Consider the following 56,099-nt stretch of genomic DNA (forward strand, 5'->3'; position numbering starts at 1 on the left):
AGGTCCCGGATCGCCTGCGGCGGCGGACCGATCCAGATCAGCCCCGCGTCGAGAACGGCCTGCGCGAAGTCCGCGTTCTCCGAAAGAAAGCCGTAACCGGGGTGGATCGCGTCGGCCCCGGACTCGCGTGCGGCCCGTAGCACCTTCTCGGCGTCCAGGTAACTGCCGGCCGGAGTGTCCCCGCCCAGCGCGAACGCCTCGTCCGCGGCGTGGACATGCAGGGCGTCCCGGTCCGGGTCGGCATACACGGCGACGCTCGCGATCCCGGCATCCCGGCACGCCCGGGCCACGCGGACAGCGATCTCACCGCGGTTGGCGATGAGCACCTTGCGCACGATGATCCATCCTTTGCTCGCTTGAAGCTCGGTCTAAAAAGTCTGTCGAAGGTTGGTCGAGGGTCGGTGGAAGGCGGGCTCGAAACGCGGAAACTCTGCCAACCTCTGTCAGTGCTGCCGCAACCCTGCCGAAGAGCGGTCAGCCCTGTCGGGGCAGGTGGGCGGCGCCCCGTACGGGCGCCGATCGCCAGCTCACAGGGCTGCCCGCCGCAGGTCGGGTACCCGCCCTGCTCCAGCGCGGAGCCGGCGGCCGGCCCTCGTCGGCGCAAACGTCGTGCGCGGCGCGGTGAAGCAGCACAGCGGTGAGAGCGGCGAGTTCGGCGGGGCCGACGGAGCCCTTTTCGACGCGGAAGAGCGGTTCGGCGGCTGCGAAGGGGGCGGTGGTCATCGGAACACTCCTCATTGCGGCGGATTCCCGTGCTTGCGGGCGGGCAGTTCGGCATGCTTGGTGCGGAGCATCGCCAAGGACCTGATCAGCACCGTTCGCGTCTGCCGCGGGTCGATGACGTCGTCGATCAGGCCGCGTTCGGCGGCGTAGTAGGGATGCATGAGCTCCGACTGGTATTCCTCGATCTTGCGCTGCCGGACCGCGTCCGGCTCGTCGGAGGCGTTGATCTCCCGGCGGAAGATGACATTGGCGGCACCTTCCGCGCCCATGACCGCGATCTCGTTGGTGGGCCAGGCGAGGGCCAGATCGGCGCCGATGGAACGGGAGTCCATGACGATGTAGGCGCCGCCGTACGCCTTGCGCAGGATCAGGGAGATGCGCGGCACGGTGGCGTTGCAATACGCGTAGAGCAGTTTGGCGCCGCGCCGGATGATGCCGTTGTGCTCCTGGTCGACGCCGGGCAGGAAGCCGGGGACGTCGACCAGCGTGACCAGGGGGATGTTGAACGCGTCGCACAGCTGGACGAACCGGGCCGCCTTCTCCGACGACTCGATGTCGAGCACCCCGGCCATGGAGGCGGGCTGGTTGGCCACCACGCCCACGACGTGTCCGTCCAGCCGGACGAACGCCACGACGATGTTGGGCGCCCAGGTGGCGTGCACCTCGAAGTACTCGCCGTCGTCGACGATCTCCTCGATGACGGCCCGGACGTCGTACGAACGGTTGGCGTCGGCCGGCACCAGGTCGAGCAGGGCGTCCGTGCTCCGGTCCGCCGGGTCTCCGGTCGTCTCGACCGGCGCCGTCTCACGGTTGTTGGACGGGAGCATCCCGAGCAGATGGCGCACGTCCTCCAGGCAGCTCTCCTCGTCGTCGTACGCGAAGTGCGCGACGCCGCTCGTCGCGGCGTGCACGTCCGCACCGCCGAGGCCGTTCTGGGTGATCTCCTCGCCGGTCACGGCCTTGACCACGTCCGGTCCCGTGATGAACATCTGCGAGGTGTCGCGGACCATGAAGACGAAGTCGGTCAGCGCGGGCGAGTACGCCGCGCCGCCCGCGCACGGGCCGAGCATGACGCTGATCTGCGGGATGACGCCGGAGGCCCGGGTGTTGCGCTGGAAGATGCCGCCGTAGCCGGCGAGCGCGGTGACGCCCTCCTGGATGCGGGCCCCGGCACCGTCGTTGAGGCTCACGACAGGGGCGCCGGCGGCCTCGGCCATGTCCAGGATCTTGTGGATCTTCTGGGCGTGCGCCTCGCCCAGGGCGCCGCCGAAGATGCGGAAGTCGTGCGCGTAGACGAACACGGTCCGGCCGTCGACCGTTCCCCAGCCGGTGACCACACCGTCCGTGTACGGCTTCCTGGCCTCCAGGCCGAAACCGGTGGCGCGGTGCCGGCGCAGGGGCTCGACCTCGTTGAACGAGCCTTTGTCCAGCAGCAGTTCGACGCGTTCCCGGGCGGTCAGTTTTCCCTTGTCGTGCTGGCGCTCGGTGGCCGCGGGGTCCGGTCCCGCCAGGACCGACTCCTTGATGGCCTCCAGTTCGTCCAGGCGTTCCTGGATGGTGTTCCCGGTGGCGGGCATGGTTTCCCCTCCTTGACGTGTGGTGGCGTGGCGATCAGACGGCGTGGACGGTGTCGTCGGCCTCGGCGAAGAGCTCCAGGGCCGAGAGGACGTGGTTCACGTCGTGGGTGGGGTGCGCGGGCACGGCAGGTGCGATGCGGCGGCACAGACCGGAGAGGACCTTGCCGGGGCCCACTTCGAGGATCCGGTCCGTCCCTTCGTCGGCGATGCGTGTCACGGTCTCGGTCCAGCGCACCCGGCCCGTCAGCTGGCGCCGCAGGGTGTCCACGACCTCCCCCGCGCTGGTGAGGGGCGCGGCCGTCACCGCGGAGATCACCGGGACGGCCGGGTCACGGAACTCGGTGCGCAGCAGGGCCTCGGTGAACTCCTCCTCCACCGGTGCCATGAGGCTGCTGTGGAAGGGCGCGCCGACGTTCAGCGCGAGGGCGCGTGTGGCCCCCGCGGCCCGCGCCGACGTGATCAGTTCGTCCACCGCTTCGGCCTGCCCCGACACGACCGTCTGGGCGAATTCGTTGTCGTTGGCGACCTCGACGACCTGGCCGGTCGTCTCCCGGACGGCGGTGCAGAGGCTTTCGACGGTCCGCAGGTCCAGGCCCATCACCGCGGCCATCCTGCCGGGCACCCGCTCGTTGACGGCGGCCATGAGCCGGCCGCGCAGCCGGACCAGGCGCAGGGCGTCACGCCAGTCCAGGACACCGGCGGCGACCAGCGCCGCGTACTCGCCCAGGCTGTGTCCCGCCACCAGGGCGGGGCGGATGCCGTAGCGCGTCAGGACGTCGAGGGTGGCGACGCTGGTCAGCAGGATGGCGGGCTGGGTGATCGCCGTGTCGGCGAGCGCCTCGGCCGGGCCCTGCCGGCACAGCTCGGTGAGCGGGAGTCCGAGGAGCTCGTCGGCGGGCCGGTAGTAGGTGTCGAGCAGATCGGGCCATCGGGTGACGAGGTCCCGGCCCATGCCGACGCGCTGTGAGCCCTGGCCCGGGAAGACGAAGGCGGTGGTGGTCATGTCAGTGTCTCCTTCACGCGAGCGGCCGTGGTCAGGGGCGCGATCTGCGCCAGGACGTGGGCGGCGTCGCCGTCGTACAGCCACTCCGCGGGTAGCGGGCGGACCGTGCAGGGGCCGGCGGGGGTGCCCAGAACGGCGACCGCGGCTCCGTGTGCGGGGCCGCAGGGCAGGTCGAGGACCGTCCAGTGCGGGGGTCTGAGCCAGGGGTCGCGGTGCGGCGAGCCCAAGTAGTCGGCGTGCAGCGGGCGTTCGAGGCCGGTGCCGAGGCCCTTGAGGTAGGCCTCCTTACGGGCCCACAACTGTCCGAAGGCGGCGCCGCGCCGGCCGGGCGGCAGCCCGTCGAGTTCGGCGCGCTCGCCCGGGTGCAGCAGGCCGGTGCAGACTTCCGTGGTCTCCGCCGAGGGCATCCGCTGGATGTCCACTCCGACCGGTGCCGTGGCCACGGCCACCAGAGCCTTCCCGCTGCTGTGGGACAGCGAGAAGTGGACGGCGGGTTCGTCGTCGCGGACTCCGGAGGCGGGTCGCAGGGCGGGCCGGCCGTGCGGTCCACCGCATCCCGGGCAGGGTTCACGGACATACGTCACGTCCTGCGGCGCGAGCCCGAGGGCGGCCGCGAGGACTCTGCGCAGCGCGATGTGGGCGGCGGTGTAGAGCAGGGCGTCCCGGGGTCGCGACAGGGACGCGGCACGGGCACGCTCCTGGGCGTCGAGTTCGTCCACGGCGAGCCTGCGTCCCGTGCCGTGCGGCACGGGGTGGTCCACCAGCCAGAGGTCGACGGCGACGCGGCCGCCCGAGCCGGTCTCCTCACGATGCGGGGAGGACCCGGTGCCGTGCAACACGGAATGTGAGGACAACGCCAGGTCCTCCCTTCGGTTCGTCATGACGTGCTCGGTAGGGAAGTACGCCGTGGCAGGACGCCAGTGACCGAGACGGCCAGCCCCGCGATGCCTACTGCGGTGATGAGCAGGAGCGCCGGGTGGTAGCCGGCCAGGACGTCCGCGGAGGACGCGCCCGGCCCCGGGCGGTACGCCGACATCAAGGCGGCCACGAGGGCCAGCATCAGCGCGGCGCCGAACTGAACGGCCGTCTGGTACACGCCGCTCGCGATACCGGGCTCGGCCTTCGGAGCCGCGGTCAGGGCCTGCATGTGCAGCGCGGCGAAGCACAGGACGAAGGCCGCGCCGAGGAGCAGCAATGTGGGCAGCACATCGGTCGCGTACCGCGTGGGCACCGACGCCCGCAGGTACAGGGCGTAGCCGAGCGGAGGGGCCAGATAGCCCACGGCGATCAGCCGGGCCGCTCCGAATCGCTGGACCATCCGCCCGGAGTACGCGGCGGTGAGTGCCAGCGGCAGGGCCGCGGGCAGCAGCGCCAGTCCCGTCCTGGCCGGTGACCACCCCAGCAGGGTCTGCAGTTGGAAGGTGACGACGAACAGCAGCCCCAGGTACGACCCGTTCAGCGCCGCGGCGCCGAACGCGGAACGCCTCAGGGCCGGTTGGGACAGCACCCGCAGAGGCAGCAGCGGATGCTCGGCCCGCCGCTCCCGGAGCACGACCAGGACACACAGCCCGGCGGCGAGTGCGAACGCGGCAAGGGTCCCGGGAGCGCTCCAGCCGTGTCCGGACACGTTTCCGATCCCGTACACCAGCGCCAGCAGCGCGGCGGGCAGGCCGAGCGCGGTCGGCAGCTCGTACGAACGGCCGCCGTCCGCCCGGCTCCTGCCGCGTTGCTCCGGTACGAGGCGCAGCCCGACCAGGAGCAGCACCGTGGCGACGGGCGCGGGGAAGGCGAACGTCCAGCGCCAGCTGACCTCGGTGAGCAGCCCCGAGAGGACGAGTCCGAGGGAGAAGCCGCTCGCACCGAAGAGGCTGTACACCGAGACGGCGCGGTTGCGGGCGGGGCCCTCCGGGAACGTGCTGGTGATGATCGCCAGTCCGGTGGGGGCGGTGAGCGCCGCGCACACACCCTTGACCACCCGTGTGACGATCAGGAACCAGGCGGCGCCGGCCAGTGCCCCGGCCAGCGAGGCGACGGCGAAGACGGTGACGGCCGCGAGGTACACCCGGCGCCGTCCCAGCCGTTCCACGAGCCGGGTGCCGAACAGGATCACGGCACCGAAGCCCACGGCGAAGCCGCTCATGACCCACTGCAGTGAGGTCGGGCCCGCCCCCAGGTCCCCGCCGATCGACGGCAGGGCGACCACGGCCACCGACACCTCCAGGGCGTCGATGAGCATGTTGCCGGCCAGCACGAGCAGCAGCGCCCACTGGCGCGGGCTCCATCGGCCGGTCCCGCCGTCGCCCGCTTCGGGCCGCTCGGCGACCTGTCGCACGGTCGTCGGTCTCATCGTCCTGTCCCCCCGTCTCGTCCCGTTCCCGTCGGCTCGCGCGCTCAGCCGACGAGGGTGCCCCCGCTGGCGTCGATGAAGGCGCCGGTGATCCAGCGGGCGTCGTCGGACGCGAGCAGGGCGACGATGTCGCCGACGTCCCGCGGTTCGCCGACCCGGTTGAACACCGACAGCTGCGCCATCTGCTCGACGACCTCGGGGATGTCGAAGACCGGGTTGCCGTTGCGGGTGATGCCCGGCGCGACGCTGTTGATCGTGATGCCGCGCGGGCCGAGGTGCTTGGCGAAGTGCAGCGCGAGCATCTCGACGGCGCCCTTGCTCATCGCGTACGCGATCTCCTGGGGGTTGGCGGTCTTGGTGAGGCCCGTGGAGATGTTGATGATGCGACCGCCGTCGGGCATGATCGACAGCGCGCGCTGGATGATGAAGAACGGCGCCTTGGCGTTGACCGCGATGACCCGGTCGAACAGCTCGGGGGTGGTCTCCTCCGGAGATACGCCACCCATCACACCGGCGTTGTTGACCAGAATGTTCAGCTCGGTGGCGCCGGTGCGCTCCTTGAGCCCCTGCTCCAGTCCGAGGAACAGCTCGTGGACGTCGCCCGGGACGCCGAGTTCGGCCTGGACGGCGAAGGCGCGGCCGCCCTCCTTCTCGATCGTGCGGACGACGTCGTCGGCCGCCTCCTGGTTGCTGGTGTAGTGGACGGCGACGAGTGCCCCCTCGCCGGCGAGGCGCAGGGCCGTCGCCCGGCCTATGCCTCGGCTCGATCCCGTGACCAGTGCGGTCTTCCCGGTGAGCGTTCCCATCGTGGTCCTCCTGTGGTTGCCGTTGTCGGCGGTTGTGGCGGGTGCCTCGGTCAGTGGTGCGGGTGCGGTGGTGCGCGTTCCGGCCGCGGTGTCGGGGTCGGCGCCGGGTGGTGTGCCGAACCAGCGGTGCAGGGCTGTCGGCAGTCCCGAGGTGCCGGACGTGGAAGTCCAGGCGACGTAGCCGTCCGGGCGCAGCAGGACGGCGGTGGTGTCGGCGAGGTCCCCGCCGTCGTCGCCCTTGCGGAGCCGGGCCGTCACGAGGGACACCTGCTCGGCCCAGGGCCGGAGCGCGGCGGACCACTCCTCCCCGAGCCCGGCGTCCCCGGAGAGGTCGAGCAGAACACCGCGGCCGGCCCGCAGCAGCTCGGCCACCGTGCCGGGCCCGTCCGGTGTCTTCAGGGTCAGCGGCGGGAAGCGCCTGCCGAGCAGCGGGTGGCCGGTGCGGTGGTCTGTGCTGCCGCTGCCGCTGCCGTCGGTGTCGGTGTCGGTGAGGTCGTAGGAGATGTCGAGTCCCGCGATCATCGAGGCCAGGTGGGCCCGGGCGGGCGGCAGCAGGACCAGTTCCGCGAACACCTCGCGGACGGCCTCCACTTCCTCGCCGCCCAGCAGCAGCCGCGCCTGGGTCCGGATGTTGCTCAGGACCCGTCGCCCGACGGGGTGGCGTTCGCCGTGGTACGAGTCCAGCAGGTCCTCGCCGGCCCGGCCGGTCACCCGCGCGGCCAGCTTCCAGCCGAGGTTGACCGCGTCCTGGAGTGCCAGGTTGAGGGCCTGGCCCCCGATGGGCATCTGCCGGTGCGCGGCGTCCCCGGCCAGCAGGACGCGTGCCCTGCGGTACTCGGTCGCCTGACGTGAGGCGTCACCGAAGGAGTTGACCCACAGCGGGGTGCCGTGGCCGATCTCCTCGTCGGTGACCCGGCGCCAGACAGCTGCGATCTCGGCGAAGTCGGGCTCGGTGGTGCGGGGGTGGGCGGGGCTGCCGAACTCGTGCACCATGACACGGGTGACGCCGTCGGGCCGGCGAGCCGCGATCGCCAGCCCCAGCGGCAGCCGCTGGAAGCGCCTGCCGGGGATGTCGATGCCCGCCACGTCGGCCCGCAGCAACTCCCGCTCGGCGTCCGCTCCGGCGAAGTCGAACCCCGCCAGCCGTCGTACGGCGCTCTGCTCCCCGTCGCATCCGACGACATACTCGGCGCGGATGCTCAGCGGCCCGTCGGGGCCCGACACCTCGGCCACGACGTGGTCGTCGGCGGTCGTCAGCCCGCGCAGCTCGTGGCCGCGCAGCACCACAGCACCCAGGCCGGTGCTCCACTCCTGCAGGACCCGCTCGACCTCCGCCTGCAGGACCTTCCACTGACCCGGGTGGGTGCCGGGCAGTGTCAGGTCGAGCGGGATGCCGCCGAAGTGGCCCATGGGCTCGTTCGGCGGAGTGCCGAACCTCTCCAGCAGGCCCCGGGCGTCGAGGGTCTCCATGGTCCTGGCGTGCAGGGTCGAGGCCCGTGACTCGGTGGTGGGGGTGTCCAGCCGCTCCGCGACCAGCACCTCGGCGCCGCCGAGCCGCAGTTCGCCGGCGAGCATGAGGCCCGCCGGGCCGGCCCCGACCACCAGTACCTGGGTGCGCAGAGTGCGGGACATGGTCAGCGCGCCTCGGCGTGGGCCTTGGCGTACCCCAGCGTGGCCCGGCTGTTGGTGCTCAGCGCGGTGCGGACGTACTCGCGCGCCTCGGCGACACCGGCGTCCGGGCCGAGGATCTTGGTGATGTTCCCGGTGTTGAGGACGACGGTGTGCTGGGAGGACGCCGTGGCGCCGTCGGCGTCCTGGGTGAAGGTCCAGTAGCCGGTGTGCAGCGTCATCAGGGCGGGCAGGGTCACCTGCTTGTAGGAGATCTTCCGGCCCTCGAAGCACACCCGGTACGACTTGGTCAGATGCGTGGACCCGTCCTTGGCGCGGGTCTCCATCTCCAGGGTCTGCAGACCCGGCACGTCCTCGTCGAGACGGACGGAGGCGACGTGGGGCAGGCGCTCCTGCCAGAGGTGCGCCTCGTTGATGAAGTCATAGGCGTCCTTGGCCGAGCCGTCGATACGGACGGTGTCCTCGAAGGAGAACGTCACCTCCTCGGCGGCGTGGGCCAGTTCGACGTTGGTCTTCAGCGCCGCCAGTTCGGAGCGCGAGTTGCGGTCGACCGCCTCGTCGATCCACCTCAGGCCGTCCGGGTCGTCGTCGACGGCGCGGTAGTCGTGCAGCAGCCGGATCCGGGACGTGTCGCCGTCGAGCGGCTCGATGATCCAGGTGCCGCCCATGGCGGCCACCGGCGGCGTGGAGACCTCCTGGCGGAACTCGATCCGCAGGGTGTCCGGGTCCAGGACACGGCGGGAGGTCCAGTTCTTCGCCTCACCGTTGGCCGTGGCCCAGATCCGGATGCGTTCGGTGTTCCCCTCGCGGTCCAGGTGGTCGACGTAGATGGTCGGCGGGAAGATGCGCGGCCAGTTCTCGACCTCGGCGATCAGACGGTAGACGGCAGCGGCCGGAGCCGAGACCGTGATCTCGTGCTCCACCTCGCGCAGGCCGGGCTGCGACATGCTCAGGCTCCTTGGAATGAGTGCGTGTTCGGCGGACGGGGTGTGGCGGACGGGCTCAGAAGTTGCCCAGGCCGCCGCAGACGTTCAGCGCCTGGGAGGTGATGGAGGCGGCCGTGTCGGAGGCCAGGTAGCCGACCAGGCCGGCGACCTCCTCCGGGGTGGAGTAGCGGCCCAGCGGGATCTTGGACTGGAACTTCTCCAGGATCACTTCCTCCGTGGCGTCGTACGCGGCCGCGTAACCCGCCCGCACCCGCTGCGCCATCGGCGTCTCGACGTACCCGGGGCACACGGCGTTGACGGTGATCCCGGTGGGGGCCAGCTCGTTGCCGAGGGCCTTGGTGAAGCCGACCACGCCGTGCTTCGACGCGGAGTACGGGGCTCCGAGGACGACACCCTGCTTGCCCGCGGTGGACGCGATGTTGATGATGCGGCCCCACTCCTTGTGGCGCAGGCCACCGGTGTTGAGGACCGCGCTGGTGAGGCGGAAGACGCTGTTGAGGTTGGTGTCGACGACGTCGTCCCACAGCTCCTCGTCGAGGTCGGCCGTGACACCGCCGCCGCTGCGGCCGGCGTTGTTCACCAGGATGTCGACGGTGCCGAAGCGGTCGACGGCGGCCTGGACGAAGGCACGCGCCGAGTCCGTGGAGCGCACGTCGAGGGTGGTGCCGTCGGCGTCGACGCCCTCGCTCTGGAGCAGCTTCACCGTCTCCGTCACGTTCTCGGCGTTGCGCGCCCCGATGAACACCTTGTGCTGCGCGCTGCCGAGGAGGCGGGCGATGGCGAGGCCGATTCCGCTCGTGGCGCCGGTGATCAGGGCGACCCGGCCGTTCTGCTCTGTCATGTGCGTCTCCTTGTGCGGGGAGGGTTGCGAAGGAAGGCGGGCCCGTGGGTGGTCGGGGCCGGGGTCGAAGCGGGCCGGGCCGGAGGGGGGATCCGTCCCGGCCCGCTCGGTCGGCCCGACGCGGGGTCGGGCCGAGTCTGGGTCAGGCGGCGATGTCGACCGAGAGGAGGTCGTTGACGGCCGCGACGAGGGCCCGCGGAGTGGTGATGTCGGAGAGGTTGACGTCGTCGAGGCTGACGCCGAACTCGCGCTCGATGCGGCCACCGGTCTCCAGGAGCGCGAGGGACTCGTAGCCCAGCTGCTCGAAGTCGCTGTCGGCGATGTCGCCGTACAGGTCAATGCCTTCTTCCGCGCCCGCGCTCTCCAGCAGGATGCGGCGCAGGTCGTCGAGAGTGAATATCCGGTCGGACATGGTGTGTTCCTCCAGTGCTAAGGGTCTGTGTGCTGTTCGGGGTCCGGTGGCGTGGGCGGCGGGTCAGGCCGCGGCGCGCACGACCACCGCGGAGTTGAAGCCGCCGTAGCCGCGGGCGATCACCAGCGCGGCACGTACGGATGCCGTACGCGGGGATCCGGTCACCAGGTCGAGGTCGTACTCGGGGGCGAGCTCCACGTTCGTCGTGGCCGGGATGAGGCCGTCCTGGATCGCCAGCAGAGCGGCCGCCACATCCAGGGGCGCGGCGCCCGAGTAGAGCCGGCCGGTCATCGTCTTGGGCGCCGTCACGGGGACACCGCGCGGCCCGAAGACCTCGGTGATGGCCTCGGCCTCGACGCGGTCGAGCTCGGGAACGGCCGCCGCGTCGGCGAAGACCACGTCGATGTCGGCGGGTGCGACACCGGCGTCGTCGAGCGCGGAGCGGATCGCCTGGCGCAGGCCGGGCTGCCGGTCGCTGCCGGGCTTGGGGTCGAAGGTGGCTCCGTAGCCGGCGATCTCGCCGTAGACCCTGGCGCCACGGGCGCGGGCCGCCGCGAGGTCCTCCATGATGAGGATCGCGCCGCCCTCGCCCGGGACGTGCCCGGCGGCGAGCGGGTCGAAGGGTACGTACGCGCGGTCCGGGTCGTCCTTCTGGCTCAGCCTTTCGCTGGCGAGCTGGGCGACCCAGCCCCACGGGCAGATCGAGGCGTCGATCCCGCCGGAGACGATGAGGCGGGTGCCCTTGCGGATCTGCCGCCGCGCCTGCGCCAGGGCGTCGAGGCCGCCCGCCTGGTCGCTGACCACGACACCGCTGGGGCCCTTCATGCCGTTGCGGATCGAGATCTGGCCGCTGTTGACGGCGTAGAACCAGGCGAACGACTGGTAGGCACTGACGAACTGGCCGCCCTTGCTCCAGAGCTTCTGGAGTTCGTTCTGCCCGAACTCGAAGCCCCCGGAGGAGCTGGCGGTGACCACGCCCATGTCGTAGGCGTTCAGTTCCTTCGGTGTGACCTCGGCGTCCTCCAGTGCCCAGTCGGTGGCGACCAGCGCGAGCCGGGTCATCCGGTCCGTCTGCGGCAGGAGCCGGCCCGGCAGATGATCCTCGGCGACGAAGCCGGGCACCTCACCGGCCAGCCGCGCCGGGTACTGGTCCGGTGTGAAGCGCGTGACCGGCCCGATGCCGCTCTCGCCCTGCAGCGTGGCCGCCCAGAAGTCCTTGGTGCCCAGGCCGTTGGGAGCGGCGATGCCCAGGCCCGTGACCACTACCGGGGTCGTCATGCGATGCTCCTGTCGGGTCGCGCCAGCACCATGGCGCTCTGGAATCCGCCGAACCCGCTGCCGACGGTCAGGACCGTGTCGGTGCGCCACTCCCGCGCCGTGATCGGCACGTAGTCGAGGTCGCACTCGGGGTCGGGGGTGTGCAGGTTGGCCGTGGGAGGAACGACGTTGTTCTCCATGGCCAGCGCGGAGGCCGCGATCTCGATGGAACCGATCGCACCGAGCGAGTGGCCCACCATCGACTTGATCGAGCTGACCGGCGTCCGGTAGGCGTGGTCGCCGAGGACCCGCTTGAACGCGGCGGTCTCGTGACGGTCGTTCTGCTTGGTGCCGGAGCCGTGCGCGTTGATGTAGTCGATCGCGTCGGGGTTCACCCGCGCCTCGCCGAGGGCCACACCGATGGCCTCGGCCATCTCGGCGCCGTCGGGGCGCAGACCCGTCATGTGGAAGGCGTTGCAGCGGGAGGCGTAGCCGGCGATCTCCGCGTAGATGTGCGCTCCGCGGCGCTTGGCGCTCTCCAGCTCCTCCAGGACGAACACCGCCGAACCCTCGCCCAGGACGAAGCCGTTGCGGGTTCCGTCGAAGGGGCGGGAGGCGTGCTCGGGGTCGTCGTTGCGTGAGGTCGTCGCCTTGATCGCGTCGAAGCAGGCGACGGTGATCGGCGAGATCGGGGCGTCCGAGCTGCCCGCGATCATGACGTCCGCGGTGCCCTCCCGGATGATGTCCACGGCGTGGCCGACCGAGTCGAGGCCGGAGGTGCAGCCGGTGGAGACGACCGTCGAGGGACCCTCGGCGCCCACCGCCCAGGCGACCTCGGCCGCGAAGGAGCTCGGCACGAAGTGGTTGTAGAGGTGGGGCACCGCGTAGCGGTGGTCGACGAGGTCCAGCCGCCCGCCGTCGCTGACGACGCGGTACTCCTGGTCGAGCCCGGTGGTGGCGCCGACCGCGCTGCCGATCGTCACTCCGGTGCGGTACGGGTCGAGTTCGGCCAGGTCGATGCCGCTGTCGGCGACGGCCTCCCGGGTCGCCACGACGGCGAGCTGGGCGGCACGGTCCATGCGGCGGATCTCCTGCGGGCTCAGCCCGTGTTCCTCGGGGTCGAAGTCGATCTCCGCGGCGACACGTGACCGGAAGGGGGAGGGATCGAAGAAGGTGATGCCCCTCGTCGACGTCCGCCCTTCGCTGAGCAGATTCCAGAAGTTCTTGGCGCCTATACCGCCCGGCGCGAGGACTCCGATTCCGGTGATGGCAACACGACGGCCGGTCACGAGGACGCTTCCCAGTGGTAGAAGGACTTGGCCATGGCATCGGCGGGCGAACGCCATGTGGCGGGGTCGTACGCCTGGATGTACGGCTTGAGGTCCTCGCTTATCCGCACGAAGCGCGGATCTGTTTTCGCCTCTTCGATGATCTCGCCACCGTTGTCGGTATCGAATTCCTGGAGGTGGAAGTAGAGACCCTTGTACTGGAACAGCTGGCGCCGCCGGGTTCCCATGATGTGCGGCATTTCTGTTCCGTCGAACTCCTTGAAGAGCCTGGCGACGTCATAACGCGCACCGGGTTCCATCCGGGCGACAATCAGTGTGCTATGCATGCTCTTTTTCTTCTCCTTCACGGCGAGCAGGTCCGGTGGAGCCGGAACGGCCCCGGAGTGCGTATCGAAAGGCGGTCAGCGCTGCCGGCCCGCCCGGGAGGGGCCGAACCAGCGCTCCAGCGCCATGGGGAGGTCGTGGTGACTGCCGGGGGCGGCCCAGGCGACGTAGCCGTCCGGGCGGACGAGGATCGCGGCCGTGCCCGTCAGCGGGCTCTCGGCGGACAGGCCGACCGGTGCCGCCGTCACGATGTCCACGCGGTCGGCCCACGGCTGTGCCCGCTCGCGCAGGACGGCGGTGTCCTCCAGGTCGAGCAGCACGCCACGGCCCGGGTTGAGCAGGTCGAAGCTGCTGACGCGCTGCGAGGTCGAGGCCGTCGCCAGTTCCAGCCGCGGCATGCGCCGGCCGAGCAGGGGGTGCGCGCCGGAGCCGACGTCGTAACGGATCTCCAGGCCGCTCACCATGCCGGCCAGGTGACGGGACACCTCCGGGTAGGCGATGAGCTCGGAGAGCACGTCGCGGACCGGCTGGACCTCCCCTCCGCTGAGGAAGAGCAGACCCTGGGCCCTGGTGTTCATCAGCAGGCGCCGGCCGACCGGGTGGCGCTCGTCGTGGTACGTGTCCAGCAGCGCCTCCGGCGCCCGGCCCTGGACCACGGCCGCAAGCTTCCAGCCCAGGTTGACGGCGTCCTGGATGCTCGTGTTCATGCCCTGGCCGCCGGCGGGCAGGTGGATGTGCGCGGAGTCCCCCGCGAGCAGGACACGCCCGTCGCGGTACCGGGTCGCCTGGCGGGTGGCGTCACCGAACGCGCTGACCCACACTGGCTCGCCGTGCGAGATGTCGACGCCGGTGAGCCGCTTCCAGGCCGCCGCCACCTCCTCGTAGGCCGGGGCCTCGGTGCGCCGCTGCGGGGGCGTGCCCCGCTCGCAGACGATCAGGCGGGTGATGCCGCCGGGCAGATGACCGACCATCACCATGCCGCCGGGCAGGGTCTCGCCGATCATGCGCGGCTCGAGATCGAGCCCCCGTACGTCGGCCAGGTACATCTCCAGCGTGGAAGCCGTGCCGGGGAAGTCGAAGCCGACGGCCTTGCGGACCTTGCTGCGCCCGCCGTCGCAGCCGACGAGGTACTGCGCGCGCAGCTCGTGCACGCCGTCGGGGCCGCGGACCTCCACGAGGGTGCTGTCGCCGTCGTCCTTGACGGAGACCACCTCATGGCTGCGGCGGATGTCCGTGCCGAGGTCGGTGACCCACTGCTCCAGCACGGTCTCGGTGTGGGACTGCGGCACGGTCTTCGCCGCCTGGTGAGCGCCGTCGAGGATGCTGAAGTCGACGGGCAGGCCACCGAAGTGCCCGAAATCGCTGACCTCGATCTCCCCGAATCGGGAGAGCAGTCCCCGCTGGGCGAACACCTCCATCGTCCTCGCGGTGAATCCCAGTCCGCGTGACTCACCCGTGCGTTCGGCCAGTCGCTCCAGAAGGACGACATCCACTCCGGCGAGCCGCAATTCGCCGGCGAGCATCAGTCCTGCGGGACCGGCTCCCACGACTATGACTTCGGCGTCCATGCCACTCTCCTCGGTCATCCTCGGGAAATATCCAAAGTTCTGCATTCACGGTGCTGACGGCATGACGACTCCATTCGGGAATCCATGACCGTCGGGTAAGGCGTCCGGCATCCGGCGTCCGATGGGACTGCCGCTCGAAGACAACTCAATAATCACTAGAACTGACCGGCCGGTTCAAGGAGATTCGGGGGGAACCTCGTCATGACTGTGCGAAGTTTCGTCAGATCTTTGTGAGGTGACGCCGCGGAGATTGCGGAATTGTTTCCGCCGAATTGATTCCGGTGCGCCGCCGGAGCCGGATCGTCCCGGCACCGGGGGCGGGCCGCCGGCCGCCGCGGGCCGCGGCACGTGACACACGGCACACGGCACGCGCGGCGGGATCATCTCCGCGCCGGCGGGCGGAGGGGCCGGATCATTCCGGCCAGCGGCTGACTTCGAAACCGCAGGCGTCCACCGGCAGCGTCGTGGTGGCGACGGCCCCGTGGTCCTTGGTGAACGCGGCGTAGTCGCGCAGGTCCCAGGCGAACACCGGGTGGCAGACGTCATGGGCGATCACCAGCGCGCCCGGCGCCAGATGGGGCAGCCAGCGCTCCAGCAGCCGGGCGTATCCGGACTTGCGCGAGCCCGGCACGTCGATGTCGATGAGCAGCAGGTCCCACTGTCCTCCCGCGCTGTGCTCCGCGGCGTCGAAGGCGTCGCCCACGACGGCCTCGGCGCCCGGCGCGAACCCCGCTCGCCGCAGATTGTCCGAGGCGAGCGCCACCGGCTCGGCGGCCACGTCCAGGCCCAGGGACCGCCGGCCGGGATAGAGCGGCCCCAGACCGAAGCCCGGACCCGAGGTCCAGGCCATGAGGTTGCCCGCGAAGCAGCCCAACGTGGCTACCGAGGCGGGCCGTTGGGCCGCCGCCAGGCCGTACAGAACGCGTGCCGCGAGCGGTGTGAGCGTCGTGGTCGGAACCTGGAAGGAGGAGACCAGGTGCGCGCGGAAGGAGTGGTAATCCGGCCAGGACACTGCGGGCGCATCCGGATCCAGGACCCCGGCCGCACGGCAGTGGTCCAGGAAACGGTCCGCCAGCGCGTCGGCCTGAGGACTCGTCAGCCGCGGAAGGATACTCATCGCCGGCCACCTGCCGCCGCTGCCTCCGCCGGGTCCGGTGCGCCCCTCGGCACCGCACTCGCCGTGCCGGAAACGTCCTCTGCCACAGCGGAGTTCACCTCGTCGGAAGCACTCGGCGCCCCCTCCCCCAGCAGCCGGCTCGGGTTCTCACGGGCCGTGATGCCCGCCAGGAAGCGGTTGAGGTCCCGGTCGGGCAGGCCCTCCAGGTCGACGGCGGCCAGGTAGGAGGGCAGTTTGGAGGAGGGGGGAGCGATCTCCGCGCCCGCCTGCGTCAGGGCCTCGGCCAGCTCGTCGCCGCCGACGCCCCGGTCGTACGCACCGGCCGCCTCCGGGTACCAGATCCGGGCCGCCGTCAGGGTGTGCCGGTCCCAGCGGGATCCGCCCAGGGTCAGCGCCCACAGCAGCCCCGCCAGGTCCTGGGCGAACGCCTGCTCGTCGCAGAGCCGGCGGGCGGTCCGGGCCGCGTCGCGGTAGTGCCGGGCGGCGCCCGCGTGATCGCCCCGCCGCAGGTCCGTGTACCCGGCGGCGGCGAACAGCTTCTCCAGATGGAAGGGGTCGCGCAGGTCCCCGGCGACACGGACGGCCGCCCCGAAGGAGGCCGAGGCCTCGTCGTGACTGCCCCTGCGCAGCTGCAGCACGGCGATCGCGTAGTGGTGCGGCACGAAGAACTCGGGCCTGCCGGTGCCGAGCATCGTCGCCGACACGGACCGCAGGAAGTCCTCCGCCTGCCGGTGCCGGCCGGTGATCTGGAGCAGGAAGGCCAGGTTGTGGCTCAGGTTGTAGCGCAGGTAGAAGGCGCTGTCCCCCGGCATCTCGCGCACCATCCGGAACGCGTCGAATTCCAGCTCGAACGCTTCCTTGAACAACGCGTCGCGGCGTTCGGTGTCCTCGGTCCCCCGAGCGTCGATGGCCGCGGCGAGCGCCAGGCCGTTGAGGATCCACGCCTTCTCCACCTGCGCGTCCACGCCCGGCGTGTCGAGTGCGTCGATGCACTCCAGCCCTCGGAGGTAGTAGGCGCGCGCCGTCTGCGTGTCGTCCTTGCGCTTGGTGACGAGAAGCGCGATGAGGTAGTTCAGATGGGCCCTGAGCTCCGGCTTCTCCGCCAGGTCCAGTGACTGCTCCAGCTTCGCCACGGCGGTGTCGATCCGCCCGGTCTGCGCTTCCGAGATGGCCTGCAGCCTGATCAGGTCGGCCAGGTCGTCGGCCCTGCCGCCCTCGGCGCCGACGGCTTCCAGGTGAGCGGCGATCAGGAGGTCGGCCCGCTCGAAGTTCTGCAGGGCGATCGCGTCACCGATGGCACGCAGCGGGCTGGCGGGGCCCCCGGAACGCCAGGCCTCGACCGCGAGGCCGGGAGCACCGCGGGGGGCGTCCGGCGCCGGCGGCAGGGTCGCGCAGACACGGACGGCACGCAGCCGGGAGAGCCGCTCGAGGAACAAGGTGCCGCCGTCCCTCAGCAGTCCCCGGACGGTGATGCCCTGCCCCCGCTGGTCCGCGATCAGAACGGTCCGGTACAGGATGCGTACGGAGATGCGGTCCCAGTGGTCGAAGGCCCGCGGGACGAGGACGAGTTCGTCGCCCAGTGCGGGCAGCGCGTCGACGAGGAAACGGGCCGCGCGGTCGATCCAGCCGGCGGTGATGTGGGATTCCCGGCTGATGCGCCGGGTGGTTCCGAGCGACGCAGTCTCGGACACGGGCACGAACCGGCCCCGGCGCCCGGTCCCCTCGTCGTCCGGACCCTCCGGCCGCGTGAGCAGGCCGACGACTTCGGCGTGCCGCTCCAGCACCTCGGGCAGGGCGCCGCGCACCGCGGGCAGCAGGACGGCCAACAGCTCCTGGATTCCGCAGAGATGGTCGTAGCCGACGCCGGGCGGCCCTATGTCCACCGCCGCTTCGGCGGCGTTCGGGCCCAGACAGTCGGCGAGGTCGTGGGGTCGGGCGCAGAGCACCACGCCGCGTGCGGCGGGACGCCATGCGAGGGTCGGATCCTGCAGCCAGGCGTGACGGGGTGCCACGGCATCAGAGGTCACGGCGCGCTCCTAGTTCTGAGTGGAAAAGGCCGGCCCCCGCTGCGGAACAGCGAGGGCCGGCGATGTGGAGACAGTGGGCTACCAGGTCTCGTTGCCCAGGGCGAGCTCGAACTCGCTCTCGGTCAGCTCGTTCTCGGCCGAGAACGTGGCGAGGACCTCGTCCAGAGCGGCGCTCAGTGCGGCGTCGGTCATGGGTGTCACCTCCTCCCTCAGAGGTCGTTTGCGGGTGGGGGGCTCCCGGACGCACCCGGCGCTCGCTCGCTCGGGGCGGGCGGTGCGCGGGGCGCGTGCGGGAGGGTCTGTGTCGTACGGCCGACGCGTGTCGGACCGCGGGTCGGGGACCGTCAGGCCCTCAGACCTTGGTCGCCTCGGTGACGTAGGCGATCTTCAGCGTGTACTCGCGTACGTCGATGCCGTCCAGCGCGGCGGGCTCGGCGCCCTGCGCGGCGCGGAAGGCCCGGTAGGCGTCCTCGCTCTGCCACTGCGAGTAGCTGACGACGGACTCGCCCTCGAAGTCCCGGTGCACGCTGTGGGATATGTAGCCCGGCGTCGCGTCGAGCCCCGCGTCGGGCTGTGCCACCGCCTCGAGCAGCTTCTCCTGCTGGGACTTCGACCGGGTGCGGGCCACCTCGATGACGGTGAAGACGTCCTGCTGCTCCGAGATCTCGATGGTCGGATCGTCCAGCTTCGGGTTCCGCTGGGTGAAGACGACCTCGCAGTGGATGCTGTCGAACGTCGCGAAGGTCAGGACCTCCTTGAAACGCTCCTGACGGCCCGGGTCGACGAGGATGTTCTCCCAGGCGGCCTTGTCACGCCACTGTATGTAGCTGATGACGGAGTTGCCGTCGTGGCTGAGGTGCGCGTTGACGGACACGAGTCCGGTCCGCTCGTCGGCGGCGCCGAGACTCTGCCAGATGTCGATCAGCCGGTGCTGGTGCTCCGGGGACGTCTCGAAGATGTTGACCAGTGTGTAGTACTGGTCCTTGACACTGATCCTCGTCATGCGAGGAACCTCCTTGTCGTTCCCGGCATGCCGGGGGGCGAGTGGTTCGGGGGCCTGTCCGGCGGACCGGACCGGCGGTGCCGGATCGGCACCGGGTGGGCGGGGCTCGGCGAGACGCCGACGCTCGGATGCGCGTACCGAGCCCCGCGGGCTCCGGCGGGATCCGCCGGACAGGTCCTGGTTCCTAGTTCTGGGCGCCGGTGGGCACGGTCTCCTCGGTGATGCCGACCGGCTGCGGCTCGGGCTGGACCGACGGCGCGGGAAGCGCCCTGCGCAGCAGCACGGCGACCAGGGCGGCCATCGCGAGGAGTACGCCGATGGAGACGAAGGAGGCGATCTCCATACCGTGGGCGAAGGCGTCGTGGGCGGCCGCGCTCAGCTCGCCGCCGACCCGGCCGGGGAGTTCGCCGGCCACGGCGGCGGCCTCGGAGACGCTGTTGCGCGCCGCCTCGTGCGCCGCTCCGGTGACACCGGAGGGCAGGTTGTCGTCGAGGGTGGAGCCGTAGATCGCGGTCGCCAGGCTGCCGACGAGGGCGATGCCGACCGCGCCGCCCAGTTCGTTGGTGGTGGAGGCCAGTGCGGACGCGGCGCCGGCCCGCTCGACGGGGGCCGCCTGGACGATGGTGCCGATCCCGAGCGCCATCACCGGGGCGAGACCGATGAACATGATCGCGGACGAGACGACCACCAGCGCCGTGCCGGAGTTGCCGTCGATCTGCGTCAGCACGCCGAAGCCGACCGAGCCGACCAGCAGACCGGCGATCAGCACGGGCGGTGTACCGATCTTCTGGGAGACGCCGGTACCGACGATCGCGGCGATGATGCCGGGGATGATGACCGGGAGCTGCCACAGACCCGCTTCGGCCGGCGACATGCCGAGCACGACCTGCATGTAGGTGGCCAGCAGGTACTGGATGCCCATCATCAGGCCGGTGGTCAGCAGCAGGGTGCCGACCGAGACCGAGAAGGCGGCGCGGGAGAACAGCGTGATGTCCATGAGCGGGGCGGACAGGCCGCGCTGGCGCAGCACGAAGGCCACACCGAAGGCCAGGCCGATCACGAGGCTCAGCGCGGGCAAGATCTCGAATCCGTCGCGGGCCAGCTCCTTGATGCCATAGACCGCGGGCAGGATCGCGGCCAGCGACATGACCAGGCTCAGCAGGTCGACACGGCCGCCGGCCGGGTCCTTGTACTCGGGCAGCAGGAGCGGTCCGGCGATCAGCAGCAGGACCATGACCGGGACGGCCAGCAGGAAGGGCGCGCCCCACCAGAAGTGGTCCAGCAGAAGTCCACCGGCGATCGGTCCGACGATTCCGCCGACCATGAACGACGTGGTCCAGATGGTGACCGCGGTCGTGCTCTCCTTCTCGTCCCGGAACATGACGCGCAGCAGCGACAGGGTCGACGGGGCGAGGGTGGCGGCCGAGACGCCGAGCAGGGCTCGGGCGGCGATGAGCATCTCGGGGCTGTTGGCCTCCGCCGTGAGCACCGAGGCGACTCCGAAGAGCACGGCTCCGATCAGGAGCAGCCTGCGGCGCCCGATGCGCTCGCCGAGGGTGCCCATGGTGATCAGGAAGCCGGCGATCAGGAAGCCGTAGATGTCGCTGGCCCACAGCAGCTGGCTGCTGCTCGGGTCCAGGTCGGCCGTCAGCTTGGGGACGGCCATGAACAGCAGTGTCAGGTCCATGGTCGTGAGCAGGGCCGGCAGGCAGAGGACTACCAGACCGATCCACTCACGGCGGCCCGCCTTCGCGGGCGTTACTGCATTCACAACGAATTCCTTTACTACTGAATGGGGGGATGGCGGAGTTGTCAGGACCGCTGAGGCCGGGGGCCCGGACTCAGACGGCGGTGACCGAGACGTCACGCACGTTCAGCGCGACGCCCTGGCCCCACAGGCGGTTGGCGGAGATGCTCTGTTCGTCGAGGAACTTCTGCGGCCAGGGCGCACCGGACCGCGGGTTGACGTAATGGGCGGGCGCCGAGTCGATGCGCACCAGGCCGGTGCCGTCGGCGTCCAGGGCTCCGTCGAGCAGGGTGAACATGCCGATGCCGGTGATCAGTTGGCGCGGGGAGACGTCCTCCGGCTCTCCCGCGTGGTCGAGCAGCTGGTGCGCCCGGTCCAGGACCGGGTGTCCGATCCGGTCGACCGAGAGAACCTCCCGGCCGTTCACCTCCCAGGTGACCGTGGAGCGTGCGCGGTCCAGCGTGATCCGCAGCATGTCGACGTCTCCGGGCGCCCGTTCGGCGACGGGCACGGCGTACGTGTACGCCGCGTAGGTGGTTCCGGGTATGCGGAGCCGCTCGTAGTTCGCGTACACCTGGGTGTTGGTGACGAAGAATCCGAATATCGACGCGCTCTCCACGTCCGCCGTGATCATCGAGCCGCAGGCCAGCCGGGGATCGGCCTGCGCGTCGGTGACCGCCGCTCCGAACGGGTGGTCCTCCGTGCCGTAGGTGGACACCGCGAGGGTGGTGGTGCAGACGAGGGCGCCGGTCGCGGGGACGTCGAAGCCGGGCAGTCCGGTCGCGGCCGTACGGTTCGGCATGGCCGTCCACTTGACGTGGTCCCGGGTGCCCTCGCCCCCGTCCGCCTGCTGGCCGGTCGTCGAGACGAAGGCGGGGGCGCCGGTGCGCGGGTTGACGCCGGTGGGCACCACGGCGAGACCGAGCGCGGACGCGTGGGCGACTCCGTCGCCGCCCGGGACGCCCGCGGCGTCCTGGGTGTGCCAGGCGGCGTCCGGGCCGGTGGCGGAGAAGCCGTTCTGGAAGGTCTCGTGGAACAGCCGGCCGCTCTGGACGGCTCCCAAGGTGCTCATGATCAGGAACTCTTCTCGGCTCGGGCGGCGTCGAGCGGACCGCGGGTGAAGGCCAGCGCGGCGGGTTCGAACTGCAGCACCATGTGACTGGCGGCGGAGTTCGCGTCCCTCCAGACGCGCTGCAGCGGGTCGGAGGCGGACTGGCTGCGGGTGCCGCCGCCGCGGAAGAGGGCGTCCACGGCTCCGACGAGCAGCTGGGTGGCCAGTGCGCAGTCCCGGCGGTTGCGCACCAGGACGTCGTCGGTGGCCTTCGCCCGGTCGACGCTCTGGGCGGCGCGGGTCAGCAGCAGGCCGGCCGCGTCGATCTCACCGGCCGCCCGGGCGTGGGCTATCCGCTGGGTGTCGCTCGGCTCGGTGCCACGTGCCGCCTTCTCGGTGAGCGCGCGTGCCGAGAGCTTCAGCGCGCCCCGGGCCGCACCCAGGATCGGTGCGGCGAAGGTGAGGCCGTTGACGGCGAACAGCGGCTGGGAGTGGCGGAGTTCGTCCGAGACGGCGCGGTTGCCCGCCCACATGTCGTCCATGAGGAAGGTCCGGTGCGCCGGGACGAACACCTCGTCCACGACGAGTGTGTGGCTGCCGGTCGCCCGCATGCCGACCGTGTCCCAGGTCTCCTCGATCCGGTAGACGCTGCGGGGTACGGCGAAGAAGCGGGCCTGCGGCTTGTCGTCGGGCCCCGGCACCATGGCCATCACCAGGGCCCAGTCGGAGAACTCGACGCCGCTGGCGTAGGTCCAGCTCCCGGACAGGTGCCAGCCGCTGTCGTCCGCCCGGGCGGTGGCGGTGGTGGAGACCAGGGAGCTGACCAGTCGGCTGTCGGGGCCGTCCGCCCAGATCTCGGCCTGTGCCTCGGCGGGCAGATAGGCGGCGAAGCGAGCGGTGTAGGCGAGCAGCGAGCCGATCCAGGCGGCGGAGGCGCAGCCTTCGCCGACCGCGGCGACCGCCTCGGTGAGCGTGGCGAAGTCCGTCGGCTCACCGCCGTGCCGGGCCGGGACCAGCGCCCTGCTGAAGCCGGCCTCGACCAGTGCCTCCACCACGTCGGCGGAGAGCCGTCGTTCGCGGTCGGCCCGGGCCGCGTGGCGGCCCGCCGGCACACCTGCGGCCCGTGCGGCGGACACGAAGGTGTCCGAAGTGGTGCGGGGAGCGAGAAGCATCCCGGTCATGGCTGTCTCATTTCATGAACGTCTCGGCTGAGAGCGGGGCGGGGCCGGCTCAGGCGCGGTAGGGACGCTTGGCGCGCGCCTCGCGCAGCGCGGTGCCCCACCACACGAGCTGGTCGAGCATGGTCTTGGTCGCGGCGGAGCAGCCCGCCGGCTCCTTGGGGCTTCCGTCCGCGTCGAACGTGGCGGCGGCGCCGTGGAAGCTGACCGTGTCGCGCAGGGTGACGGCGTGCATCTCGGCGTAGACCTGCCGCAGTTGCTCGACCGCGCGCAGACCGCCGGAGAGGCCGCCGTAGGAGACGAAGCCGATCGGCTTGGCCTGCCACTGCGTGTAGTTCCAGTCGATCGCGACCTTGAGCGGAGCGGGGAAGCTGTGGTTGTACTCGGGGGTCAGGACGACGAACGCCTCGGCCGCCTCCAGCCGGGCGCTGAGGGCCGCTGCCGTCGCCGCGTCCGCCGGCTCCGGGGCATCGGTCACCGCCACCGGCAACGGGTACTCGGCGAGGTCGACGATGTCCAGCTCGATGCCGTCGTTCTGCCGGGCCTCTTCGGCGAACCATTTCGCGATGGTGGGACCGAACCGGGTGGCGCGGGTGCTCCCGATCACCAGGGCTACTCGGAGACTTTCCTCGGACATGGGGATCCTCACGGTTGAAGGTGTGCTGTGCGGGTGGGGGCGCGCCACCCGGTGGTCCGGGCACGGCGGAGCGGTACGCCCCCGCGTCGGGCTCTGTGGAGTGCGGTGCGGTGCGGCGGGCCGTCCCCACGTCACCGCCGCACCGCCCCGGCACCCGCTGCCGGTACGACCGTGGTCTCCGCTACTGCCACGGCCGTACCGGGGTCGGTGTCGCCGGAGGTCAGACGACCTGGCGGCGGGCGCCCTGGGCGTCGCGCGGCGACCACCACAGTGCGGTGGTCTCGGCGCCGGGGCCCAGGACGGTCCAACGGCCTTCCACGATGCGGCCGTTGTTCCAGCGCAGCAGGTGCAGCGCCTCGACCGCGAAGGTGTCGTAGGGGGAGGTGCTGTCCGCCTCGGCCCCGGCGCGCACCGCCGTGATGTGGTTGACGTCGACCGAGTAGCCGGCTTCGGGGTTCACCAGGACGGTCACGTTCTCGCCGTGCATCGTTCCGCCGGAGAGCCTGAACATGTTCCCGAAGAACTCCAGGAAGGCGTCAAGACCCTCGTACCAGCCGGAGTAGGCGTGCAGTCCGGGTACTTCGAAGCGCACGTTCTCGTCCCAGAATTCGGTTATCTTCGCCCGGTCCCCGGTACCGAGGGATGCCCAGGCGGCGCCGACGCGTTCGGCAGTGAGATCAGACATGGATCTTCGTTCCTTTCGAAGTGTGTTGATTCGGGCGGCTGCCGGTTGGGTCATACGCCGAGAAATGCTGCACCGGTGGCGTCGACGCGTGCGCCGGTGATCATTTGATTGCTCACCAGGATGTCGATCTCCGCCTTTCCGGACGGCTCCGAGAGCGCCTGAAAAGGACCGCGGTAACTTGCGGCGGCAGCATTCGGCAGGGCGGTGTCGGCCCGTACGGTGAATGTCCTGCCGCCCGCCGCTTCAAGGGACTTGACGACCTCGTGAGCAGCCATGACGTCGTGCTCTTGGTCCACCACGTCACTGCTGTCGCTCTCGGGATTTCCCACGGGAATCCTCCTTGAAGACGGCCGGAAAACCGTTCCTAGGACCGCTGAGCACTTACTGGTTGCCATATCGGTACGCCCCGCGAGGGAGAACTCGACGGCGGGCACCGTCAGTCAGTAGCCTGAAAAGCCGAACCGGCAGATGGAGAGCCGGAGTCAGCGACTGTCGGCGGGTTCGAAGCACAGTCCGACACCGCGTATCGTCGTTATCCACTCATCGGGTCCGAGTTTTCTGCGCAGGCTGGCCACATGGGTGTCGATCGTGCGGCTGGGCGGGGACCAGTGCTCCCCCCACACCTGGCTCATCAGCTGACGCCGCGACACCACCGCGCCCGGCTGTGAGGCCAGCAGGCAGAGCAGGTCGAATTCCTTGCGGGTGCACTCCACGCGCCGGCCGCGCAGCGTGACCTCCCGCACCTTCATGTCTATGCGGAGCGACCCCCACTCCATGACATCCACCGCGCGGTCCTGGCGCAGGCTGCGACGCATCACCGCACCGATGCGCGCCGTCAACTCCCGCAGGTCGTAAGGCTTGAGGAGGCAGTCGTCCGCCCCTGCCTCAAGGACGAGTACCTGGTCCCACTCACTGCGGCGGCATGTGAACGCGATGATGGGCGTGTCCCCTGCCGCCCGGATCGCCGCGCACACGTCGAGACCGTGCAGGTCCGACAACTCCAGATCCAGCAGGACCAGATCAGCGTGCTCGTACATCTCCAGCGCCTTGCTGCCGCTGTCGACACTGACAACGTCGCAGCCCTGCCGCTTGAGGCTGTGAGCGATTCCCCGTTGTGCGTGCACATCACTTTCGACCACGAGCACACGCCACGCCACTTCAGCCACGTGTACTCCCGACCTGAGACCCGGCCCTTCCCACGACGCGCTGCGTTGCGCACCGGAAGTGCGGTGACGGTGATGCATGCCGCGTGTTCTGTGCCGAACTATGCCCGGCTGGCTCATGCGACGTTCCCCCTGTTCCTGCGTGGACACCCACGCCGAAATCGTTCAAGCACCGCCAGACTACAAACCGACACGCATGTATGTCAACGCGGCTCGAGTGGCTTGGAGCACACCCTGTCGGGCCCGATCGACGCCGAAAAAACGGTCATACAGCCATCAAACGACCAAGGTCCATTTGCCGGCACCCGGTCCGACGGCCGATAAAAGCCCCGAACGAGCAGGATAAAGATACAGGCGTGAATGTTATATTCGCCTCCCTTGCGGCGCGGATCCGGATCCGACGGCACCGCAAGCCACCTGCACGAACGTGAGGAGTCGGCATGAGAGACAAGGCGGCCCGGACCCGCTCCCGATTGATACGTTCGGCCGCGACGGTCTTCGCCGAACACGGCTACGCGAGAGCGAAGTTGTCCACCATCGCCGCGGACGCGGGAGTGAGCAGAGGAGCTCTCCACTTCCACTTCCCCAGGAAGGAGGCCCTGGCGGACGCGGTGGAGGCATCGGCGGCCGAGAGGTTCGCGGAAGTCACGAGCGACTGGGACAAGAGCGCCGCGCAGGGCCTGTCGCAAGCCGTCCAGGCGTTCGCCGACCTCTACCGGCGGGATGTCACCTTCCGCGCCGGAGTACTCCTGAGCTGCGAAAAGGACCGGAAGTCCACGGTGAACCTGATCCAGCGGTGGGAGGAGTACGTGACGACCGCCGTCGCGGCCGCGGAGCGCGGGTCACCCTTCTCCCGCTCCGGCGCGGCGCGGCACGCTTCCAGCGCCATCGTCGCCATGACCGTCGGGCTGGCGTTCCTGTGGCATGACAACGAGCAGTGGCTCGCCGAGTCAACCGTCAGCGGTGTATGGAATCTGCTGCCACCCCTTGTCGGCCGCATGGGCTGAGGAAGCGGCGCGACCGGGGGCCCACCCCTCGACGGGTGGGCCCCCATACTTCGAAGTTTGTTCGACAAGCCGAACACGCCGAGAGTCAGCAGTCGCCGTGTTCGCTCTCCTCGGCCTCCCGGGCCGCCGCCAGAGCACTCAGCTCCGCCCCGACCTTGAGCCCGCGCTCCGGACTCAGATCGAGCTGCACCAGAACCGAGGGCTCCGCGATGCTGGGAAGCACATGCTTCAGCAGCGCCCGGATCCGCGCCTCCAGGTCCACCCAGCCGGTCATGACCTGCGAGAAGAGCTGCACTCCCGTGAAGCAGGAACACAGCAGCTCGGCCGTCTCCACCAGATCCACATGCGGGCGCAGCTCGCCCTGCGCCCGCGCCTCCTCAAGAATCCGCTGATTGCGCTCGACCCAGCTCCTGAACGGCAGCTTCCGGTCCAGCCCCACCGAGTCCAGCTCGAGCGACAGCCTGACGCTGCCCTGCAGGACGGGGTCTCTGGTCAGTTGACACGCGAAAACGAGCCCGAGATCGACCAGTTCCTGGAGCTTGATGTCCCGGACGACGGCGGGGATGTCCGCCTGGCTGGCGAGTACGGTCCGGGCGAGCTCTTCCTTGGACGAGAAGTGGAAGTACACGGCACCCCGGGTGAGGCCCAGCTTCTTGAGCACGTCGGCGACCGTCGTGGCGCTGTAACCACGTTCGGCGAAGACTGATCCTGCGGCCTCCAGGATCATCCGTCGGGTCGCGAGCCCTCGTTCCTGCGTCGCCATCGGTCCTACCTCCGGGGGTTGTGCGGCCATCTGTGCGGGCGGAGCCGGCTTAACCCACCATTAATCTCACTATGTGAGACACCCCATTGAGCTACATACCGACTCGCACGTATGTTACGTCCCGCTCGAGGTTAACTCGAGCCCAGCTTCAGCATTCCTGGGGGGAAGGCATGCAAGCCATAGCTATATGCACGGAAACGAGACGGGACTCCGGACGAACCGGAACGGACATATCACCCGATATACCGTTCCATCCCGTACCCAAAGAACTGGTGCATCGCACGAACTCGTCCGATGTCCTGCCCGCCGGATGGCGTCCTCTGACCAAGGACCGCTTTCTGATCAGCGTCGCATGGCCACAGGACCACCCGTTCTATACACGAGTGCATGGTAACCACGCGGCGAACCTGATCGGCGAGACCATCCGGCAGTGCGGCCTGTTGCTGGCCCACGCGGCCTACGACGTGCCACTGGGCCACCACTTCGTGATGTGGGACATGACGTACACCCGGGAAGCGGCCCGTCCGGCCGCGCACCCGGGGACCCATCGCATCGAGGTGGAGGTCAGCTGTTCCGACCTTCGCTTCCGCGGTTCCCGTCTGGGGGCCATGACCTGCGAGATGACCCTGCGCGCGGACGGCAGGACCCTGGCGCAGGGGGGCGGTCGCTTCGACATCGTCAGCCCCGCCGCGTACCGCAGGCTGCGCGGGGACCAGATCGAGGCCGGCACCCAGCCGGTTCAGCCCGACTCCGTCCCGCCCGTCACTGTCGGCCGTACCCGGGCGATCGACGTCCTGCTCGCACCGGCTCCCGAGCCGGCGCCCACGACCGACGCGCCGTCGGGCCGATGGCAATTGCGCGCGGACTTCGGACACCCGACCCTGTTCGACCACCGCAATGACCACTATCCGGGGATGGTCCTCGTCGAAGCGGCGTTCCAAGCCGCAAACGCGACCGTCGCACCGGCCCTGCATCACCACACCTCGGCCAAGATCGCCTTCCTCGGCTACGTGGAGTACGGCGCCCCGTGCTGGATCGAGGCCCGCGTCCAACCGGCCGGCTCGGCGCATCTGACGGCGATCGAGGTCACCGGGCGCCAGAGCGACCGTCTGATGTTCACGGCACTGCTCGAAGGCACTTCGGCGCAACGCTGAGAGTCCCTTCGTTCGCTCGCCCGTCATCGAGCGGGGCCCGCGTCACCGTCGACCGGCCCGCTTCTCCCGCGGATCGTCACCACCGCTGTCGGTGAATCCCGTTCCACATCGCTGTCCGCGGCGTCCGGTACACCACTGACCTGCGCTGTTCGATTCCCGTCACCGTCACTGACGCCTGGTGGCGCCCCCTCGCATGCCCTGTGCACAGGGCTTCCGCACGGGTGCCGCCAGGCGGTTCACGCCGGCCCGCCGAAGGTGCCCGCGAGGCCACCGGCCGCGCGACGCCTCGCGGTGCGACGACCCGCGTCAACGACTCCGCTCCAGAACAGGAAAGGATCCGACTCCTGTGACGCACATCTTCACGGCCGAGAACATCGGCCGGCCATCCCCGCACACGCACAACTCCCGCCCGCACGCGCTTCGTTCCAACGGTTGCAGCGCCGTCATCGTATCCCGCACAAGCAGAATTGCCTCCGCCCGTGCAGGGTGCTGGCCGATCTCTTTCGCAAACAGGCGTGATAGCGAGCGGTGGGTGAACCCGGCATGAGCGACGGCTCGTCCACCATCCTCGTCACCGGTGCGACCGGGTTCATCGGCCATCAGGTCGTCCACCAGTTGCGCGCCCACCCGACCCGGCCGCGGCTGAGGCTGCTGGCCCATGAGACGGACGTACCGGACTGCTGCGCCACCGCGGCCCCCGTCGTCCGGGGCAGCCTCACCGACCCCGCGTCCCTGCGTGATGTGTGCCGCGGTGTCGACACGGTCCTGCACCTCGCCTCGGTGATCACCGAGGACCCGGTACACGCCCACGCCGTCAACGCCGGAGGAGCCGAGAACCTTTTGGCCGAGGCGCGCCGGTCAGGCGTCCCTCGGTTCGTGCGGCTCAGTACCGCCGCCGTCTACGGGCAGGGTCCCCATCAGGGCGAGCCCCGCCCTTCCGAGCGTCCGCTGTCGGTGACCAGCGCCTCGCGGCTCGCGGGCGACAGGAGCGTCCTCGACGCCGGCGGCGTCGTCCTGCGCCCCTATCTGGTCTACGGCGCCGGTGACGTCTGGGTCCTCCCCGCGCTCGTCAAAATGATCACGCTGCTGCCTCGCTGGATCGAGGGAGGGCGGGCCAGGCTGTCACTGATCTCCGTCGACGACCTGGCCCGTGTCACCGCGGCCCTGGCGACCCGGCCGGCGCCGCTTCCCGCGTCCGCCGTCCTGCACGCGGCCCATCCCCGGCCGGTCGCCGTGCGCGACCTCGTCACGACGATCTGCCGGCACCTGGGGCTTCCGCTGCCGCGCGGGGACATGTCGTCGGCGGACCTGGCGGAACGATTCGGTGGCTCGGCCGATCCGGCCCTGGCGCTGAGGCTCGCCCAGTTCGGAACCGACCACTGGTACGACAGCGCTCCGCTGTGGTCCCTGGCCGGACTCGAACCGGGTCCCGGCATCGCGACGCACTTCGCCGCCTGCGCCCCCTGGTACCGCGAACACCTGAGGGACCTCGTGCCCGCCGCCCTGCCTCCGGCCGCGTGAACCGGCCTCCCTGTCACCCCGACCCGAAAGCGGAATCAACGATGCACCCCACGCAGTCCGACCAGCAGCCTGCGACCTGCCCCTTCGCGATCGACCCCACCGGCCGCGACATCCAGGGCGAGATCGGCCGTATCCGTCAACGCGGCCCCGTGACCCGGGTCGAACTCCCCGGGGGCGTACCTGCCTGGTCGGTGACCAGCGCCGATCTGATCAAGCGGCTCCTGCTGGATCCGCGCGTCTCGAAGGACGCCTACCGGCACTGGCCGGCATGGATCGACGGCGAGGTCACCGCGGACTGGCCCCTGTCCATCTGGGTCTCGGTGCAGAACATGGTCACCGCGTACGGCTCCGAGCACACCCGCATGCGCCGCCCGGTCGCCGGCGCGTTCGGCATCCGCCGGGTCAACGCGATGCGGCCCCGCATCGAGAAGATCGTCGACGAGCTGCTGGACCGGCTCGCGGACGTGGCGGCCGCCGCACCCGACTCGGTCGTGGACCTCCGGGAGCACTACGCCCATCCGCTTCCCAGCAGCGTCGTCTCCGAACTCTTCGGCGTTCCCGAGTCGGCGCGCGGGGAACTCCTGCGCATCATCAAGGGGTTCTTCGCGACGACGTCGTCCGCGCAGGAGGCGCAGGACAATGTCGTCCGCCTCTACGCGACCATGAACGACCTCATCGCCCTGAAGCAGCGGGAGCCCGGCGACGACCTGACGACGGACCTGATCGGGGCCCGTGACGACGAGGGCGCGGTGCTGAGCGAGAAGGAGCTCGCGGACAACCTCATCCTGCTGCTCACCGCCGGGTACGAGACGACGGTGAACCTGCTCGACAACGCGGTCACCCGGCTTCTCGCCCATCCCGAACAGCTCGAACGCGTCCGCTCCGGGCAGGCCTCGTGGGACGACGTCATCGACGAGTCGCTGCGCCTGGACGCACCCGGTGCGCACTCCGTACTGCGCTACGCGGTGGAGGACCTGGAGATCGGCGGGGTGACGATCGCACGTGGCGAGGCGATCACGATCTCGTACGCCGCCGCGGGCCGGGATCCCGACCTGCACGGGGAGCACGCCGACCGTTTCGACGTCACCCGCGCCACCCGTGGTGAGCACCTCTCCTTCGGGCACGGTGTGCACTACTGCCTGGGAGCCCAACTGGCCCGTCTGGAAGCGTCCATCGCGCTATCCGCGCTCTTCGCGCGCTTCCCCGGTCTTCGGTCCGCCGTGCCCGTGGACGATCTGCGCCCGCTGGAGTCCTTCATCTCCAACGGCCACCAGGAGGTGCCTGTCCTGCTGACCGCGCCGTGAAGCGGCCCGGGCCCAACCGCCGGTGGGGCCCGGGGCCGACGGCCGTCCTACGCGGACGGACGGCGGTGACGCGGGTGGTGAGGACTTGCCGGGGTTCGTCGTGAGGGTCCACAAGCGGTCGTCCGGACCCTGAACCCGGTCGTCCCGTCCCCCTGCTTCCCGCCCCACCGATGTGCTCGGCCGCTGGAGGGGACTGCGGCGCCCGACGACGGCGCCGCAGTGCTCCCGGCGGTCGACGGCACCCCGGTTCCTCCACGAGCCCGGCTCACCGTGCCGGAAGTCCCTCCGCACGGTGGCGGCCCTCGAAGAGGGATACGGCGGGGCGGCCGAGTATCTCTGTCAGCACACGCCGTTGACGCTCTGTCAGAGACGCGACGAAGACCACTGCGTCGGCATCGGTCCCTGCACAGGCCGCGGCCACTTCGCGGACCTTTCCGGAGCTCAGCAAAGTACGCGAGGAATACGGCAAGGCCATCTTCTTCACCCCGCCGCCCGAGACGCCACGCCGTTGCACGGTCCGCCCGACGATCCGAGCACCGCGCGCTGTCAGTTCCGCGGCCGCCGCATCCATGATGTCGACGAAATTCCGCTCCTTCGCGGAGAAGTAGCCGACGAGCATGACATCGGCCCCCGCCACCTCCACGGTCGCGGACCGGCGCTCCGCGGACCCCGCTCCCCCACGACGGGCCTGGCGCCGGTCGCGCCTTCGGAACTGCTGCATGGCCCACAGGCTAGACGCCGGTCATCTGCGGCGACACGCGATTTCTCGCTGCTCGGGGTTGAAGGGCGGTCGGCGCACGGAACGGCCGGGCGACCCGAGACCGCCCGGACCGGCACAGGTTCAGAACACGAGGCCGGTCACCTTTCCGCGCGGGGCGGCGATCCGAGCGTCACCCCACCAACCGCGTGGAGGTGGATGCGCGGGAACGTCAGCCCGCCCTCTGGGCGACGACCGGGGCGTCGTGGGTGCGCTCGTGTTCCACCCGGGCCGTTTCCAGGAGGCTCCGCCAGGAGGTGACGGTCGGCCGACGGCGCAGCAGGGCCCGGCGCTCGCGCTCGGTCATGCCTCCCCACACACCGTGCTCGATGCGCTGGTCCAGCGCATAGGCGAGGCACTCGGTGAGTACGGGGCAGCCACTGCACAGTATTTTGGCCCGGTTCTGTGCGGCGCCCTCGACGAACAGGTCGTCGGGGTCGGCCGTTCGGCACAGTCCCCGGTCGCTCCAGTCGGTGCTCGTCATCTCGTGATGCCGTCCTCTCCCCTGGCCCCCGCCTGCGAGTTACCCCTCTGCCCTGGGCAACAGGCATATGACACTACGCCTTTTGAGGACCGTCACTCTATCTGCCGTACGTCACCACACCTTCGAGTGAGCGCCGCTTGCCTCCTGCGCACAGCAGCGCTATGGAAGTCCCGGAACGGCCTGCGGTGCGACCCAAAGGCCGACTTGGCGGTTTTGTCGGTCGGTCCGGGCCCTTGTCGCGGTTCCTTTCCGTGTCGTATCCGTCGCTCTGGGCGGAGTTGTGGTTGCGGAGGTTGAATTGATCACGTCCATTTCACCCGTCCTCGTGCGGCGCTCGGCACGTTCACTGTCGGCAGCGGCGAACAGCGTCCGAGGAGGTGCACAGCCGAGGCGGCAGGAAAGCAGGAGTCATGTCCCGGAACAAGCAGACCGTCGAGACCTATCTGGACGGCTTCCGCAAGAACGATCACGCACAGATCCTGAGTTGCCTGACCGACGACATCGAGTGGACCGTGTTCGGCGGCTTCCGTCTGTCCGGCAAGGAGGCGTACGACGCCGCCATCGAGGGCCCCGGCTTCGTACCGCCCCCGCAGCTGGAGGTCGTACGCATGGTCGAGGAGGACGACGTGGTCATGGCCGAGCTCGGCGGATCGGTGAAGCGCGACTCGGGGGAGGTGATGCGCATGTCGATGGCCGAGGTGTTCCGGATGCGCGACGGGAAGATCTGCGAACGCCGCGCGTGGGTGATCGAACTCAAGGAGAACGACTACCGCTGAGGTCGCCGACGGCACCGGTGCCGACCGGTGGAGCGTTCTGGACCTGCGCGGAGGCCGCTGCCTCCCCTCATGTGTCCCCGTTCGCCCGGTCCGCGAGCACCGTCTCGCGGAAGGCTGCCACCACGGGCCGCAGGTCGACCCGGTGCCACGCAGCCCACAGCTGAACGGACCCCTCGTACCAGGGCAGTTCACGCACCGCGAGGCCGTCGGACGTGCCGCGGACCATGCTCTTCTGAACGAGCGCGACGCCCAGACCGGAGGCGACCAGACCCAGCGCGGTGAGCGGGTCGGCCGCATCGAGACGGATGTCCGGCGTGAAGCCGGAGGCGACGCACGAGGCGACGAACGTGTCGCGCCACGCCGGGTCCCGGGCGTCGCCCACCGCGATCCACGGCTGCCCGTCGAGATCGCCGGGCGTCAGCTCCTCACGCCGGGCGAGGGGATGCTTCTCGGGCAGCGCGAGCAGCAGCGGATCCCGCAGCAACGGCGCCGCGTTCAGATCCGGGTCGTCCTCGGGCGGCGGCGTGCGCACCAGCGCGATGTCCAGGCTGCGCTGGCGCAGTCCCTCGAACTGCTCGGACGACTCCTGGTCGTACAGCGCGACGTGGATGCCGGGACGCTCGTCGCGCAGCGTGCGCAAGGCCGAGGGGAGCACGCCGGTATGCATGGCATCGGCCACGTATCCGATGCACAGGCCGCCCTCCTCCCCGCGGCCGAGCCGTCGGCCGAGGTTCTCCAGCCGGTCGGCATGGCGCAGCAACGCCTGCGCCTCGGTCAGGAAGACCCTGCCGTCGGAGGTCAGCCGGATGCGTTGCTGGCTGCGCTCGAAGAGCATGAGGCCCAGGTTCTTCTCGAGCTGGGCGATCTGCCGGCTGAGGGGTGACTGGGAGATGTGCAGCCGCTCGGCGGCGCGGCCGACGTGTTCTGCCTCGGCGACGGCGACGAAATAGCGAAGTTGACGCAGGTCAAGCATGTAGGACCTCGGAGGACTCAACTGTGTCCAAGCAAGTCTTGGACAGTCTCATGTAGGGATCCTAGCCTCGAACACGCAAGGCCGACGGATCACACATTCAGTGATGTATCCGTCCGAACCACCAATGTGAGGACCCCACCATGAGCATCAAGCCCCTCCTGCCCGGCGCGCTCGGCTTCGGCACCGCTCCGCTCGGCAACATGTTCCGTGCCATCCCCGACGAGGAGGCCGCAGCCACCGTCGAGGCAGCGTGGGACCAGGGCATCCGGTACTTCGACACCGCGCCCTTCTACGGCGCGGGCCTCTCCGAGATCCGGCTGGGCGACGTACTGGCGCAGCACCCGCGCGAGGAGTTCGTCCTCAGCACGAAGGTCGGTCGCGTCATTCTCGAAGAGACGGAGGACCCGGCCGCCCGCGACCTCGGCGAGAAGGGGGGCCTCTTCGAACACGGCCGCCCGAACAAGATGGTCAACGACTACACCGCCGATGCCACCCTGCGCTCCATCGAGGACAGTCTCAAGCGTCTTCGGACGGACCGCCTCGACATCGTGTGGGTGCACGATGTCGCGCAGGACTTCTACGGGGACGAGTGGCTGTCCGCCTACGAGAGCGCCCGCACCGGCGCCTTCCGTGTCCTGCAGAAGCTGCGCGAGGAAGGCGTCATCAAGGCCTGGGGCCTCGGCGTCAACCGCGTGGAACCCCTGGAGCTCACCTTGGACCTGGACGAGCCGAAGCCCGACGCCTTCCTCCTCGCGGGGCGCTACACCCTTCTCGACCACGACCGGGCGCTGCAGCGCCTGCTGCCGGCCGCGGCGGCCCAGGACGTCGACATCGTGGTCGGCGGCCCGTACAGCTCGGGCATCCTCGCCGGAGGCACTCACTTCGAGTACCAGAAGGCGCCCGCGCACATCATCGCCAAGGTGGAGCGGATCAAGGCCCTCGCCGAGCGGCACGGCGTCGGCATCAAGTCCGCCGCCCTGCAGTTCTCCCTCGCCCATCCGGCGACAGCCGCCGCGATCCCCGGCGCCACCAGGCCCAGTCGCATCGCCGAGGACGTCACCGCTCTCGGCGAGACGATCCCGGCCGCGTTCTGGAGCGACCTGCGCGAGGAACGGCTGATAGCGCAGGACGCCCCCGTCCCCTCAGTCTGACCTCTGCCGCCCCGCCCACTCCGCCCACTCCCAGGAGAATCCCGTGGCCACGACCACCGCGTCCATCGACATCGCCGCATCACCCGACCGCGTCTGGCAGCTCATCGGCGGCTTCGACTCGCTGCCCGACTGGCTCCCCTACATCCCCACCAGCGAACTGAGCGAAGGCGGACGCCTGCGCCGCCTCGAGAACGAGGAGGGCGAGGTCATCGTCGAGCGGCTCGAAGCCTTCGACAACGACGCCCGCACGTACAGCTACTCGATCCTCCGTGCCCCGTTCCCCGTCAGCGGCTACCGCTCCACTCTCACGGTGCACGAGACGTCCCGCGCGGACACGGCCCGGGTGGAATGGTCCGGCACCTTCACGCCCGACGGCATCGGCGACCAGGATGCCGTCGCCCTGTTCCACGGCATCTACACGCAGGGCCTGGCCGCGCTGAACCAAACCCTCACCCCTCCGCCGGCCTCGGTCTAAGGGTCTAGGGGTCTAGGGGTCTAGGGGTCTAGGGGTCTAGGGGTCTAGGGCAACAGACCCCGCACACCCCGCCTCCGGGCACGGCGGCCGCGTACGGCATGGCGCCGCCTGGTACACCATGGCGCCTGACCGGGTCAGCCCGCGCGCAGTGTCGCCGCCGCCTTGTAGGTGCGCAGCACCGGTGCCGTCTCGATCCGCGTGACGGCATCCCACGCCACCCGTCGCGTCAGGTACTGGTGCAGGGCCTCCGCGTCGCGGCACAACGCGTGGGCGACCAGGTTCGTCGGGCCGGTCGTCGCCGCGACCACGGCGAGTTCCTCGTGGCCGGCCAGCGCTGTCGCCACCGTATCCAGGTGCGCGGGGGCCACCTGCATCCACAACAGCGCGGACACCGTCACGCCCAGCAGGGCCGGATCGATGTCGACGTCGAAGAACAGCGCCTCGCGCGCCCGCAGTTCGGCCAGCCGGCGAGCCGCGGTGGAGGCGGTCGTGCCGGTCGCGGCGGCCAGCTCCGCGTAGCTGAGGCGCGCGTCGTCGCGCAGCGCGGACAGCAGCAGCCGGTCCGCCTCGGTGAGGAGGTACGCCGCGGGGGCGGCACCGGATGCGGCGTCGACGATGCTCCCGGCCTCCGCGGTGCCGGTCTCCCCAGTGCCGCTCTCTGTGCCGGTCTCCGCGCGCAACCGCGCCACCTGGTCCGCGTCGAGAGCCTCGACCCGGCCCCGCCACGCCGTCGGTCCGCCCAGGTAGGTGTGCAGCAGATAGTGCGCCGACACGGCGGTGATCCCGGCGGTACGGGGGATGTCGCGCAGCAGCAAGGCGTGTGCGTCCGGGCCCGCGGGCGCGGCGTGGATGATCGCGACGATCTCCGTGCCACCGGAGGTCAGTCGCACCCAGGAGGTGTCGGGGCGGCGGGCGAGCGCCAGCGCGATGTCGTGCGCACTGCGTGTCGCCGCGGTCAGCCGCACGAACCACTGGTGCGCGCCGGAACTGCGCGGCGTGGGCAGGGCGACCACCCGCAGCCCGGCCTGCGCGTAGAGCCGGCGGTAGCGGCGGACCACGGTCTGCGTCGAGGTGCCGAGGACTTCGGCGACGCGGGTGAACGGCGCCCGCGCGTCCACCTGCAGGGCGTGGATCAAGCCCCGGTCCAGCTCATCCAGTACGAGCATGTTCATCAAACTAGCCGACCTCGATGGAAGTAATCACCGGTGGAGGTCGAGAAAATGGAAGTACGAGGGGAGTGAGCGGCACGGTGGTCACCGGCCGCCTGCCGTTACGGCGACTGCGCCGTCCCGGGCCCGGCCATCACCGACACGTCCGTGCCGTTCCCCCAGGGGGAGACCCATGTCCCGCACCACGCAACACACCGCCGGCCCCGGCCGACGCACCGTCGTCGCGCCGTCCTCCGGCCGCCGGGGGCTCGCTCTCGCCGCGTTGCTGACCGCCGAGGCGATGAACCTCCTCGACGCAACGATCGTCCAGGTCGCCGGCCCGGTCATCCACACCGACCTCGGCGGGGCCCTGGCCACCATCCCGTGGTTCAGCGCGGCCTACACGCTCGCGTTCGCCCTGGGCCTGCTGACCGGTGCCCGGCTCGGGGACATCGCCGGCCGCACAAGGGTCTTCCGTATCGGCGTCATCGCGTTCGCCGCCACCTCACTGGCCTGCGCGTTCGCTCCCGGCGCCGCGACACTGATCGCGTTGCGCGCCGTGCAGGGAGCGGCGGCGGCCGCGATCATCCCGCAGACGTTCGGGCTGATCCGTGCCATGTACGACGGTGGCGAACTCACCCGGGCACTGGGGATGATCGGCCCCGTCATGGGCCTGTCCGCGGTCCTGGGTCCGGTGCTCGGAGGCGTGCTGACCCACGCCGACCTGATCGGCTCGTCATGGCGCGTGGTCTTCCTCGTCAACCTCCCACTGGCCGCCGCGGTCCTGGCCGCATCCACGTACCTGACCGAGGACCGCGCACCGACGCGGCCCCGCCTCGATCCGGTCGGCACCGTCCTCGCCATGACCGGCACGGCCCTGATCGTGTGCCCGCTGGCCACCGGTGCCCCCGGGCCCGCCGCGTGGGGCGTCGCCACCGCGGGAGCGTTGGTCCTGAGTGGGTTCGTCGTCCATCAGCGTCGCGTGGGCCGCCGCGGCCGCGGCCCGCTGATCGAGCCGGCCCTGCTGCGCGGCCGGGCGTTCCCCGCCGCGCTGGCCACTTCGACGCTGTTCTTCGCCGTCATGAACGGCGTCGTGATCACCGTCGTGCTGCACCTCGAACTCGGCCTCCACGACGGCCCGCTCACGGCAGGACTCACGCTGCTGCCGTGGTCCGCCGGACTGGGCATCGGTTCCCTGGCGGCCGGCACCCACCTGGTCACGCGGTACGGAACGCGCATCATGCACATCGGCATCGCGGTCCTCGCGCTCGGTCTGGCCGCGGCTTTCCTCGCGTACAGCAGTGCGGAACCCGGCGCCTACCCGGCCATGCTGCCCGCCGCGCTCGCCGTCGCCGGGCTGGGCACGGGTCTGTTCACTCCGCCGTTCTTCAGTACGGCGCTCCGCGGCGTCGGCCCGCAGGAGACGGGCTCGGCCGCCGGTCTGCTCAACGCCGTACAGCAACTCGGCGGCACCCTCGGCGTCGCCGTCATCGGCGGCGTCTACCTGGGGGCGGCCGACGGCGCGCGCACCGCGGCGCAGCACGCGCTGGGGGCGGCCGCGGTCGTCCTCGCCGCGACGTCTGTGGCGGCTGCGACGATGACCGTTCGCCCGGCCGACCGCTGACGATCCTCTGCCGACCTGTTCCCGACCTGCTTCCGATGGCCGCCACTGACCGGTAGGACCGGGCCGCCGCTCCGCGGGAACGGCCGCCGGGCCGGCACAGCTCGGCGGGCACTGCCCGTCCGGAACGGCTGCGCGGGGACTGCCGGGCCGGCGTCGCCGAGCGGGCAGGGCCGAGCAGGCCTCGCGCCATCCGGATCGGCAACCCGCCCATCCGGATGGACACCCGCGCCCGCGGCTCGCGGGCGCGGTTCATCGGCCCCGGATCAGGCTTCCGCGCGCCTCGGCAGCCGCCAGTTCGGACGGACGAAGTGGCAGGTGTAGCCGTCGGGGTAGCGCTGCAGGTAGTCCTGGTGCTCCGGCTCCGCCTCCCAGAACGGACCGGCCGGTGCGACCTCGGTCACGACCTTCCCCGGCCACAGACCGGAGGCGTCGACATCGGCGATGGTGTCCTCGGCGACACGCTTCTGCTCGTCGTCGACGTAGAAGATGGCGGACCGGTAGCTGAGACCGATGTCGTTGCCCTGCCGGTTCTTCGTCGACGGGTCATGGATCTGGAAGAAGTACTCCAGGATCGTCCGGTAGTCGGTCTTCGTGGGGTCGAACGTGATCTCGATCGCCTCGGCGTGCGTGCCGTGGTTGCGATACGTCGCGTCGGCCACATCGCCGCCGCTGTATCCGACCCGCGTGCCCAGCACGCCCGGGAAGGTCCTGATCAGATCCTGCATGCCCCAGAAGCAGCCGCCCGCCAGCAGCGCCTTCTCCTCGTTCCGGCTCATCGCACGCACCCTTCTTCCTTGTCTTCGCCAGACTCGTACAGGCGCCACCGCCGCACGCGCTCCGAGCGGTCCGTCTCCCCCGCCCTCGCGGCGACGCGGCACCGATCTGCACAAGGCCGAAGACACCCGTCAAATTCCCGGTCCGGCGCCTGGGATCCGAGAAACGGCAGGGGCCGGTCTGCGGGCCAGGCCCGTGGGACCGCACGACACCGATAACGATCGTGCAAGTTTCAAGCAGTATCGGCCCGAGAGTTTGCTATCGCTACCGGGAAAAGGGCTCAATGTCCTTGCTATGTCGGCAGAAAACGGATAGGGAGCGGATGAACGGCACGATCGACGGCTTCAGCTACGGACTGGTCACCCCGGTGGCCGCCTACGTCATGGCATGCGTGGGCTCGGCCCTGGGGCTGCGCTGTGTGGTGCGCACGGTGCACCATGAGCCCGGTTGGAGGTTGGGCTGGCTCGCCCTGGGAGCCACCGCTCTCGGCTGTGGCATCTGGACCATGCACTTCATCGCCATGACCGGCTTCTCCGTGGAGCAGACGTCCATAACCTACGACGTCCCCCTGACCGTGCTCAGCCTGGTCGTGGCGATCGTGGTGGTCTCCGCGGGCGTCTTCATCGTCGGGCACCGCGGTGCCACGCGGACCTCCCTGACCGTGGCCGGCGGCATCACCGGTGTGGGCGTCGCGATGATGCACTATCTCGGCATGTTCGCGATGCGGCTCAACGGAGACCTCCAGTACAACGTGTTCACCGTGGCCATGTCGCTGGTCGTCGCCCTCGTCGCGGCGACAGCCGCGCTGTGGGCCGCCGTCTCCGTGCAGGGCTTCCTTCGCTCCCTCGGCGCCAGCCTCGTCATGGGCCTCGCCGTCACGGGCATGCACTACACCGGCATGGCCGCCGTGAGCGTCCATCTCCACTCCGGTGCGCAGCAGGCGACCAGCGGCCAGTCCGGGGCCTCGCTCCTGCTGCCCATGCTCCTGGGCCCGGTCATCTTCCTCATCCTCGCCGCGGCCATCGTCATGTTCGACCCGGTCCTGATCCTCGGTGAGAGCAATTGGAACAGGTCCCCCGAGCGACGCTCCGCGGCAGCGATGAACGGGACCCGGATTCCCGTTTCGGTGCCGGGCATCGACAACTCTTCGTCCTTCACCTCCCCGGGTCGGCACATCGACAGCCGCCCCCCGGCCCCGGCGCCGTGGCCCGCCGCCGATGAGTACATCTCCCACTACGGCGACAGGGGCACCGGCGAGGCCTACACCTCCCGGCAGACGACCGACTAGGGCAATGCGTTCCGAGTCGGCGGTGGCCGCGCCGGTTCTTCCGGCGTTCCGCCCCCGCCGACCGGGCCGACTCCACTGGTGAAGGGTGGTTCCGGCGCGGGCCAGGCCGGACCGGGCGGGGCGGGGCGGGGGGCCGCTACGCGGTTCGGTTGTTCCGCTCCCCGCGGTGGGGAGCGGAACAGGCCCCCCACCGTGGCGGAGCCTGACAGTCCTCTGCCCTCCGGGACGATCTTGAGACTAGGGTGCCGGGCATGACCTCCATAGCCTTGCGCGGCACCACGTTCCACTACGACGACACCGGTTCCCCGGCCGGGCTGCCGGTCATGCTGATCCACGGGCATCCCTTCAACCGGACCCTGTGGGCCCCGCAGGTCGAGGCGCTCGTCGCGGCCGGACACCGTGTCATCACCCCCGACCTTCGGGGCTATGGCGACAGCGGGGTGGATGCCGGTCCCGTCCATCTCGAGGACTTCGCCGACGACCTCGTCGGACTCCTGGATCACCTGGGCGTCGACCGGGCGGTGGTCGGCGGCGTCTCGATGGGCGGCCAGATCGCCATGGAAGTTCAGCGGCGTCACACCCATCGCGTCCATGCCCTCGTCCTCTCGGACACCTCCGCACCGGCCGAGACGGACGAGGGGAAGGTGTTCCGCAACCGGCTGGCCGACCGCCTCCTGGCGGAGGGCATGGACGGCTACGCGGACGAGGTCATCGGCAAGATGCTCGCCGCCTACAACGTGACCGCGATGCCGGACGTCGCCGAGCGCGTCCTGCGCATGATGCGCGCCACCGACCCCCGCGGTGCCGCGGCGGCCCTGCGTGGCCGGGCCGAACGACCCGACTACCGGGACACCCTCGCCGCCGTGCAGTCCCCCGTGCTGATCGTCGTAGGCGCCGACGACGTCTACACGCCGGTCGCCGACGCCGAGATGATCCATGGCCTCGTCCCGCACGCGATCCTGACCGTCGTCGACGGCGCCGGCCACCTTCCCGGTGCCGAACAGCCCGGCCGGTTCAATGCGGCTCTGCTGGACTTCCTCGCCGCCCATGTGACCACCCGTACCTGACCGATTCGACCGGTCGCGGCCCGGTACACCCCGGGGTCCGCCACCGGGCCGTCGGGCACTGCCCTGGGGTGGGTTGCTGTTCGGGACGGCCGTAGCGGCAGCTTCTGGGCTCGGCCTCGTTCACCCGACCCCCATCGGGAAGTGATCCTCACTCCGAGGCCATGGCACCGGTGGCCCCACCAAGCGGGCCGCCCTTACCCACCCGGGCGCCGCAGAAGGACCGGGCACATCAGGAATCGCAGGCACTCTGGGTCGGCATCTCGAACCACATGGTCTTGCCGGTGGGCATCTGCGTGCTGCCCCAGGCTTCGGCGAGCAGGTCGAGCAGTTCCGTACCGCGTCCACCTTCCGCGTCGGCGTCGGCCTCGCGGCGTACGGGGCCGGCGGGGTCCGTGTCCTCGACCTCGCAGCGCAGCCGGGCACCACGCACACACAGGTTGAGCCGCAGAGGGCCCCGTGTGTGGCGCAGAGCGTTGGTGACCAGTTCGCTGACCAGGAGCTCGGCGGTTTCGGAGAGGTCTTCCAGACTCCAGTCACCCAGCCGCGCGGTCACCAGACGGCGGGCCCGGCGCGCCGAGGTCAGCTCCCGTGTCAGGGGCCAGGAGGCGTCCCAGGGGGTGACACAGGCGCGAGGCGCGTCCAACGGCCGAAGGGGCTCCAGAGCACGCGACCAGAGAGCCTGATGGCGGGCGATCCACGAGGTGGACGCCACCACTGGTGACCGCTTCTTCGCCCGAGCGCGTTCCGTATCGCCCGCGCGAACCGATTCCTCCGGTCGGCGGTAATACCGTGCAAGGCTTCCCCGGCGAGAGATCGCCAGGAGGCCGATGGCCCCAGGAGCCATGGGGGCCATGCGAATCAGTCCCTTCCGCACTACTGGCTGCCCCGACGGCCGGGGCGGATCGGACTCGTCCACGACCGGTCCGGGCATGTGCCAGGTCACACGTTTACGTGGCGCTCGTCACGATAACAAATATACATGTAGCACCTGCTACGGTAAAAATGCTTTCCAAGCGTAACCATATGGACATATGGAACGTGTTCGGTGTCCCGCAGCGCACCACACCGTACGGAGTCGGCCGCAGTGGCCACAGTGGGGAGCCCTCATGCCACGGCAGCCCGACCAGGCCAAACGACGAGACCTGATCGACCGGGTCCGCGCCTACTTGATTCGCAACGGACTGGCCGAGCTCTCCCTGCGCCCTCTCGCCCGGGCTCTGGGTACCAGCGACCGCATGCTCCTGTACTACTTCGGGACCAAGGAGAACATGGTCGCCGAGGCGCTCGCCCTCGACGAGCGGCGGCCCCTCCTGCGCGCCCGGAGCGTGCTCGGGACCCCCGGGTCTCCCCAGGACCCGGCGGGACTGCGCCGCTTCATGGAGGAGACCTGGGAGCAGTTCCGCGCTCCGGACCTGCGCGCCGCGCTCCCCCTCTACCTCGAGATCATGGCGCTCAGCCTTCGCCACCCCGACCGGTACGGGCCCGTCATGCACGACGTGCTGACCGAGTGGACCGGCCTGCTCGCCTCCACCTTCCGCGGCCTCGGCATGACGGAGGCCCGAGCACGGACGGAGGCCACCATCCTGGTCGACGCGACCTTCGGCCTGCTCGCCGTCTCCCTGGCCACCGGCGACCGGGCCCGGGCGGACGCGGCGTTCCACGCCCTCCTCGACCGCCTCGAACCAGGCTGGCACGTCACCTGACTCAAGCGGGCCCGGGCCATGACGGCGCATGTACCGTTCGAGACGGATCACCGTGCGTCAGAGCTTGGCCCCGAAGTCCTGGGTCCACCACGGGCCGCCCGACCCCTTGTGCACCCCCACCCCGATGTTCTTGAACGAGCAGTTCAGGATGTTCGCGCGGTGCCCGGGACTGTTCATCCAGGACTCCATCACCGCCTGCGGCGTCTGCTGGCCCATGGCTATGTTCTCGCCGTAGGTGGACCAGCGGTAGCCCGCGGCGGTGATGCGGTCACCGGGGTCGGCGCCGTCGGGGTTGCTGTGGTCGAAGAAGTCACGGGCGGCCATGTCCTCGGAGTGGGCCAGTGCGGCGTCCTCCAACTCCGCGTCCTCGGTGAGCGGACCGCAGCCGGCGGCCGCCCGCTCCTTGTTCACCAGCGCGACGACCTGGGCCACGGTGCCCGTGGGGGCCGACTGCGCCTGGGGCGCGCCGGACACCCGCCGCGTCGGAGGAGCCGAGGACGTGGCGGCCGACGCGCTCGACTTGGCAGGGCGGGGCGTCTTGGAGGCCTTCGCCTTCGGCGGTTTCGACGCGGACTCCGACGGAGAGGGGGATGCCGATGCCGTGTCGGACGCGGAGGGGTCGGCGGCGCCGGGTGCCGAGAGGTCCATGACGGGGTCGCCCGCGGCCCGCGAGGGGGTCGCCTCGTCGGTTCGTGTCCCGGGTCCGATACCGAGGTACCAGAGGCCGCCGCCCGCCACACAGACCGCCAGAACGGCTCCGCCCAGGGCCCGGCGCCGGACGCGTCGCCGTCGGCGAGCCTTGGTGCGGGAGGTCGCCGCGCCCCGGGGCGCCCGGTGCCCGACCGTCGCCGAGCCCGCTCCTCCGTGGCCCGCGACGACCGCGAGCTGCGATGTCGAGCCCGCGGCAGCCATCCCGTCGGAGGTGGCCCGCAGGGCCTCGAGCAGCCCGGGCGATACGGCGATCAGCGCCAGGCCGGCCAGCAGTCCCTCTGCCGGCACCAGTCCGCTCCACATGCCGGAGCAGCGTGCGCAGTCGCGGGCGTGCCGGGCTGTCCGCTTGCGCCACAGCGCCGAGGGCCGGCCGTCCCAGGAAGCGAGGACACCCCGCAGTTCCTCGCAGGGCGGCCGGCCGTCGAGGGCGCGTACCACCACGCGGGCCGTCTCCAGCTGCGCCTTCATCCGCTGCACCCGGACCGCCGTGTGCTGCGGCGAGAGCTCCAGGGCCTCGGCGACCTCGGTCCGGGTCAGTTCACCGGCGCACTCCAGCCACCACAGGGAAAGGACTCCTCGATCGTCGGGCTCGAGCCAGCGGGTCGCCAGCGCGGTCTCCCGGCGCTGGCCGGAGAGCTGGAGCCGCACCATCGTCAGGTCCACGAAATCGGCGCCGGGGTCCGCGAGCTCCTCGGCCTCCTCCACGGCGCCCGGGGCGAGCTGCCGGTCCTGCCAGTGCGCCCGGACCTGGTTCATCGCGATCGCCACGAGCCAGGAGCGGAAGCTCTCCGGCGTACGCAGCCCGTCCAGACCGTCCAGGGCGCGGAGCATGGTGTTCTGCACGACGTCGTCGACATCGACAGAGCCGTTCAGGGCCCGCCCCACAATGTTGTAGACCAACGGGAGGAAGGCACTGACCAGGGCGTCCTGGGCCTCCCCGTCACCCGCTCGGGCGGCAGTCACCAGTGCCGCCGTCGCCACCCCGTGCTGTCTCCTCATGAAAACTTCCCTGCCCTCGACTCCGAACGATGCTGCCGTCACTTGGGAGACCGCCCGCAGAACCTCGGATAACAGTTCTTCGGAGACTCGTTGCGGCAGAGACTTGCCGCACCGGACTGTCGGTCGCAATGGAAAAGGTCACATCCGGGCCACCCCGTCCGAATGAGTGGTATCGCTATGGCGCCCTTGCCCGGATTCGTGCATGTACCTGCACCGCGCGCCGCACGTCCGTCCGCCGGACAGCGGGCACTCGCGCCGGCGGACAGCGGACCGGCGGGCACCCGATCGTCCGCTGGTAAAATGAGGGCACGCTTCGTGTCGCCGGGGCCCGTGCCAAGAGGTACGGGCCCCGGGGCGTTCCGGGCGTCAGACTGAGGAAGGTTCCCCATGAACGCGAAGCCGCCGGCCCCTGGACTCTCCCCCGCCGGCGAGCGCCGGACGACGACAGCGCCGCAGGGTGACGTCTCGACACCGCGGTCGCCCTCCACGGGACTGCCTCCGGCCGCGTCGTTCGACGCACTCGGACTGCCGTCGGAGCTGGTGGAGAAGATGACCGGCCTCGGGGTGACGGAGCCCTTCCCGATCCAGGCCGCGACACTCCCCAACGCGCTGGCCGGCCACGACGTCCTCGGCCGCGCACGGACCGGTTCCGGCAAGACGCTGGCCTTCGGACTCGCCCTGCTCGCACGGACGGCGGGCCGACGAGCGGAGTCGAAGCGGCCGCTGGCTCTCGTCCTGGTGCCGACCCGGGAGCTCGCGCAGCAGGTGAGCGACGCGCTGGAACCGTACGCGCAGACATTGAACATACGGCTGGCGACGGTGGTCGGCGGCCTGTCGATCAACCGGCAGACGGCGCTCCTGCGGACCGGCGTCGAGGTGCTCATCGCGACGCCGGGACGCCTGACCGACCTGGTGTCACGCCGGGAGTGCCATCTGAACCAGGTGCGGATCACGGTCCTGGACGAGGCGGACCAGATGTGTGACCTGGGCTTCCTGCCGCAGGTCTCGGACCTCCTGGATCAGGTCCGCTCCGACGGGCAACGGCTGCTGTTCTCGGCCACGCTCGACAGCAACGTCGACCAGCTCGTACAGAACTACCTGCACGACCCGGTTCTGGCGTCGGTCGACCAGGTGGCGGGCTCGGTCACCACGATGGAACACCATGTGCTGAACATCCACGGTGCCGACAAGTACGCGACGGCGACCGAGATCGCCGCGCGGGACGGCCGGGTGCTGATGTTCCTGGACACCAAGGCAGGCGTGGACCAGTTCACCCGTCACCTGCGGGCCAGCGGCATTCGGGCCTCCGCCCTGCACAGTGGGAAGTCGCAGCCGCAGCGCACGCACACGCTCGCCCAGTTCAAGAACGGCGAGATCAACGTGCTGGTGGCCACCAACGTCGCCGCCCGAGGCATTCACATCGAGGCGCTCGATCTCGTCGTCAACGTCGACCCTCCGGCCGATGCCAAGGACTACCTCCACCGCGGCGGGCGCACGGCGCGCGCCGGCGAGTCCGGGAGCGTGGTCACTCTGGTCACCCCCAACCAGCGGCGCGATGTGAACCGGTTGATGTCCGAGGCCGGTATCCGGCCGGTCGTCACCCAGGTGCGCTCGGGCGAGGCGGCGCTGGCGGCCATCACCGGTGCCAGGCGCCCGCCGACCGAGACGAAGACCAACACCGGCAACGCGCCCTTCCGCGGTCTCGGCACTCGTCCGGGGCGCGCCGCCAAGGAGTCCCGCAAGACCGCGGACGCCCGAAAGGCCGCGGAGGCCCGTGCGGCCGCCCGGGTGCGCAGGGGTCGCTGACGCGGAACGGAGCGCAGAGGCAACCTCCACCCGAGCAGTTGCTGTCCGCTACTCGCCGACCGCTACTCGCCGACCAGTACTTGCCGACCGGTACTTGCCGTCCGGCCGGGAAACGGTCGGCGCCCGCTGCGAGCGCCCCCGTTCCCACGGCTCGGAAGAGGCCTCGGCCTCGCCGTCCTCGCCCGAGACCTCTCCAGGTACGCCTTTAGCTCACGGCCTGCTTCACCAGCGCGGCGATCCGCGCCTCCGCCTCGTCCGTCAGCTCGGTCAGGGCGAAGGCGCTGGCCCACATCGTGCCGTCGTCCAGCTTCGCCTGGTCACTGAACCCGAGCGTCGCGTAGCGCGCCTTGAACTTCTCCGCGCTCTGGAAGAAACAGACGACCTTGCCGTCCAGCGCGTAGGCGGGCATGCCGTACCAGAGCTTCGGCGCGAGGACCGGTGCGTTGGCCTTGACGACGGCGTGGACGCGCTCGGCCATGACCCGGTCGGAGTCCTGCATCTCGGCGATCTTCGCGACCACGTCCCGCTCCGCCTCGGCCGCCTTGTCCGCGCGCGAGCTGCGGCGGGCCTCCTTCTTCAGCTCTTGGGCGTGGTCCTTCATAGCGGCCCGCTCCTCGGCCGTGAATCCCTCGTGCTTGGCGCTTTCGGTACTGCTCATGGCAGATGTCCCCTTGAGGATCTGATGTGCGGGATATCGGTCTCGTGTGTGGCGTCACACCACTATTCCATCATCGGCACGCACCGTGCCGATGATGGCTGAATATCCCGCGCGGCCCCGGCATTGTCAACGGCACGGATCGTGCCGATAGGGTGGTCCCATGACCGAGCCACCCGCCATGCCGCGCCGCCGAGGCGCCGCGCGCACCGACGAGCTGCTCCAGGCGACCCTCGATCTGGCCGCCGAGGTCGGCTACGCGGGCCTGAGCATCGAGGCGGTCGGCCGACGGGCCGGGGTCGGAAAACACACGATCTACCGGCGCTGGCCCTCCAAGGCGGCACTGCTGCTCGACGCCCTCAGCCGTGTCTGGACCAGCGACCTGGACTACCGCGACACCGGGGACATCCGCGCGGATCTGCGCGAGCAGTTCCTCCGCTCGGGCCTCGCCCTCTCCAGCCCGCCGATCGGCCCCGTCTACCGCGCGGTCATCGCCGAAGCGCAGGCCGATCCCACCCTGCGGGCGACCCTGCACGAACGCTTCCTGGCCACCGTCGAGCAGAGCACCCTCGACCGGATCACCCGCGCCCAGCACACCGGTGAACTGACCGCGGAAGCGAACCTGGAATTCGCCGCCGAGGTGCTGTGCGGCGCCCTGTACTACCGCAGCCTCCTGTCGGCCCGCCCCATCGACGAGACCGCGGTCGACGGCCTCCTGGACATGTTCATGGCCGCCTACGGAACCAAGGGCTAGGGCGACCCGGTTTTCGCCGACGCTCCGAGAGGAGAGCCGAACCCCCGGCTGCCTATCCACAGTTGGGGCAGGCTGGCGGCCCGGACTCGGCACATACTCGGATCCATGACCGGAAAATCGCAGCTCGGGGACTTTCTCAAGGCCCGGCGCTCCCAACTGCGGCCTGCGGACGCCGGAGTGGCCACCTACGGGGAGCGGCGCCGTGTGCCGGGGCTTCGGCGCGAGGAACTGGCGCTGCTGGCCGGGGTGAGTGCCTCCTACTACACCAGGCTCGAGCAGGGGCAGTCGCTGAGCGCCTCACCCGAGGTGCTGGACGCCCTCGCCGGGGCTCTGCGACTGGACGAGTCCGAGCGCGCCTACCTGCACGACCTGGCCCGGGCCGACCGGCCTCGCGCACGGCGCCGACGGCCCGCGCCGGAGCAAGTGACGCGGGCGACAGGGCAGTTGCTGGACGCGCTGGGAGACACTCCCGCGATCGCGCTCGGGCTCCGCGGGGACGTACTCGCGTGGAACCGCCTCGGCCACGCACTGTTCGCGGGACACCTGGATCCCGGCGCCCCCGGCCTGCCGGCCCAACGGCCCAACATGGCCGCACTCGTCTTTCTCGACCGTCACACCCGCGACCTGTACGCGGACTGGCCGAGCAAGGCCAGAGCGGTGGTCGGCAATCTCCGCCTGGTGGCGGCCCAGCACCCGCTGGACACCGCCTTGCACACCCTGCTCGGTGAACTCAGCACACAGAGCCCGGAGTTCGCATCGATGTGGGCCGACCATCGCATCAAGGCCTGCACCGTCGCGTCCTATGAGATGCGGCATCCGTTGGTCGGCCCGCTCACCGTCCTGCAGCAGACCCTGAGCCTGGGGCCCGGCCCCGGCGTCGTGGTCGCCACGACGGAGGCGGGCTCGTCCTCCCGGGCGGCTCTGGCGCTCCTCGCCCAGGCCATCACCCGGGACGACATCCCGGCCGACCCGGTGCGGCCGGGCACCCCGGCCGGCAGCGGCTGATTCCGACCGTCAGACACCAGCCGCCAGGCACCAGGCACCAGGCACCAGGCACCAACCGTCTGACACGAACCGTCAGTTACCCGCTGACACCGCACCATCCGCACTCAGTACTCACCCTCACCCCGCGCCATCGAGCGCTCTCCTGTCCGGGCCCGTTCTCGACAACAGTCGTACGCCCGTCGGCGCCACCCGGGAACGGTCCGGTGCCGCATGGCCCCGGCCAGAGCTCACCCAACCCGACCCCCGTGCGTCGGCATGTCACCGACGCACGCCCGAAATCCAGTGAAGGAACCATGTTCAAGACGCTTTCCACATCCGCTCTGCCTGCGGCCGCCCTTGCCGTGGCCGCTGTCGCCGCCGCCGTACTCACCCCCGGCTCGGCGGCAGCCGTCTCGGCCCCGCTGGACAACGCGCGGATCGCCGCGCACTTCGACCTGGCCAAGGGCCAGACGCCGGAGAACATCGCCCTGACACCCCGTGGCACCGCATACGTCACCTTCGCCCAGGGCCGCCAGATCGCCGAGGTCTCCCCCAGGGGCACCACCCGGATCGTGGCCACCCTGCCCGAACCCGCCGACGGCGGTGTCCACACCCCGGTGCTGGGCTTCCCGCTGACCTCCGGCATCGTCCGCGCCCACGACGGCACGCTGTACTTCCTGTATGCCACCGGCACCCCCGACCTGACCGGCGTGTGGCGCCTGCGCGCCGGAGGCGAACCGCAGCGGATCGCCGCACTGCCCGCGGACGGCCTGCCCAACGGCCTGGCCCTGGACCCGCGTACCCGCACCCTGTACGCCGCCGACTCCGCACTCGGCACCGTCTGGAGCGTGCCCACCACGGGCGGCACCCCCACCGCCTGGTCCACCGCACCCGAACTGGCCCCCACCGGATTCCTCGGCGCCAACGGCCTGAAGGTCCACTGCGGAGCGGTCTGGGTCACCAACCTCGACAGGGGCACCGTCCTGCGGATCCCCATCCAGCACAACGGGCGTGCCGGTTCGGTCCGCACCAAGGCCACCGGTCTGACGGGAATCGACGACTTCGCCTTCACCGGTCACGGCGACCAGCTCCTCGCCGCCCTCGACGGCCCGAGCGAAGTCGCGCTCGTCCAGCCCGACGGGGGCCGTTCCACCGTGCTGAACCCCGCCGACGGTCTGCAGAACCCCACATCCATCGCGCTGCGCGGCGACACCGTCTACGTACTGAGCGCCGGCTGGATCACCGCCAAGGACCCCAACCTGATCCTCGCCCACCTCAACGACTAGGCCAGGCAGCCGCACTTGGGCCGGGCCGGAGCGCGAGGGGCACACGTCACGGGACGACGGCGGCGGCGTCCCACACGATGAGTGTGCCCTCGCGGTCCATCGTCAGCAGGTATTTCCGGTCCGGCGACATGTGGCACTCCTTGATGTTCTCGGTGTGGAGTTCAAGGGTGTTCAGAAGCTCGCCGGTGCGAGTGGACCGGATCCGCACCCGTGCGCGGTCGGGCACGGCCAGCCAGTCCTCGGTGGTGGCGAAGTCGGTGCCCCTCTGGTTCACGGTGAACCGCTCGTCCCCGCTGGGCAGTTCCAGAACCCGGATTCCGTACAGGTCACCGATCGCGATCCACGACCCGTCCGGAGCCATACCGAGCCGGTTGACCGCATGCGGATGGTCGGGCAGCCTCGCGATCCGACGGCCGGTACGCGGGTCCCAGAGCCCGATCTGACCACGGGCGTTCCCCATGACGAGAACCGACCCGTCGGCGGCGAGAGCCAGTCGTCCGACCTGCCGTTCCAGGGGTTCCGTCCGCCGACGTCCGCCGGTGAGCGGGTTGACGAGGTCGCCGGTGGCCGCGTCGTAGGCGAGCCACATGTCGGCGGGACCGTACACCGTGTCCGCCAAGTCACCGACCCCGAACGGGATCCGCTCCTTGCCGGTTGCCCGTCCCACGCCCGAGCGTCCTCACCGGCGGACTTTGTCATGATGAAGCTACCGTCCGGGGCGATGGCACAGTTGTAACCCACTTCGGGCGGGGCCGGGATCACCTGCCGTACGGCCTGGGCCGCCACGTCATAGATCCTGATGTGCTTGTCCCGCCCGACCGCCACCAACCATGTGTTGTCCGGTGACATCGCGAAGTCCTGTGTCCAGACCGGTAGATGCAGGACCGCGTGCTGCGCCGGGGGCTGCCGGGCGACGGCGACCTGCTCGGCGAGACCCAGGGCCAGCAACAGCTCCTGGGCCAGCTCCTTCGGGTCGTGGGGGACGACGGGATCCAGCCGGCTCATGACCTCGTTGATCACCGAAGCGGTGGCCCTGGACTCCGGCGAGTCGACCAGAGCCAGGTCGGCCAGCAGTCCCGGTGTCTCGGACCGCTGGATCCGGGCGATCAGCCAACTCGGGTACACGACCAGCGCCGCGGCCTTCTCGGGCTCGCAGTGCCACATGTGCCATATCAGGTTCCGCCACCAGTACCCGGCCAGAACGGGCAGATCCAACCATGTGCCGCCGGGTTGCGCCAATACGCGGGCGTTGTCGAGGAGTCGCTCGTGCCACTCGGCCTCCTCGTCCGCCGTCCAACGCGACCTCAGACGGTCGTGCAGTCCTTCGGGGACGGTGAGCCGCATCCTGCCGTCGGCGGCCGGGGCGATGGTGACGAGCCGTGCGTTGCGGAGGCGTTCGAGCAGGTTCAGGGTGAACGCGTAGGGGCCTCCGTCCATCCCGGCCCAGGCCTCTTTGACCTCGGACACGCCCAGTTCGACGCCGGGGCGAAGTGCCGACAGCCGCCGCGCGTCCAGAGACTCACGCAGGTTGAAGCACACACCCGTCAGCGCGGTGCCCATCCGGTCGTCGCCCCAGTCCTCGTGGCCCGTGTTCCGCGACCACACCGCGGCGTCGCGCACCTTGCGCCTTTCGTCGTACCGACGCCAACGCCACTCGCTCCAGATCCCCCACGGTGTTCTCATCGCCCGCGCCCCCGCCCGCACATGGAACCTCAGTCATCCGCTCGAACGCCTGCGCGTAGGCATTCCCTCGCGATCCGCGCGTCAACCGCCGTCCCACACGAACCCGCCGTCTCGGACCGACCCGCCGCCCCTCGCGGACCCGCCCGCACGGTCGGCACCGCCCGTTTCCCGAACCCCTCGACTGCCCCGCGCCACGGCACCAGAAGTGGCTCCGGCGGGCGAACCACCGGCCGGAGGAGACGTGCGCCGACGTCACCAGCGCGTCACATCGCGATGCCGTCGATATTTTGCGATGTCTCGTATCAATCTTGCGCATGTTTATAGACTTACCTTGCTGTCACTCCTAGCCTTCTTGCGTCCGCTCACCCCACGAGCCCTAAGGACGCACGCCTGTGACTTCCTCTCACCAAGGCAGACCCCTGCGCCGCGGCGTAGCCGCATCCGTGTCATTGGCACTCGCCGCGGCCGGCACGGTCGCGGCGGTGGCGCTCGCCCCCCACGCGGTCGCGGCGGGAGTGCCCGCCCCCTCCCCCGTCGGGATCTCCGGCCGGGGCGCCGACGTTCCGTTCAAGGAACAGGAGGCTGAATACGCCGCCACCAACGGCACCCTCATCGGGCCGGACCGCCTGTACGGCCATCTCCCCTCCGAGGCGTCCGGACGTCAGGCGGTGACACTGGACGCGACGGGCGAGTACGTCGAGTTCACGCTGACCGCACCGGCCAACGCCATGTCGTTCCGCTACTCACTGCCGGACAACGCCGCCGGCACGGGGCGGGACGCGAGCCTCGACCTGAAGGTGAACGGGAACCAGCTCAAGAGCATCCCGGTGACCTCCAAGTACGGCTGGTACTACGGCGGTTACCCCTTCAACAACAACCCCGGCGACACCAACCCGCACCACTTCTACGACGAGACCCGCACCACCTTCGGCTCCACGCTGCCCGCCGGCAGCAAAGTACGCCTGCAGGTCTCCTCCACGAGCGCCTCACCGACGTTCACCGTCGACCTCGCCGACTTCGAGCAGGTGGGCGCGGCGATCGGCAAGCCCTCCGGCGCTCTGGACGTGGTGAGCGACTTCGGCGCGGACCCGACCGGTACGGCGGATTCCACCGCCAAGATCCAGGCCGCGGTCGACGCGGGCAAGGCGCAGGGCAAGACCGTGTACATCCCGCAGGGCACCTTCCAGGTACGCGATCACATCGTCGTCGACCAGGTGACGCTGGCCGGGGCGGGCCCCTGGTACAGCGTCCTGACGGGGCGTGACCCGTCGAACCGGTCGAAGGCCGTCGGCGTGTACGGCAAGTACGCCGCTCAGGGCGGCAGCAAGAACGTCGTCCTCAAGGACTTCGCCGTCATCGGCGACATCAGGGAACGCGAGGACAATGACCAGGTCAACGCCATCGGCGGCGCGATGTCCGACTCCACGGTCGACAACGTGTGGACGCAGCACACCAAATGCGGGGCCTGGATGGACGGGCCGATGGACAACTTCACCATCAAGAACAGCCGCATCCTGGATCAGACCGCGGACGGCGTGAACTTCCACATGGGTGTCACCAACTCCACCGTCACCAACACCTTCGTACGGAACACGGGTGACGACGGCCTCGCGATGTGGGCGGAGAGCGTCCCGAACGTCAAGAACAAGTTCACCTTCAACACGGTGGTTCTGCCGATCCTCGCGAACAACATCGTCACGTACGGCGGCAAGGACATCACTCTCTCCGACAACGTCATGTCGGACACGATCACCAACGGCGGCGGCCTGCACGTCGCGAACCGCTATCCCGGGGTCAACTCCGGCCAGGGCACCGCCGTGTCCGGCACCACCACGGCCGCCCGCAACACCCTGATACGGACCGGGAACAGCGACTACAACTGGCAGTTCGGAGTCGGCGCGGTCTGGTTCAGCGGCCTCAACGAACCCCTGGACGCGACCGTCAACATCACCGACAGCGAGATCCTCGACAGCTCCTACGCCGCGATCATGAACATCGAGGGAGCGACGAAGGGTCTGCACTTCGACCACGTACGGATCGACGGGGCAGGCACCTACGCACTCCAGATCCAGGCACCCGGGTCGGCGTCGTTCAGCAACGTCACGGCGACGAACATCGGCCAGTCCAACCCGATCCACAACTGCATCGGTTCCGGCTTCGCGATCACCCGTGGTGCGGGCAACAGCGGCTGGTACGCCGACCCGCCGGTCTGCACCGGTACCTGGCCGGACCCCAAGTGGACCAACGGCGGAGTACCGGGCGGGGGCACCCCGCCGCCCACCGACCCGCCCACCGATCCTCCGACCGACCCGCCCACCGACCCCACGGTGAACCTCGCCAGGAACCGGCCGGTCACCGAGACGAGCCACACCGACGTCTACCCCGCCTCCAAGGCCGTGGACGGCAACGCCGACACCTACTGGGAGAGCGCCAACAACACCTTCCCGCAGTCCGTCACCGTCGACCTCGGCGCCGCCAAGGCGGTCAAGCGCGTCGTCCTCAAGCTGCCCCCGGCGTCCGCCTGGGCCACGCGCACCCAGACGCTGAGCGTCCAGGGCAGCACCGACAACACCACGTTCACCACACTCAAGGCCTCGGCCGGGTACACGTTCAACCCGGCGAGCGGCAACACCGCGACCCTCACCCTGCCCGGCACCCCCACCCGATATCTGCGGGTCACCATCACGGGCAACACCGGCTGGCCCGCGGGACAACTGTCCGAACTCGAGGCCTACACCGGCTGAGTGCGGCTCGGTCCCCCAAGTTCCTGGCGGTCCTGTTCCGGAACTCTGACCCGGGGCAGGGCCGCCAGGTCCTCGACCGGGTCGCCGGGCACTCGGCCTCCCCGGCCGTCAACGACGTCGCAGTGACGGGTCGAGGAGCGCGGGCGGAGTGTCGTACTTCTCGTGGGCGGCGAGGTCGGTACCGGGGGCGACGATCTCGTCGATCGCGTCGAGCACGTCGGCGGGGAGCACGGTGTCGGCGGCGGCGAGTTGCGCCTGCAGGTGCGCCTCCGTGCGGGGGCCGATGAGCGCGCTCGTCACGGCGGGATGGGCCGTCACGAATCCGAGCGCGAGCTGGATCATGGTCAGGCCGGCCCCGTCGGCCACTTCGGCCAGCCGCTCGACGGCGGCGAGCCTGGCCCGGTTGGCGGGGACGGCGGTGTCGAAGCGTTGCGGCATGAACGTCGAGCGGCTCGTGGTGATGTCCCGGCCCTCGCGGACCGCACCCGACAGCCAGCCGGAAGCCAGCGGACTCCACACCAGCACACCCAGCCGGTACTCCTCGGTCACGGGCAGTACATGGGTCTCGACACCCCGCTGCAGGATCGAGTAGCTGGGCTGTTCGGTGACGTACCGGCTCAAGTGGTGTTCGCGTGCGGCCCATTGGGCCTGCACGAGTCGGTGGGCGGGAAAGGTGGACGAGCCGAAGTAGCGGATCTTTCCCGCTCGTTGCAGGTCGGTCAGGGCCGACAGCGTCTCCTCGTCACTGGTGTTCGGGTCCCATCGATGGATCTGGTAGAGATCGACATGGTCGACACCGAGCCGGCGCAGGCTGTTGTCCAGCTCGGTGACCAGCCAGCGGCGCGAGCCGCCCCGATGGTTGCGCTCGTCACCCATGGGCATGCCCGCCTTCGTGGCCAGCACGATGTCGTCGCGTCGGCCGGCGATGGCTTTGCCGACCATCTCCTCCGACTCGCCGTCGCTGTACCTGTCGGCGGTGTCGATCAGGTTGATCCCGCCTTCGAGGGCGGCATCGACGATGGCGGTGGCCTCTTCCTGGCTGGTGCGCCCGATCGCGCCGAAGTTCATCGCGCCGAGCGCGAGGGAGCTGATCTGCACGCCGGTGCTGCCCAAGGTGCGGTACCGCATGATCCTGTCTCCTTCATAGCGGGTGAAGCGTGGTGGTGACGCACGGGTT

General features: G+C 70.3%; 51 protein-coding genes. 16 read left to right on the forward strand and 35 right to left on the reverse strand.

Annotated features, from left to right (window positions below; all coding sequences use genetic code 11):
- The 24 genes from ACWD68_RS25575 to ACWD68_RS25690 all read right to left on the reverse strand — a co-directional run.
- A partial coding sequence (locus ACWD68_RS25575; protein ID WP_356466584.1) for a biotin carboxylase N-terminal domain-containing protein occupies nt 1-335 on the reverse strand: 335 nt, incomplete at its 3' end.
- 139 nt (nt 336-474) lie between these two features.
- Nucleotides 475-723 (reverse strand): acyl-CoA carboxylase subunit epsilon, encoded by a 249-nt coding sequence (locus tag ACWD68_RS25580; protein WP_451808786.1) that lies wholly within the window; start codon nt 721-723, stop codon nt 475-477.
- An 11-nt stretch (nt 724-734) separates the two neighbouring features.
- Nucleotides 735-2,300, reverse strand: coding sequence for an acyl-CoA carboxylase subunit beta (locus ACWD68_RS25585; protein WP_451808787.1), 1,566 nt, complete (start codon nt 2,298-2,300; stop codon nt 735-737).
- Nucleotides 2,301-2,334: 34 nt separating this feature from the next.
- Nucleotides 2,335-3,303 carry an ACP S-malonyltransferase gene (gene fabD / locus ACWD68_RS25590; protein WP_451808788.1) on the reverse strand — a complete coding sequence of 323 codons (969 nt, stop codon included), beginning with the start codon at nt 3,301-3,303 and terminating at the stop codon, nt 2,335-2,337.
- Entirely contained in the window at nt 3,300-4,184 is an 885-nt protein-coding gene (locus ACWD68_RS25595; RefSeq protein WP_451808789.1) for a 4'-phosphopantetheinyl transferase family protein, read from the reverse strand. Before ACWD68_RS25595 ends, fabD begins: the two co-directional genes overlap by 4 nt.
- Nucleotides 4,181-5,650, reverse strand: coding sequence for an MFS transporter (locus ACWD68_RS25600; protein ID WP_451808790.1), 1,470 nt, complete (start codon nt 5,648-5,650; stop codon nt 4,181-4,183). Before ACWD68_RS25600 ends, ACWD68_RS25595 begins: the two co-directional genes overlap by 4 nt.
- A gap of 44 nt (nt 5,651-5,694) precedes the next feature.
- Nucleotides 5,695-8,088, reverse strand: a complete 2,394-nt coding sequence (locus tag ACWD68_RS25605; protein WP_451808791.1) for an SDR family oxidoreductase — start codon at nt 8,086-8,088, stop codon at nt 5,695-5,697.
- Nucleotides 8,089-8,090: 2 nt separating this feature from the next.
- A complete protein-coding gene (locus ACWD68_RS25610; RefSeq protein WP_451808792.1) occupies nt 8,091-9,032 on the reverse strand; it encodes an aromatase/cyclase in 942 nt (313 codons plus the stop codon).
- Nucleotides 9,033-9,087: 55 nt separating this feature from the next.
- Nucleotides 9,088-9,873: a 3-oxoacyl-ACP reductase FabG gene (gene fabG / locus ACWD68_RS25615; RefSeq protein WP_451808793.1), complete on the reverse strand. Its 786-nt coding sequence runs from the start codon at nt 9,871-9,873 to the stop codon at nt 9,088-9,090.
- Between the two features lie 142 nt (nt 9,874-10,015).
- Nucleotides 10,016-10,285 carry an acyl carrier protein gene (locus ACWD68_RS25620; RefSeq protein WP_451808794.1) on the reverse strand — a complete coding sequence of 90 codons (270 nt, stop codon included), beginning with the start codon at nt 10,283-10,285 and terminating at the stop codon, nt 10,016-10,018.
- A 63-nt stretch (nt 10,286-10,348) separates the two neighbouring features.
- Nucleotides 10,349-11,563 (reverse strand): ketosynthase chain-length factor, encoded by a 1,215-nt coding sequence (locus ACWD68_RS25625; protein WP_451808795.1) that lies wholly within the window; start codon nt 11,561-11,563, stop codon nt 10,349-10,351.
- Nucleotides 11,560-12,831, reverse strand: coding sequence for a beta-ketoacyl-[acyl-carrier-protein] synthase family protein (locus tag ACWD68_RS25630; RefSeq protein ID WP_451808796.1), 1,272 nt, complete (start codon nt 12,829-12,831; stop codon nt 11,560-11,562). The genes ACWD68_RS25625 and ACWD68_RS25630 overlap by 4 nt, the downstream gene beginning before the upstream one ends.
- Nucleotides 12,828-13,157: a TcmI family type II polyketide cyclase gene (locus tag ACWD68_RS25635; protein ID WP_351550544.1), complete on the reverse strand. Its 330-nt coding sequence runs from the start codon at nt 13,155-13,157 to the stop codon at nt 12,828-12,830. The genes ACWD68_RS25630 and ACWD68_RS25635 overlap by 4 nt, the downstream gene beginning before the upstream one ends.
- 75 nt (nt 13,158-13,232) lie before the next feature.
- Nucleotides 13,233-14,723 (reverse strand): FAD-dependent monooxygenase, encoded by a 1,491-nt coding sequence (locus tag ACWD68_RS25640; protein ID WP_451808797.1) that lies wholly within the window; start codon nt 14,721-14,723, stop codon nt 13,233-13,235.
- 412 nt (nt 14,724-15,135) lie between these two features.
- Nucleotides 15,136-15,840, reverse strand: coding sequence for an O-methyltransferase (locus ACWD68_RS25645; protein ID WP_451808798.1), 705 nt, complete (start codon nt 15,838-15,840; stop codon nt 15,136-15,138).
- Nucleotides 15,837-17,867 carry a hypothetical protein gene (locus ACWD68_RS25650; protein WP_451808799.1) on the reverse strand — a complete coding sequence of 677 codons (2,031 nt, stop codon included), beginning with the start codon at nt 17,865-17,867 and terminating at the stop codon, nt 15,837-15,839. The genes ACWD68_RS25645 and ACWD68_RS25650 overlap by 4 nt, the downstream gene beginning before the upstream one ends.
- Nucleotides 17,868-18,219: 352 nt before the next feature.
- Nucleotides 18,220-18,870 (reverse strand): antibiotic biosynthesis monooxygenase family protein, encoded by a 651-nt coding sequence (locus ACWD68_RS25655; protein ID WP_451808800.1) that lies wholly within the window; start codon nt 18,868-18,870, stop codon nt 18,220-18,222.
- Nucleotides 18,871-19,054: 184 nt separating this feature from the next.
- The gene (locus ACWD68_RS25660) at nt 19,055-20,641 is read right to left on the reverse strand and encodes an MFS transporter (RefSeq protein WP_451808801.1); all 1,587 of its coding nucleotides are present in this window, start codon (nt 20,639-20,641) and stop codon (nt 19,055-19,057) included.
- A gap of 70 nt (nt 20,642-20,711) precedes the next feature.
- Complete coding sequence (locus tag ACWD68_RS25665) at nt 20,712-21,689, reverse strand: DUF6081 family protein (RefSeq protein ID WP_451808802.1); 978 nt, start codon at nt 21,687-21,689, stop codon at nt 20,712-20,714.
- 2 nt (nt 21,690-21,691) lie between these two features.
- Complete coding sequence (locus ACWD68_RS25670; RefSeq protein WP_451808803.1) at nt 21,692-22,849, reverse strand: acyl-CoA dehydrogenase family protein; 1,158 nt, start codon at nt 22,847-22,849, stop codon at nt 21,692-21,694.
- 49 nt (nt 22,850-22,898) lie between these two features.
- On the reverse strand, nt 22,899-23,483 hold the full coding sequence (locus ACWD68_RS25675) for an NADPH-dependent FMN reductase (protein WP_451808804.1): 585 nt from the start codon (nt 23,481-23,483) through the stop codon (nt 22,899-22,901).
- A gap of 220 nt (nt 23,484-23,703) precedes the next feature.
- A complete protein-coding gene (locus ACWD68_RS25680; RefSeq protein WP_451808805.1) occupies nt 23,704-24,168 on the reverse strand; it encodes a nuclear transport factor 2 family protein in 465 nt (154 codons plus the stop codon).
- Between the two features lie 50 nt (nt 24,169-24,218).
- Nucleotides 24,219-24,497, reverse strand: coding sequence for a hypothetical protein (locus ACWD68_RS25685; protein ID WP_451808806.1), 279 nt, complete (start codon nt 24,495-24,497; stop codon nt 24,219-24,221).
- A 153-nt stretch (nt 24,498-24,650) separates the two neighbouring features.
- Nucleotides 24,651-25,334 carry a response regulator transcription factor gene (locus tag ACWD68_RS25690; protein WP_451808807.1) on the reverse strand — a complete coding sequence of 228 codons (684 nt, stop codon included), beginning with the start codon at nt 25,332-25,334 and terminating at the stop codon, nt 24,651-24,653.
- Between the two features lie 437 nt (nt 25,335-25,771).
- Between ACWD68_RS25690 and ACWD68_RS25695 the strand changes: the two genes are divergently transcribed.
- On the forward strand, nt 25,772-26,338 hold the full coding sequence (locus ACWD68_RS25695) for a TetR family transcriptional regulator (protein WP_451808808.1): 567 nt from the start codon (nt 25,772-25,774) through the stop codon (nt 26,336-26,338).
- 85 nt (nt 26,339-26,423) lie between these two features.
- Here ACWD68_RS25695 and ACWD68_RS25700 read toward each other — a convergent pair whose 3' ends face one another.
- A complete protein-coding gene (locus ACWD68_RS25700) occupies nt 26,424-27,101 on the reverse strand; it encodes a ScbR family autoregulator-binding transcription factor (protein WP_451808809.1) in 678 nt (225 codons plus the stop codon).
- Nucleotides 27,102-27,271: 170 nt separating this feature from the next.
- Here ACWD68_RS25700 and ACWD68_RS25705 point away from each other — a divergent pair, with 170 nt between their 5' ends.
- The 3 genes from ACWD68_RS25705 to ACWD68_RS25715 all read left to right on the forward strand — a co-directional run bounded on the left by ACWD68_RS25705 (nt 27,272) and on the right by ACWD68_RS25715 (nt 31,080).
- Nucleotides 27,272-28,255, forward strand: a complete 984-nt coding sequence (locus ACWD68_RS25705; RefSeq protein WP_451808810.1) for a ScbA/BarX family gamma-butyrolactone biosynthesis protein — start codon at nt 27,272-27,274, stop codon at nt 28,253-28,255.
- Between the two features lie 543 nt (nt 28,256-28,798).
- Nucleotides 28,799-29,776, forward strand: a complete 978-nt coding sequence (locus ACWD68_RS25710) for an NAD-dependent epimerase/dehydratase family protein (RefSeq protein ID WP_451808811.1) — start codon at nt 28,799-28,801, stop codon at nt 29,774-29,776.
- 41 nt (nt 29,777-29,817) lie between these two features.
- Nucleotides 29,818-31,080, forward strand: coding sequence for a cytochrome P450 family protein (locus ACWD68_RS25715; RefSeq protein ID WP_451808812.1), 1,263 nt, complete (start codon nt 29,818-29,820; stop codon nt 31,078-31,080).
- A gap of 265 nt (nt 31,081-31,345) precedes the next feature.
- On the opposite strand, the gene ACWD68_RS25720 is transcribed toward ACWD68_RS25715, so the two are convergent.
- Together ACWD68_RS25720 and ACWD68_RS25725 are read right to left on the reverse strand one after the other, a co-directional pair.
- Complete coding sequence (locus ACWD68_RS25720) at nt 31,346-31,699, reverse strand: HflX-like GTP-binding protein (RefSeq protein ID WP_451808813.1); 354 nt, start codon at nt 31,697-31,699, stop codon at nt 31,346-31,348.
- A gap of 310 nt (nt 31,700-32,009) precedes the next feature.
- The gene (locus ACWD68_RS25725; RefSeq protein ID WP_451808814.1) at nt 32,010-32,321 is read right to left on the reverse strand and encodes a WhiB family transcriptional regulator; all 312 of its coding nucleotides are present in this window, start codon (nt 32,319-32,321) and stop codon (nt 32,010-32,012) included.
- Between the two features lie 410 nt (nt 32,322-32,731).
- On the opposite strand from ACWD68_RS25725, the gene ACWD68_RS25730 reads away from it, so the two are divergent.
- Entirely contained in the window at nt 32,732-33,097 is a 366-nt protein-coding gene (locus tag ACWD68_RS25730) for a nuclear transport factor 2 family protein (protein ID WP_451808815.1), read from the forward strand.
- Nucleotides 33,098-33,164: 67 nt separating this feature from the next.
- Here the strand turns inward: ACWD68_RS25730 and ACWD68_RS25735 are convergent, their stop codons facing one another.
- Entirely contained in the window at nt 33,165-34,070 is a 906-nt protein-coding gene (locus ACWD68_RS25735; RefSeq protein ID WP_451808816.1) for a LysR substrate-binding domain-containing protein, read from the reverse strand.
- Nucleotides 34,071-34,210: 140 nt separating this feature from the next.
- On the opposite strand from ACWD68_RS25735, the gene ACWD68_RS25740 reads away from it, so the two are divergent.
- On the forward strand, nt 34,211-35,221 hold the full coding sequence (locus ACWD68_RS25740; RefSeq protein ID WP_451808817.1) for an aldo/keto reductase: 1,011 nt from the start codon (nt 34,211-34,213) through the stop codon (nt 35,219-35,221).
- A gap of 43 nt (nt 35,222-35,264) precedes the next feature.
- Nucleotides 35,265-35,696, forward strand: a complete 432-nt coding sequence (locus ACWD68_RS25745; protein ID WP_451808818.1) for an SRPBCC family protein — start codon at nt 35,265-35,267, stop codon at nt 35,694-35,696.
- 134 nt (nt 35,697-35,830) lie between these two features.
- On the opposite strand, the gene ACWD68_RS25750 is transcribed toward ACWD68_RS25745, so the two are convergent.
- Nucleotides 35,831-36,862: an Lrp/AsnC family transcriptional regulator gene (locus ACWD68_RS25750; protein ID WP_451808819.1), complete on the reverse strand. Its 1,032-nt coding sequence runs from the start codon at nt 36,860-36,862 to the stop codon at nt 35,831-35,833.
- A 175-nt stretch (nt 36,863-37,037) separates the two neighbouring features.
- Between ACWD68_RS25750 and ACWD68_RS25755 the strand changes: the two genes are divergently transcribed.
- Complete coding sequence (locus ACWD68_RS25755) at nt 37,038-38,468, forward strand: MFS transporter (protein ID WP_451808820.1); 1,431 nt, start codon at nt 37,038-37,040, stop codon at nt 38,466-38,468.
- 263 nt (nt 38,469-38,731) lie between these two features.
- Here ACWD68_RS25755 and msrA read toward each other — a convergent pair whose 3' ends face one another.
- Nucleotides 38,732-39,244, reverse strand: coding sequence for a peptide-methionine (S)-S-oxide reductase MsrA (gene msrA, locus ACWD68_RS25760; RefSeq protein ID WP_451808821.1), 513 nt, complete (start codon nt 39,242-39,244; stop codon nt 38,732-38,734).
- 320 nt (nt 39,245-39,564) lie between these two features.
- Here msrA and ACWD68_RS25765 point away from each other — a divergent pair, with 320 nt between their 5' ends.
- Both ACWD68_RS25765 and ACWD68_RS25770 read left to right on the forward strand, forming a co-directional pair.
- Entirely contained in the window at nt 39,565-40,530 is a 966-nt protein-coding gene (locus tag ACWD68_RS25765; protein ID WP_451808822.1) for an MHYT domain-containing protein, read from the forward strand.
- Nucleotides 40,531-40,781: 251 nt separating this feature from the next.
- Entirely contained in the window at nt 40,782-41,597 is an 816-nt protein-coding gene (locus ACWD68_RS25770; protein WP_451808823.1) for an alpha/beta fold hydrolase, read from the forward strand.
- Between the two features lie 229 nt (nt 41,598-41,826).
- Here ACWD68_RS25770 and ACWD68_RS25775 read toward each other — a convergent pair whose 3' ends face one another.
- On the reverse strand, nt 41,827-42,441 hold the full coding sequence (locus ACWD68_RS25775) for an ATP-binding protein (RefSeq protein WP_451808824.1): 615 nt from the start codon (nt 42,439-42,441) through the stop codon (nt 41,827-41,829).
- Nucleotides 42,442-42,703: 262 nt separating this feature from the next.
- On the opposite strand from ACWD68_RS25775, the gene ACWD68_RS25780 reads away from it, so the two are divergent.
- Nucleotides 42,704-43,300: a TetR/AcrR family transcriptional regulator gene (locus ACWD68_RS25780; protein WP_451808825.1), complete on the forward strand. Its 597-nt coding sequence runs from the start codon at nt 42,704-42,706 to the stop codon at nt 43,298-43,300.
- A 57-nt stretch (nt 43,301-43,357) separates the two neighbouring features.
- On the opposite strand, the gene ACWD68_RS25785 is transcribed toward ACWD68_RS25780, so the two are convergent.
- Complete coding sequence (locus ACWD68_RS25785; RefSeq protein ID WP_451808826.1) at nt 43,358-45,010, reverse strand: sigma-70 family RNA polymerase sigma factor; 1,653 nt, start codon at nt 45,008-45,010, stop codon at nt 43,358-43,360.
- Nucleotides 45,011-45,397: 387 nt separating this feature from the next.
- Between ACWD68_RS25785 and ACWD68_RS25790 the strand changes: the two genes are divergently transcribed.
- Nucleotides 45,398-46,816: a DEAD/DEAH box helicase gene (locus tag ACWD68_RS25790; RefSeq protein ID WP_451808827.1), complete on the forward strand. Its 1,419-nt coding sequence runs from the start codon at nt 45,398-45,400 to the stop codon at nt 46,814-46,816.
- 205 nt (nt 46,817-47,021) lie between these two features.
- Here ACWD68_RS25790 and ACWD68_RS25795 read toward each other — a convergent pair whose 3' ends face one another.
- Complete coding sequence (locus tag ACWD68_RS25795) at nt 47,022-47,474, reverse strand: iron chaperone (protein WP_451808828.1); 453 nt, start codon at nt 47,472-47,474, stop codon at nt 47,022-47,024.
- A 160-nt stretch (nt 47,475-47,634) separates the two neighbouring features.
- Here ACWD68_RS25795 and ACWD68_RS25800 point away from each other — a divergent pair, with 160 nt between their 5' ends.
- From ACWD68_RS25800 to ACWD68_RS25810, 3 genes are all read left to right on the forward strand, one after another.
- On the forward strand, nt 47,635-48,225 hold the full coding sequence (locus ACWD68_RS25800; protein ID WP_451808829.1) for a TetR/AcrR family transcriptional regulator: 591 nt from the start codon (nt 47,635-47,637) through the stop codon (nt 48,223-48,225).
- Between the two features lie 105 nt (nt 48,226-48,330).
- Nucleotides 48,331-49,230 carry a helix-turn-helix domain-containing protein gene (locus ACWD68_RS25805; protein WP_451808830.1) on the forward strand — a complete coding sequence of 300 codons (900 nt, stop codon included), beginning with the start codon at nt 48,331-48,333 and terminating at the stop codon, nt 49,228-49,230.
- A gap of 293 nt (nt 49,231-49,523) precedes the next feature.
- Nucleotides 49,524-50,495, forward strand: a complete 972-nt coding sequence (locus ACWD68_RS25810; RefSeq protein ID WP_451808831.1) for an SMP-30/gluconolactonase/LRE family protein — start codon at nt 49,524-49,526, stop codon at nt 50,493-50,495.
- A gap of 46 nt (nt 50,496-50,541) precedes the next feature.
- Here the strand turns inward: ACWD68_RS25810 and ACWD68_RS25815 are convergent, their stop codons facing one another.
- Entirely contained in the window at nt 50,542-51,162 is a 621-nt protein-coding gene (locus ACWD68_RS25815; protein WP_451808832.1) for a WD40 repeat domain-containing protein, read from the reverse strand.
- A gap of 1,408 nt (nt 51,163-52,570) precedes the next feature.
- Between ACWD68_RS25815 and ACWD68_RS25820 the strand changes: the two genes are divergently transcribed.
- Nucleotides 52,571-54,922, forward strand: a complete 2,352-nt coding sequence (locus tag ACWD68_RS25820; RefSeq protein WP_451808833.1) for a discoidin domain-containing protein — start codon at nt 52,571-52,573, stop codon at nt 54,920-54,922.
- A 108-nt stretch (nt 54,923-55,030) separates the two neighbouring features.
- On the opposite strand, the gene ACWD68_RS25825 is transcribed toward ACWD68_RS25820, so the two are convergent.
- A complete protein-coding gene (locus tag ACWD68_RS25825; RefSeq protein WP_451808834.1) occupies nt 55,031-56,050 on the reverse strand; it encodes an aldo/keto reductase in 1,020 nt (339 codons plus the stop codon).
- Between the last annotated feature and the right edge of the window lie 49 nt (nt 56,051-56,099).

This window comes from Streptomyces sp. NPDC005141 (assembly GCF_053599975.1).

Excerpts from the sequence above, each read along its gene's own strand:
- ACWD68_RS25580 (WP_451808786.1), bottom strand. The coding sequence starts at position 723 with ATGACCACCGCCCCCTTCGCAGCCGCCGAACCGCTCTTCCGCGTCGAA.
- ACWD68_RS25585 (WP_451808787.1), bottom strand. The coding sequence starts at position 2,300 with ATGCCCGCCACCGGGAACACCATCCAGGAACGCCTGGACGAACTGGAG.
- fabD (WP_451808788.1), bottom strand. The coding sequence starts at position 3,303 with ATGACCACCACCGCCTTCGTCTTCCCGGGCCAGGGCTCACAGCGCGTC.
- ACWD68_RS25595 (WP_451808789.1), bottom strand. The coding sequence starts at position 4,184 with ATGACGAACCGAAGGGAGGACCTGGCGTTGTCCTCACATTCCGTGTTG.
- ACWD68_RS25600 (WP_451808790.1), bottom strand. The coding sequence starts at position 5,650 with ATGAGACCGACGACCGTGCGACAGGTCGCCGAGCGGCCCGAAGCGGGC.
- ACWD68_RS25605 (WP_451808791.1), bottom strand. The coding sequence starts at position 8,088 with ATGTCCCGCACTCTGCGCACCCAGGTACTGGTGGTCGGGGCCGGCCCG.
- ACWD68_RS25610 (WP_451808792.1), bottom strand. The coding sequence starts at position 9,032 with ATGTCGCAGCCCGGCCTGCGCGAGGTGGAGCACGAGATCACGGTCTCG.
- fabG (WP_451808793.1), bottom strand. The coding sequence starts at position 9,873 with ATGACAGAGCAGAACGGCCGGGTCGCCCTGATCACCGGCGCCACGAGC.
- ACWD68_RS25620 (WP_451808794.1), bottom strand. The coding sequence starts at position 10,285 with ATGTCCGACCGGATATTCACTCTCGACGACCTGCGCCGCATCCTGCTG.
- ACWD68_RS25625 (WP_451808795.1), bottom strand. The coding sequence starts at position 11,563 with ATGACGACCCCGGTAGTGGTCACGGGCCTGGGCATCGCCGCTCCCAAC.
- ACWD68_RS25635 (WP_351550544.1), bottom strand. The coding sequence starts at position 13,157 with ATGCATAGCACACTGATTGTCGCCCGGATGGAACCCGGTGCGCGTTAT.
- ACWD68_RS25640 (WP_451808797.1), bottom strand. The coding sequence starts at position 14,723 with ATGGACGCCGAAGTCATAGTCGTGGGAGCCGGTCCCGCAGGACTGATG.
- ACWD68_RS25645 (WP_451808798.1), bottom strand. The coding sequence starts at position 15,840 with ATGAGTATCCTTCCGCGGCTGACGAGTCCTCAGGCCGACGCGCTGGCG.
- ACWD68_RS25655 (WP_451808800.1), bottom strand. The coding sequence starts at position 18,870 with ATGACGAGGATCAGTGTCAAGGACCAGTACTACACACTGGTCAACATC.
- ACWD68_RS25665 (WP_451808802.1), bottom strand. The coding sequence starts at position 21,689 with ATGAGCACCTTGGGAGCCGTCCAGAGCGGCCGGCTGTTCCACGAGACC.
- ACWD68_RS25670 (WP_451808803.1), bottom strand. The coding sequence starts at position 22,849 with ATGACCGGGATGCTTCTCGCTCCCCGCACCACTTCGGACACCTTCGTG.
- ACWD68_RS25675 (WP_451808804.1), bottom strand. The coding sequence starts at position 23,483 with ATGTCCGAGGAAAGTCTCCGAGTAGCCCTGGTGATCGGGAGCACCCGC.
- ACWD68_RS25680 (WP_451808805.1), bottom strand. The coding sequence starts at position 24,168 with ATGTCTGATCTCACTGCCGAACGCGTCGGCGCCGCCTGGGCATCCCTC.
- ACWD68_RS25695 (WP_451808808.1), top strand. The coding sequence starts at position 25,772 with ATGAGAGACAAGGCGGCCCGGACCCGCTCCCGATTGATACGTTCGGCC.
- ACWD68_RS25700 (WP_451808809.1), bottom strand. The coding sequence starts at position 27,101 with ATGGCGACGCAGGAACGAGGGCTCGCGACCCGACGGATGATCCTGGAG.
- ACWD68_RS25705 (WP_451808810.1), top strand. The coding sequence starts at position 27,272 with ATGCAAGCCATAGCTATATGCACGGAAACGAGACGGGACTCCGGACGA.
- ACWD68_RS25710 (WP_451808811.1), top strand. The coding sequence starts at position 28,799 with ATGAGCGACGGCTCGTCCACCATCCTCGTCACCGGTGCGACCGGGTTC.
- ACWD68_RS25715 (WP_451808812.1), top strand. The coding sequence starts at position 29,818 with ATGCACCCCACGCAGTCCGACCAGCAGCCTGCGACCTGCCCCTTCGCG.
- ACWD68_RS25720 (WP_451808813.1), bottom strand. The coding sequence starts at position 31,699 with ATGCTCGTCGGCTACTTCTCCGCGAAGGAGCGGAATTTCGTCGACATC.
- ACWD68_RS25725 (WP_451808814.1), bottom strand. The coding sequence starts at position 32,321 with ATGACGAGCACCGACTGGAGCGACCGGGGACTGTGCCGAACGGCCGAC.
- ACWD68_RS25730 (WP_451808815.1), top strand. The coding sequence starts at position 32,732 with ATGTCCCGGAACAAGCAGACCGTCGAGACCTATCTGGACGGCTTCCGC.
- ACWD68_RS25735 (WP_451808816.1), bottom strand. The coding sequence starts at position 34,070 with ATGCTTGACCTGCGTCAACTTCGCTATTTCGTCGCCGTCGCCGAGGCA.
- ACWD68_RS25740 (WP_451808817.1), top strand. The coding sequence starts at position 34,211 with ATGAGCATCAAGCCCCTCCTGCCCGGCGCGCTCGGCTTCGGCACCGCT.
- ACWD68_RS25750 (WP_451808819.1), bottom strand. The coding sequence starts at position 36,862 with ATGCTCGTACTGGATGAGCTGGACCGGGGCTTGATCCACGCCCTGCAG.
- ACWD68_RS25755 (WP_451808820.1), top strand. The coding sequence starts at position 37,038 with ATGTCCCGCACCACGCAACACACCGCCGGCCCCGGCCGACGCACCGTC.
- msrA (WP_451808821.1), bottom strand. The coding sequence starts at position 39,244 with ATGAGCCGGAACGAGGAGAAGGCGCTGCTGGCGGGCGGCTGCTTCTGG.
- ACWD68_RS25765 (WP_451808822.1), top strand. The coding sequence starts at position 39,565 with ATGAACGGCACGATCGACGGCTTCAGCTACGGACTGGTCACCCCGGTG.
- ACWD68_RS25770 (WP_451808823.1), top strand. The coding sequence starts at position 40,782 with ATGACCTCCATAGCCTTGCGCGGCACCACGTTCCACTACGACGACACC.
- ACWD68_RS25775 (WP_451808824.1), bottom strand. The coding sequence starts at position 42,441 with ATGGCTCCTGGGGCCATCGGCCTCCTGGCGATCTCTCGCCGGGGAAGC.
- ACWD68_RS25780 (WP_451808825.1), top strand. The coding sequence starts at position 42,704 with ATGCCACGGCAGCCCGACCAGGCCAAACGACGAGACCTGATCGACCGG.
- ACWD68_RS25785 (WP_451808826.1), bottom strand. The coding sequence starts at position 45,010 with ATGAGGAGACAGCACGGGGTGGCGACGGCGGCACTGGTGACTGCCGCC.
- ACWD68_RS25790 (WP_451808827.1), top strand. The coding sequence starts at position 45,398 with ATGAACGCGAAGCCGCCGGCCCCTGGACTCTCCCCCGCCGGCGAGCGC.
- ACWD68_RS25795 (WP_451808828.1), bottom strand. The coding sequence starts at position 47,474 with ATGAGCAGTACCGAAAGCGCCAAGCACGAGGGATTCACGGCCGAGGAG.
- ACWD68_RS25800 (WP_451808829.1), top strand. The coding sequence starts at position 47,635 with ATGACCGAGCCACCCGCCATGCCGCGCCGCCGAGGCGCCGCGCGCACC.
- ACWD68_RS25805 (WP_451808830.1), top strand. The coding sequence starts at position 48,331 with ATGACCGGAAAATCGCAGCTCGGGGACTTTCTCAAGGCCCGGCGCTCC.
- ACWD68_RS25810 (WP_451808831.1), top strand. The coding sequence starts at position 49,524 with ATGTTCAAGACGCTTTCCACATCCGCTCTGCCTGCGGCCGCCCTTGCC.
- ACWD68_RS25825 (WP_451808834.1), bottom strand. The coding sequence starts at position 56,050 with ATGCGGTACCGCACCTTGGGCAGCACCGGCGTGCAGATCAGCTCCCTC.